The sequence below is a fragment of the Pseudomonas chaetocerotis genome, from assembly GCF_015712105.2.
Classification (GTDB): domain Bacteria; phylum Pseudomonadota; class Gammaproteobacteria; order Pseudomonadales; family Pseudomonadaceae; genus Aquipseudomonas; species Aquipseudomonas chaetocerotis.
In genome coordinates, this window is record NZ_JACFYX020000002.1 from 1 (window position 1) to 56,842 (window position 56,842).

The window sequence follows — 56,842 nt, forward strand, 5'->3', positions numbered from 1 at the left end:
TTCATCGCTGAAGTGGCGCGCATTCTACATCAGCACGGCGAGCTGTAAACCCCTGACATGCAAATAATTGCGTAAATCGGATAAGCAGCCCTATCTCCTATATAAGGAGGTTCAGATAACCCCCGCCTCGCGCAACTCGGCAATCTGCATTTCGTTCATGCCCAGCAACCTCTGCAGCAGGCTATCGGTATGCTGACCCAGCAGTGGCGGAGCAGAACGATAGGCTACCGGCGTAACGGATAGTCGCAACGGACTGGCGACCTGCGGCGTACTGCTGCCCAGGGCATTAGGCAGGTCGAGACGCAAACCTCGCGCCTGTACCTGAGGATCGGCAAACACCTGCTGCAGATCATTGATCGGCCCGCAGGGCACGCCAGCCCTTTCCAGCTGCTCGATCCACTGCGCGGTGGTCTTGAATACCGTGGCCTGGCGCAAAAGCGGGATCAGCTCGGCACGATGGGCAACCCGGGCCTTGTTAGTGACAAAGCGCGGGTCATTGGCAAGGTTCACAATACCCGCCACTTCGCAGAACTTACGAAACTGCCCATCGTTACCCACCGCAAGGATGAAGTTGCCATCGGCACTGGGAAAATCCTGGTAGGGCACGATATTGGGATGGGCGTTGCCCAGGCGCTTGGGTGATACACCTGTCGCCAGGTAGTTCATGGCCTGATTGGCCAGGCAGGCAACCTGCACATCGAGCAAAGCCACATCTATATGCTGACCCACACCGGATTGCTCACGCTGATTCAGAGCGGCCAGCACGCCCACCGTCGCATACAAGCCGGTAAGGATATCGGTCAGCGCCACGCCGACCTTCATCGGACCCGCACCCTCCTCACCTTCCGGACGCCCAGTCAGGCTCATCAAGCCTCCGAGCCCCTGGATCATGAAGTCATAGCCCGCGCGCCTGGCATAGGGGCCGTTCTGGCCGAAGCCGGTGATGGAGCAATAGATCAGACGCGGGTTGATCGCCTTCAGCGATTCATAATCCAGGCCATAGGCCGCCAGGCCACCGACCTTGAAGTTCTCCAGCAACACATCGCACTGCGCGACCAACTCACGCACCAGGCGTTGGCCTTCTGGCTGGGTGAAATCCAGGGTCAGCGACTGCTTGTTGCGATTGGCGCTCTGGAAATAGGCCGCCTCACGCGAATCACTACCCTCGGCATCCTTTATATAAGGAGGTCCCCAATGCCGGGTGTCGTCGCCCGAGCCCGGACGCTCGACCTTGATCACCTCTGCACCGAGGTCACCGAATATCTGCCCGGCCCAGGGACCAGCCAGCACGCGCGACAGATCGAGTACGCGGATATGTGACAGAGCACCGGACATAGGCTTCTCCGTAGGGTGCGCCACGCGCACCATGGGTCAGTGAGAGGCTCGAGCCTTTAGAAGAACGCCTGGATACCGGTCTGCGCACGCCCCAGGATCAGCGCATGCACGTCATGCGTACCCTCGTAGGTATTGACCACCTCAAGATTGACCAGGTGACGGGCAATGCCGAACTCGTCGCTGATGCCGTTGCCGCCCAGCATGTCGCGCGCCAGTCGCGCGATATCCAACGCCTTGCCGCAGCTGTTGCGCTTCATGATCGACGTGATCTCCACCGCAGCGGTGCCTTCGTCCTTCATTCGACCGAGGCGCAGGCAACCCTGTAGAGCCAGGGTGATTTCGGTCTGCATATCGGCCAGCTTCTTCTGGATCAGTTGATTAGCCGCCAGCGGCCGGCCGAACTGGTTGCGATCGAGCACATACTGGCGTGCGGTGTGCCAGCAGAATTCGGCGGCGCCCAGGGCCCCCCAGCTGATGCCGTAACGGGCGGAGTTCAGGCAGGTGAACGGGCCGCGCAGGCCGCGCACATCCGGGAAGGCGTTCTCTTCGGGACAGAACACGTTGTCCATGACGATCTCACCGGTGATCGAGGCGCGCAGACCGACCTTGCCATGAATTGCCGGAGCGGAAAGACCTTCCCAGCCTTTCTCCAGCACGAAGCCACGGATCTCGCCAGCATCGTCCTTGGCCCAGACCACGAACACATCGGCGATCGGACTGTTGGTAATCCACATCTTGCTGCCAGTGAGGCGATAGCCACCCTCGACCTTCTTGGCACGGGTGACCATAGCGCCCGGATCGGAGCCGTGGTTCGGCTCGGTCAGGCCAAAGCAGCCGATGTATTCGCCGCTGGCCAGCTTGGGCAGGTACTTCTGCTTGGTCGCTTCATTGCCGAACTCGTTGATCGGCACCATCACCAGGGAGGATTGCACGCTCATCATCGAGCGATAGCCGGAGTCGATGCGCTCCACTTCCCGGGCGATCAACCCGTAGCAGACATAGTTCAGGCCACTGCCGCCGTAGGCTTCGGGAATGGTCGCCCCCAGCAAGCCGGTTTCGCCCATTTCACGGAAGATCTTCGGATCGGTCTGCTCGTGGCGGAACGCCTCGAGCACGCGAGGCGCCAGCTTGTCGTCAGCGAACTGCTGGGCGCTATCACGCACCATGCGCTCTTCTTCGGTCAGTTGCTGATCGAGCAGCAGCGGGTCGATCCAGTTGAAGCTTGCCTTGGCCATTGCGAAAACCCTCGAAGCGATGAAGTGAGCGGCCGACCCTGCCGACCCCGAATGGCTTTGATCCTAGGCCGGCTTCGAGCAGAGGACAAACGCAGAATTTGCACATATCTGTGCTTTTTTCTCACTCCGAGATAGTTTAATCATTTGAATTTATCGATTATGAGTGAGGATTTTGCATATATGCGCCGCAAGATACCCAGCACCGCTGCCCTGGTCGCCTTCGAGTCCGCCGCTCGCCACCAGAGCTTCACCAAGGCCGCCGACGAGCTGAACCTGACGCAGAGCGCGATCTGCAGGCAGATCGGCGGGCTGGAGAGCTTTCTTAGCGTGGAGCTGTTTCGCCGCTCAAGGCGCGGCGTGGTGCTGACCGAAGCGGGCGTCGCCTACAGTCGCAAGGTGGCAGCGCAACTCGATGCAGTGGAGCGCGACACCCTGGCGCTGATGGGCAACCAGGGCACCACCAGCATCGAGCTGGCGGTGGTACCGACCTTTGGCACGCAGTGGCTGCTGCCACGCTTGCGTAACTTCCAGCAGCTGCACCCTGAGGTAACGGTGCACCTGACCAACCGCACACGCCCCTTCCTGTTCGCCGACACTCACTTCGATGCCGCCATCTATTACGGCGACGCCGAATGGTCAGGTACAGAGGCCCATTTCCTGATGCATGAGCACCTGCTACCGGTGTGCAGCCCGGCGCTACTGGGCGACACCCCGGTGACAGTTGAGCATATCGCCGCTCTGCCCCTGTTGCAGCAGACCACCCGTCCCTACGCCTGGCGCCAGTGGTTCGCCGCCCAGGGCATGAATGTGGCTCGCGACATGACCGGCCCGCGACTGGAACTGTTCTCCATGCTAGCCCAGGCAGCGCAACATGAAATGGGCATCGCTCTGATCCCACCCTTTCTGATCCAGCGCGAACTGAAAGAGGGCAGCCTGGTGATCGCCCTTGATCGAGCTGTGCCAAACAACGACCGCGCCTATTACCTGATAGTGCCGGAACGCAAGGCCGAGTCTGCAGCGCTGAAGGCCTTTCGTGACTGGCTCCTGGCCCAGGCCGACGCCTACCGGGGTGAATAATCATCGCCAGAGAAAGATCGCTTTCAGCTCGCAGAGAACAGATACGCCTAAAAATAGAACTAGTAGCGCAAATACAGTCACACTACATTTGATTCACCTGGGAAAGTGCTCACTAACCACTACTTTCGGGCTATAGCACTATTCTGAACGGATTGTTCGTTACTCTCCACACTCCTCCCGATTCGACCAGCGGTCATCCAGCGCGTGACAGCCTATACTGCCCCACAAGCTGCGCAGAGTCTGCTGTCGACCCGAATCTGCGCGGGCTGCACTCAGTATAAAAATCTCTCATAGACCCATTACTTGTAGTAATGCATTTTTTTTACTCCATAACTTCTTGTAAGGGTTTGCGTTCGATTGCACAATCGCCGCGCTCGCCACCTTCGGCGGGTTATGTGCTGATCCCCAATCGCCGGCGCGCCAGCGCAGTGCCCCGGTTCACAAAAAAGATCACGCAGGAGATTAGACGTGCACATCGGTGTTCCTCTCGAAACCCATGCCGGGGAGACGCGGGTTGCCGCGACCCCAGAGACCATCAAGAAGCTGGTCGGCCAAGGTCATCAGGTGACCGTCCAGGCCGGCGCCGGCATCAGCGCCAGCATTCCAGACAGCGCTTACGAGGCTGCTGGCGCGACCATTGGCAACGACTCTGCCGCGTTTGGCGCAGACCTCGTACTCAAGGTGGTCGCACCGACCGAAGCCGAGCTCGCTCACATCAGAGCCGGGGCCGTGTTGGTTGGCATGCTCAACCCGTTCTGCAACGAGACCATCGCGCGCATGAATGCTCGCGGCGTTACTGCCTTCGCCCTGGAGGCAGCACCGCGCACCTCCCGCGCGCAAAGCCTGGACGTACTGAGCTCGCAGGCCAATATCGCCGGCTACAAGGCCGTGCTGCTGGCAGCCCACCACTATCCACGCTTCATGCCGATGCTGATGACCGCTGCGGGTACCGTTAAGGCCGCGCGTATTTTGATTCTCGGTGCCGGCGTTGCCGGTCTGCAGGCCATCGCCACGGCCAAGCGCCTGGGTGCGGTGATCGAGGCCTCCGATGTGCGTCCGGCAGTCAAGGAGCAGATCGAGTCGCTGGGCGCCAAGTTCGTCGATGTGCCTTTCGAGACCGATGAAGAGCGTGAGTGCGCCCAGGGTGTGGGCGGCTATGCCCGGCCGATGCCGCCGTCATGGATGGAGCGCCAGGCCAAGGCCGTGCATGAGCGCGCCAAGCAGGCCGATATCGTCATCACCACCGCACTGATCCCCGGCCGCAAGGCACCGACGCTTCTGCATGAGAGCACGGTGGCCGAAATGAAGCCCGGCTCCGTGGTCATCGACCTGGCGGCAGCCCAGGGCGGCAACTGCCCGCTGACCGAGGCCGATAAGGTAGTGGTCAAGCATGGCGTGACCCTGGTCGGCCACACCAACCTGGCTGCACTGGTGCCGGCAGATGCCTCCGCCCTGTACGCACGCAACCTGCTGGACTTCCTCAAGCTCGTGATCGACAAGGAAGGCCAGTTCCAGCTCAACCTCGAAGACGACATTGTCGCGGCCTGCCTGATGTGCAATGCCGGCGAAGTCGTGCGCAAGAACGGCTAAGGAGTAGTGACATGGATCTGATTTCCGACGGCATCTACAACCTGATCATCTTCGTGCTGGCCATCTATATCGGCTACCACGTGGTGTGGAACGTCACCCCGGCCCTGCATACCCCGCTGATGGCCGTAACCAACGCCATCTCCGCCATCGTGATCGTCGGCGCCATGCTGGCTGCCGCGCTTACCGTCACCCCGCTGGGTAAGACCATGGGCACCCTGGCAGTGGCCCTGGCCGCGGTCAACGTGTTCGGCGGCTTCCTGGTAACCCGGCGCATGCTGGAAATGTTCAAGAAGAAGGCGCCGAAGGCCCAGGTGGAGAAGTAATCGATGAGCATGAACCTGATCACTGTTCTCTACCTCGTCGCCTCGGTGTGCTTCATCCAGGCGCTCAAGGGCCTGTCGCACCCGACTTCGTCGCGACGCGGCAACCTGTTCGGCATGATCGGCATGGCTATCGCCGTGCTGACGACCATCGGCCTGATCTACAAGCTCGGCAGCGAGTTGGCCGTTCAAGGCCTGGGCTTCGTCATCGTCGGCCTGCTGGTCGGTGGCAGCATCGGCACCATCATGGCCAAGCGCGTCGAGATGACCAAGATGCCGGAACTGGTCGCCTTCATGCACAGCATGATTGGCCTCGCTGCCGTGTTCATCGCCATCGCCGCCGTCGTCGAGCCGCAGTCGCTGGGCATCGTCGCCGGCATGGCCGACCCGATTCCGGCCGGTAACCGCCTGGAACTGTTCCTCGGTGCAGCCATCGGCGCCATCACCTTCTCCGGGTCGGTGATCGCCTTCGGCAAACTGTCGGGCAAGTACAAGTTTCGCCTGTTCCAGGGCGCGCCGGTGGTTTTCAAAGGCCAGCACCTGCTCAACCTGGGCGTCGGGCTGGCCATTCTCGGCCTCGGCCTGGTCTACACCTTCACCGGCGACATCACCTCGTTCGCCATGTTGGTGGCGCTGGCGTTCGTCATCGGCGTACTGATCATCATCCCTATCGGCGGCGCCGACATGCCGGTGGTGGTTTCGATGCTCAACAGCTACTCGGGCTGGGCGGCGGCCGGTATCGGCTTCTCGCTGAACAACTCGATGCTGATCGTCGCCGGTTCCCTGGTTGGCTCTTCGGGCGCCATCCTCTCGTACATCATGTGCAAGGCGATGAACCGCTCGTTCTTCAACGTCATCCTTGGCGGTTTCGGCGCCGATGCAGATACCGGTGCAGCCAGCGGCAGCCAGGAGCAGCGCAGCGTGAAGTCGGGCTCTTCCGACGACGCCGCGTTCCTGCTGACCAACGCCGACACCGTGGTCATCGTGCCCGGCTATGGCCTGGCTGTGGCGCGTGCCCAGCATGCGCTGATGGAACTGGCCGAGAAGCTGACCCACCGCGGCGTAACCGTGAAGTATGCGATCCACCCGGTCGCCGGGCGTATGCCTGGCCACATGAACGTGTTGCTGGCCGAGGCCGAGGTGCCTTACGAGCAGGTGTTCGAGATGGAGGACATCAACTCCGAGTTTGGCCAGACCGATGTGGTGCTGGTGCTCGGCGCCAACGACGTGGTCAACCCGGCAGCGAAGAACGATCCGAAGTCGCCGATCGCCGGCATGCCGATCCTCGAGGCCTACAAAGCCAAGACCGTGATCGTCAACAAGCGCTCGATGGCCAGCGGCTACGCCGGCCTGGACAACGAACTGTTCTACATGGACAAGACCATGATGGTCTTCGGCGATGCCAAGAAGGTGATAGAAGACATGGTCAAGGCCGTGGAATAAGCCCTGACCAGTCAGACAGGAAACCCGGCCTTGTGCCGGGTTTCCCGTTTATGAAGCCAGCAAAAAAACTGATTTCCAGGTCAATCATCACAACAGATCAATTTCAAACTGTACTGCTTGAAAGACCAATATAATTGGGTTGCACCCAGTTAAAAATCTCGCCAAAACAGGTTGCACCCAGTCTTTTCACTTATGGCCAGTACAGTAACATCGATTCCTGACCGAACAGTTACAAAGCAACCTATCTAATAGCACAACAATTTCATCCAGCTGTGACTACTGAGCCACTCCTGCGCTCGGGATAATTTGCCCATCGAAAGCAAACACCAGCGCCGCCACAAGCGGAAGGATGACCACCATGGAACGTACCCTCAGTTCCGCCCTGCTTCAAACTCACAGCGTTGCCAGCGACAAATCGGCCTGGCTGCCCCGCGTTATCGCCACCCTCAGCCTGTGGCAGCGCCGCATCGTCAGCCGTCGTCAACTGGCTCGACTGGATGCCCGCCTGCTCGCTGACGCCGGCATCAGCGAAAATCAGCGTTACGTCGAACTGCAGAAGCCGTTCTGGCGTTAACACCCCGCTTTGCTCCATCCCAATCTGGGATCTTCTGAGAGCTCCACCGTCTCTGCTGCGGTGGGGCTTTCGTTTTATCTGCAACAGTCATCGCCTCAGCGAGCAGTACAGTTGCCATAAAGCCGTCACTGCCCCCGCACAATTCCCTTCAGTTGTATCTGCTCGCTTACGAGCACTTGCGAGAACATGAGCTGCCACCCTTGTCTCTCGACAGGAGAACGCCATGGACCGCACTCACGAACCGCTCTCGCAACCTGCACACGGCACGTTCCTGCACTGGCTCGGCCTCTTTTCGACGCTGCGTCACTGGCAACGCAACCGCCGCACCCGTCGCCAGCTCGCCCTGCTCAATCAGCAACAGCTGGCTGACGCCGGTATCAGCACAGCGGAGCGTGAACAGGAACTGGCCAAGCCCTTCTGGCGCTGAACCAGCCATGGAGCGGGAAACCGTGTTGGGCTAAGCTGCGGATGCGGGCAGAACAGCGCCCCGCCCTACCGGAGTGACCCCGTATGCACCTGAAGAAATCCCTGATTGCAGCGCTCCTTTCATTAGGACTGGCAGGCACCGCCTGCGCCAGCAGCCTGGTCGCGACGACCGATACCCTGGGGGGAGCCTTGGCCGGCACCGCCGAGGGCACCTCTGACGCGACCAGCTCGTTGCGCGACATGAAACAGCTGCGCGCGGCCCGCGATGATGCCGCCAGTTTCGTCGCCAGCGCTGGCGCGATCCGCAGCGCACGGCTCGAGTCGGCCCTGGCGCACATTCGCCGTCATGATGCCGAGTTGGCGACGGCAGATGACCTGGCCCTCGCTCAGGCCATCCTCAGCCTGTGAAAACGTTGCACACGTCTATCACTCGGCTCGCTGCTGACCGGGGCTGCCTGGCCCCGTAAACTTCGCCTACCTGCCAGGTCGCGGGGAACCACGCCGGCCTGTCCACGTCAAATCGTCCGTTCTGCAGTTCTCGGAGCTCCTTATCATGCGTCGCTCATTCGTCATCGCCGTCGCCGCCTGCGCCCTGTTCAGTGGTATCGCTCAGGCGCAAACCGTGGTCGCCACCAGCAACATCGTGGTGCGCGCCCTGGATCGCAGCATCAACTTCACGTCCGACACCACCACCTCGCTGCGCGACATGAAGGCCGTGGTGCAAGCCCGTGACGACGCTGCCAGCTTCGTCGCCAGCGCCGGTGAGATTCGCGGTGCGCAGTTGGAAGCCGCGCTGCAGGCCATCCGTCAGCAGTTGCCGCAAGCGCAGGCTGCCAGCGATCTGCAACTGGCCGAAGCCATTCTCGCTCTGTGACCCACCTCGCCGCCTGGTGCTGCGGCGCGCTGCTGGCGATGACCACAGGCTTCGCCCAGGCGCAGCTGCGTCTGACGCTGGACGACAGCGCTCTAGCCGCAGCGCAGCGCCAGGCGAGCCAGGCCCTGCTGGATGAAGCGATGGCCGCATTGCCCCCGCGCGTCGTCCAGCAACTGGACCGAGAAGTGAGGGTCAGCTGGCGCGCCGGGCTGCCCTCGGAGATCTACGGTCAGGTCGGTCGCTTCAGCGGCATCGAGCTCAACGCCGAGCTGCTGCCGAAGCTGGTCGATGGCTCGGCTGCAGATAATCGCACCGATCGCCCGCACGGAACCCAGCGCCAGGAGTTGCTGGCCACGCTGCTGCATGAGCTGACCCACCTCTACGACCGCGCTCGCCTCTGGCCTGCCGCCGAGCGCCGCCACATCAGCCAATGCCGACAGCGCGCCAACTCGATGGGCACAGTTGGGCTGCCGGATGATTGTCGTGGCCAGACCGAGCGGCGTTTTACCCTCAGCGACGATCCCCGTCTGCTCGATCTGGCCGGCTGGCCGCAGCGGGTCGGCCAGCATGGCGCGCGCGATCTGAACAATGGCCAGGTCGCACGCAGCCCGGATAGCTACGAGCTGACCAATGCGCTGGAGTTCGTCGCGGTCAACCTCGAATACTTCCTGCTCGACCCCAGCTACGCCTGCCGCCGCCCCTCGCTGGCGCGCTATTTCCGTGAGCACTTCGACTGGACGCCGCCCAGCGAGAACTGCACCAGCGACTATCCCTACCTCAATGCCGGGCGCGACTTCGCCTTGCAGCCACTGGGGCGCCTTGACCCTGAGCGCGTGTATGAAGTCGACTACCTGCTCGCTGAAGCCAACGATGCCTGGATGAGCCGCTGGGGCCACAGCATGCTGCGCCTGGTGGTCTGCGCACCGGGCCGGCCACGTGGCCCGGACTGCCGCCTGGATCTCGACCACCACCTGGTGCTGTCCTACCGTGCCTTCGTCGGCGACCTGCAACTGTCGAGCTGGGATGGTCTGACCGGCGTCTACCCCTCACGCCTGTTCGTCCTGCCGCTGGAGCAGGTGATCGATGAATACACCAAGGTCGAGCTGCGCAGCCTGGCCTCGGTACCACTGCGCCTGTCGCGCAACGAGGTCGAACAACTGGTGGTACGCGCCGCCGAACAGCACTGGAGCTATGACGGCGACTACTACTTCGTATCCAACAACTGCGCGGTGGAAACCCTCAAGTTGCTGCGCAGCGGCACCGCTAATCCGCGTCTGCACGCACTCGACAGCATCCTGCCCAATGGCCTGCTGGAACTGATGGATGCTCGCGGGCTGGCCGACACCACAGTGCTCGACGACCCGCGCGAGGCGCTGCGTCTGGGCTATCGCTTCGACTCCTTCCGCGAGCGCTATCAGGCCATGTTCGCCGTGCTGCACCAGCGCCTTCCCATCCAGCAGGACAGCGTCGAGTCCTGGCTGGAACAGTCCGCACAGGCTCGCCGCCAGTGGTTCGACGAAGCCGACCTGCGCGCCAGTGCCGCCCTGCTGCTGCTGGAGCAGGCCGCGCTGCGCCGCCAACTGCTGCTGGCCCAGGACGAACTGAAGCGCCGCTACCTGACCGGCCGCGCGGCTGGCGATCCGAGCCTGAACAAGGCCGGTGCCGCGCTGGAACAAATTCTCGCAAACAGCGGTTTCCTCAGCCGCCCGGCCGAACTGCTCGAAGGCGGTTACGGCTTGCCGCAACAGAAGGAATGGCAGCGCCTCGAAATCAGCAGCCGTGAGCGCCAGCAGCAACTGCGCCAGCTCAGCGATGAACTCGATGACGAAGTCCGCAACCTGCTGCAACCCGAGCGCCTGGCCGAACTGGAGGCCAACGAGGCCAACCTGGTGGCATTGGGCGAACACCTGCGTGCGTTGCACAAGGCCAGTGGTGGGTTGCAGCTGCCCTGAGTCAGCTACCTAGCAGCTTGCCCATCGAAGGCAGGCCCAACTGCTGCAGCGGATTGGCAGGCGCCTGTTGCTGAGGTTTAAAGCGACCAATCGCCGATTCGCACTGAGCCAACAAGCCTTTGCTCGTTGCGCTTTGGCATGATTGATAGGCCTGTTGCGCCTGGACGACCCGCTCGCTCTGCAGGTGCACGGAAATCTCCAGTGGCGTCATCAGTTGATTGCCCCAATGTGCCTGACCGCGCTGCAGATAGCGCTCGGCCTGAGCCTGCCGATCGAGACTGAGCGACAACGTGATGATCTGGTCATAGCTGGAGAGGGACGCATACTGCCATTCGCTTTCTGGAACCTGCTCCAGATTGGCGAGTGCATCCTTGTAACGTCTTTGCTGAACCGCCAGGACGAACTGCAAGGTTTGCGCACGCATGCTCCTGGCAGCCGGTCCGCTCGCCACTTCCTTGGCCAACTGGCGCGCCTCGCTCAGATCGCCCTTGTCGAGGGCCTTGGTCGCACGGTTGATCAGCACCTGTCCGGCGAGAATCTTGCCGCTCTGACCACCAAGGAGCTGCCGCTGATAACTGGCAAGCTGTGGGCTTCTACGTCGCTCGCTGCGATACTCGCTGGCGATATAACGCATCAGCGCCTCCTCCCGCTGGGCAGGCAACTGGTGGGTCTTGCCAAAGTCCGTCCATACATCCACGGCTGCCAGCTGCGCAGCGGTCACCCCGCTCTGGATACCCTGCTCGAGCAGACCGCCGATGCCCTTCTTCTGCATCGCCTGGCTGAACAGCTGTTTCTGCATGGCCTGATAGCGCTGCAACTGGCTGACATTACTACCCTCGAAGCTTTGTAGCCGCTGGATGCCATGTACCGCACCACGCGGAGAGTAACCCGCACGACTGAGCAGATCGACGGACAGCAAATCAGCCTCATCCTCCTGAGCACGCGTCCAGCTGCTGTTCCAGAAATTGTCGGATACTGCCTTGAGCAGAGTACCTGACAGGCTGCTTTGTACGATTGTCTTGCCCACTGCGTCGGGATCACCCACAACCAGTTTGCGTGACGTACCGCTCTTCTGACTTTCCAGCCCGGCCACCGTAACGCCCAGGCTGACCGCCGTTACCGATGCATCCAGCAACTTCTTCTGCTGATTGAAGAAATGCTCGCGATCGAGGTGTCCCAGCAGCAAGTGAGCCGCTTCGTGGCCAAGCATCGCCGCTAGTTCGTCCTCGCTCTCGATGGCCTGTAGAGTGCCTAAGTTGAGGTAGATGACATTTTCTGCGGTAGCGCGCGCGCCAAAACTCTCCGAAGCGCTGAAACGCACTTTGATGTCTGGTTTGGCGTGCGGCCAGTGGACCAGCAAACGGCTCAGCACCTGATCGCAGTAAACCTGCAGCTCCGGGACCTGAAAGCTTTCGACCTGGGCCATCTGCTCGGTCAGGTCTACCTTGCCGAACCCGCGAATCTCATCCGGATCGCTGGCACCGGCCAATCGATCAACCAGAGCATTATTCAACCAGGGGCTGTTGGTCACCGGCTGCAGTGCCAGCGGGCGAGCACGCGGACTGTCAATGAACTTGCCTTCAAGTGGCACATTGCCGGTCGACGGCATCTGCTGGCATCCGATCAACAGCGAACAGGCAATTGCCAATGTCATTTCCTTACGCATGAATACTCCCTGATTCACTTGCCGCAGGCCTTCGAATAGCCCATCACCGCATTGGTCTTGCTGTCTGCCAGAAGGCTGGTCTCGGCGACCTTGCGGCAATCGAAGGCAACTGTCTTGCCGTGATTGAGCTTCACATCCAGCGGATCAAGCCAGACCTGACGCTCGCCAACGGCGATCAGCAGCAGATTCTTGGCTTCGCTGAAGCTGATCACCTGCACGTCTGGAACAGGGAGCTGGTCACGGCTCATATCGCCGAGAAACTCGCCCTGTTCGTCATACAACGCGACCTTTTCCAACGGGTAACCAATAATTTTCAGCGGCTCCTGCGCCCATGCCGACACGCTACACAGCAACAGCCCGATTACTGTGGCTCTGAACATTGCTATATCTCCCTTTCAGTTGACGTGCGCCCCCTGCGCTGGTGCCACCACTCGGCAACCCTGGCCTCCCCCAGGTAGGCGTAGAACAGGCCGATCATCAGCAGCAGTCCCAGCCAGTCGAATGGCGCGATATGCAGCCAGCGCGCGAGATAGAAACTGATCAGCAATGCGAGACTGCTGAGCAGAACGAACCAGAACAGGTAATGGCTCGCACAGCGATAGAGGCGCCCACCCTTGGCTGGTGGTTGTGACGGAATCCAGAGCGCCACCAAGCCCGCCAGCAGCAGCAAGGCGATCTCCAGCCAGTCGCTCAAACTGATACCAAGCCAACCATCTGGCGCCGCTCGCCAGTAGCTGTGTCCCTGCGTCAGCAGGTTGTCCAGAGCCATCGCATGCACGTATACGCCCGGCAACAGCCCCTGCACCGGGCTGCTGACAAAATCCGGGATGCCGCGGATATGCGCCCCCAACAGCACATGCTTGCCACGCAAGACTTCGGCGACACTCGGGTCACGCAACTGATTGGCATACAGGGTGCGGGTGTAGGGACAAGGCTGTGGTCGCTCAACCTCACTGGCGATGCGCTGCGAACGGAATGCATCGGCGGCCAGCATACTGAACACCTGCCCCCAATCCCCCCGCTGCCCACGCACATCACAACCGGTCAGGTCGACGAAGTCCTGCATACCCGCGTCGCTCCAGTAACCCCAGCGCACCAACAGCGGTGCATCGAAGCCTTCCTGCGGGCAGTCCCGCTCCAGGCAAGCCGCCTGGTACAACTGCAACGCAGGCGTGCGCAATGTCCCCTGCGGGCTTGGCAAAAGTAGCGGATAGCGCTCGCCATAGCCGCTCCAATGGGTCGGAGCGGTGTTCGCCGTGGCGGCGAATTCGGGCAATACCAAAGAGCGGCCCTGGGCATCGTGGTAATCGGCAAGAATCAGTGGCACGCCCTGCTCGCGAAAGCTGCTCAAGACCCGTTGCAGGCTCTCGGTGGGACCGCCGTCATAGCGTCGCTGGGTGTATAGCAGATCAACGAATAGTGACCTGGGCTGATAGCTGAGCAACTGCCGCAACAGGCGCGCCTGCTCGCCATAACGCAACGGCCAGCTGGCACCCAAGTCTATCAACGCCTGATCATCGATCAGCACCACTACCACGTCTTCCTGCCCAGGCTCAGGGTAGAAAGGCGCCAGCATGCGCAGCAGCAAGGTTTCGCTATGACGGTCGGAGGCATCGCGCAGACCGAACGGATTGAAGAACGCGACGAAGAGCATCAACAGCAAACCCAGAACAGCGCCAGGCTTGTTGAGCAATGGAGCAAGAAAAATTTGCCTGAGGCGCATCCCTGAAAGCACAAGAACATCCTTGATATAGCTTGGCGCAGAAATGTGACACAGCTCACAAGCAAAGCAAACAAGAATTTGACATCAAAATAGTGGCACTCAACCCGAAAGCTACCTGCTCACGGAATGTCCTCTTCGTCTTCTCGTGGCAATTGCTCGTCCAACCGCAGCCAAGGCAGCCGACTGCCTACCCAGATATGTCGATCCGCCGGGGCCTGCTCCGGCTCGTCCAGCGTGGCGACGGTCACATCCAGCGTGTTCGGGCTGAGCGAAGTGAACAACGTCAAATGCGCGCCGCAGTCACCGCAGAAGTAGCGCATGCAGCTGGCCGATGAGGCGAAAGCCTTCGGCGTGCCGCGCAGCCAGTGAAATGCCTGGCGCGGCACCGTGACCCAGGTGGTGAGAATGCCGCCGCTGCTGCGCCTGCAGATCGAGCAATGACAATGAGCGATGTCCGTCAGCGGCGCATCGACCCGATAGCGCAGTGCGCCGCACTGGCAGCCGCCCTGATGTTCGACCTTCATCCTGCCTCCGCCTTGCATTGCCCCGCGCCGCTGACCAAGATAGGCGCTCACCACCATCGGGGATTGCCGTGATAGACCTGTTGCTGACCTTGTGGCCGCTGTTCGCCATGATAGTCGCCGGCTACTGGCTACGCCTGCGCGAGTTCCCCAGCGAAGCTTTCTGGCCAGGCGCCGAGCGCCTCAATTACTTCATTCTGTTCCCTGCCCTGCTGTTCTCCAGCCTGGCCCGTGCGCCGCTGAACAACCCGGCCTTGCCGCGCCTGGCGCTGGCAGTGCTGCTCGGCCTGGGCATTGCCTGGCTGACGCTGCTGCTGGTACGTCGCCTGCGTGGCTGGCCCGCCGGGCGTTTTGGCGCCTTCACCCAGGGCATCCTGCGGTTCAACACCTACCTGGGCCTGGCTGCGGTCGGCAGCCTGTTCGGCCAGGAAGGCCTGACCCTCGCCGCGCTGATGCTGGCCTTGATGGTGCCGACGGTGAACGTGCTGTCGGTGTGGTCGCTGACGGCTGAGCGCGGCGTCAGCGCGCGCAGCCTGCTGCTGCCGATCATCAAGAATCCACTGATCCTCGCCTGCGTTGGCGGTGCGCTGTTCAACCTCACGGGCATCGGCCTGCCAGGCGGCACCGATCGTCTGCTCAGCCTGCTCGCTGCAGCCAGCCTGCCGCTGGGCCTGCTCTGCGTCGGCGCGGCACTCAAGCCCGAACAGCTGGGCGGAGAGATTCCTGCATTGGGCTGGAACAGCGCGCTGCGTCTGCTGGCGATGCCGCTGCTGGCCTGGGGCGTAGCCTGGACGCTGGCGCTGCCGGCAATGGAAAGCGCAGTGTTGGTGCTGTTCTTCGCCCTGCCGACCGCACCGACCGCCTACGTACTGACCCGCCAGCTCGGCGGCGACAGCCAGTTGATGGCCGGCATCATCACCCTGCAGACGTTGCTGGCAGCGGGCAGCCTGGTGACGATCATGATGTTGCTGGCCTGATCGGCCCGCTATTGCGCGTAACGCTCGATCAGCCGCTGATATTCGCCGCGCGCCTTGAGCGCCTCGAGCCCACGATTGAAGCGCTCGATCAATTCGGTAGCACGCGGATGCTGTCGCGAGACGATGAAGTGCAGCGTACTGTTCTGGAGCGGCGCTCGCGACCGATGAAACTGCGCCAGATCGGCGCCAGCACTCTGTAAAGCGCTACCGCCCAGGTTACGGTCAGCAATGAACAGGTCGTCACGTTCGAGCAGCAACAGCCGCGCACATTCCTGCAGACCCAGCGGGGAGTGACGGCGCAGCACACCCTGCTCGAGAAGTTGCTGGATAGCCGCCGGCGGCTGCCAGCCCAGCGGATAGCAGAGTCGCCGACCGATCAAGGCGGGCAGATCATCGAGTTCGATGTGATCTCCGGCCCGGCTGAAGATGTACTGCTCGGCCACATAGATGGGCGCCGAGTAGAGAAACTCCGCCTCGCGCTCGGCAGAACGGACGTAGGGAAAGGTGGCGTCGTACTCAACGCGCCTGGCCTTCAGGTAACCGCGGTTCCAGGGCAGCCAGTCGAGTGTGATTGCCGAACCCTGCTCGGCCAGTGCCGCACGCACCACCTGGGTGAGCATGCCCTGCCCAGGCAATGCTTTGCCGGTGAACGGCGCATAGTCATCGCCCGTAGCCAGGTGCAACACCTCGGCTCGCGCCGATGCACACAACAGCAGACTCAGCAGAGCCGCCCCCCATAATCCCACCATCGATCTCCAGTCACTGGCGTGCAATTGCCTTGCTGCCCCCTGATCATTGACTCTTGCTCTCACAAGCACGCCTGTCCAGTGCAACCAGGCTATAGGGCGACAATTCGTCCTGTTCTCTTGATACGAAGCAACAGACAGGGCAAGACGCCGTCTATTCTTGCCGCAAAGCGAACGAGGTGCGGCACATCGATGAATGACACCAACGCCAACGATCAGCCTGACGTTTTCCCCTACCTGCAACTGATCCACCAGCACGGCGGCTCGGACCTGTTCTTCAGCGTCGGCGCACCGCCGCACATGAAAGTGGAAGGACACAGCCAGCCGGTGGGTCAGCGCATCATGAAGGCCGGCGAGGTGCAACAGCTGGCCTATCAGTTGATGACCCAGAAGCAGGTCACCGAGTTCGAGCGCGATCTGGAGATGAATCTGGCGGTCAGTCTGCAGGGCGCTGGACGTTATCGGGTCAACCTCTACTACCAGCGCGGCGAAGTAGCCATGGTGGTGCGCCTGATCAAGAGCCAGATTCCCAGCTTCGAGGCGCTCGGCCTGCCCAGGATGCTGGAGAAGCTTGCCATGCAGGATCGCGGGCTGATCCTGGTCACCGGCGCGGCCGGCTCAGGCAAGTCCACCACCCTGGCGGCGATGCTGGATTTCCGTAATCGCCACAAGAGCGGGCATATCGTCTGCATCGAAGACCCCATCGAGTTCCTCCACAGCCACCAGCGCTCGATCATCGACCAGCGTGAAGTCGGCCTCGATACCCACAGCTTCGACGATGCCCTGCGCAACGTGCTGCGCGAGGCGCCGGACGTGATCATGCTCGGCGAGATCCGCGACGCCGACACCATGCAGCACGCGCTGCATTACGCCGAAACCGGCCACCTGTGCGTGGCCACGTTGCATGCCACCAGCAGCAGCCACGCCATCGAGCGCATCGCCCGTTTCTTCCCTGACGAGGCGCGTAAGCAGGTGCTGGCCGACGTGGCGCACAACCTGCTTGCGGTGATCGGCCAGCGCCTGGTCCCCGGCATCGCCCAGAAGCGCGTGGTAGCGGTGGAGCTCATGCTCGGCACGCCCTACATCCGCGACCTGATCCAGCGTGATGAGCTGGACGCGTTGCGTGAAGCCATTGCACGCGCGGCAGAACAGGGCCTGCAAACCTTCGACCAGCACCTGTTCGCCCTGCTCGAAGCCGGCCGTATCAGCCTGGCAGAAGCGCTCAAGTTCGCCGACTCGCGGACCGACCTCAGCCTCAAGTTCAAGCTCGAGCGCGGTTTCTCGGCAGACGACGCCGAACTCAAGGTGCTGCGCGACGGCTGACTGGCTTTATATACGATTTCGGCCGATGCTCATCTATACAGGCCGAAACCATAATTCCTCATCGGCCGTCTTTCAGGGGGGCCGATTCATGCTGACCCTGCTGCATTTGCTGTCAGCCATTGCCCTGTTGGTCTGGGGCACACACATCGTACGTACCGGCATCCTGCGCGTGTTTGGCTCGCAGTTGCGCAAGGTACTCAGCCACAACATCGGCCGCCGGCCGCTGGCGTTCGTCGCCGGCATCGGCGTCACGGCGCTGGTGCAGAGCAGCAACGCCACAGCCTTGCTGGTCACCTCGTTCGTCGCCCAAGGCCTGATGGCGCTGGCACCGGGCCTGGCGATCATGCTCGGCGCTGACGTCGGCACGGCGCTCATGGCCCGCGTACTGACGCTCGACCTCAGTTGGCTCAGCCCGCTACTGATCTTTCTCGGGGTACTCTTCTTCCTCTCGCGTCGACAGACCCGCGCGGGCCAACTCGGCCGCGTCGCCATCGGCCTGGGCCTGATGCTGCTGGCACTGGAGCTGATCGTCGCCGCCGCCACGCCCATCACCGAAGCACGCGGGATTCGCGTGCTGTTCGCGTCACTGACCGGCGACCTGCTGCTCGACGCACTGGTCGGTGCGCTGTTCGCCCTGCTCACCTACTCGAGCCTGGCCGCCGTGCTGCTCACCGCGACCCTGGCCGGCGCCGGGCTGATCAGCCTGCCGGTAGCGATCGGCCTGGTGATCGGCGCCAACATCGGCAGCGGCCTGCTGGCCTTTCTTACCAGCAGCCTGCAGAACCCGGCCGGGCGTCGTGTGGCGCTGGGCAGCCTGATCTACAAACTGATCGGGCTGGTGCTGGTGCTGCCGGTGCTGCAGCCGTTGGCCGACTGGCTGGACAGCCTGAATTGGCGCGCGGCGGAACTGGTGATCTTTTTCCACCTGCTCTACAACAGCCTGCGCGCCGTACTGATGCTGCCCAGCGTCGGGCTGATGGCGCGCTTCTGCAACTGGCTGCTGCCGGACCGTGCTGACGACAGCGGCATCGCTCGACCACGCCACCTCGATCCGACGGCCCTGACCACGCCCAGCCTGGCGCTGGCCAATGCCGTGCGTGAAACCCTGCGCGTGGGCGACAAGATCGAAGCCATGCTCGGCCATCTGCAGCCCGTGCTGGAACAGAACCAACCCGCATTGAACAAGGAGTTGCGCAGCCTCAATGACGATGTCGCCAGCCTGTGCCGGGCAGTCAAGCTGTACCTCGCGCAGATCCCACGCGAAGCGATGAGTGAGCATGAAAGGCGGCGCTGGGCGGAAACGCTCGAACTGGCGGTGAACCTTGAGCAGGCCGGCGACCTGATCGAGCGCATGCTCGGCAAGATCCAGAGCGAGAAAACCGCACAGCGCCGGGCGTTTTCCGAAAAGGGCCTGGAGGAGCTGACTCACCTGCACACCCAGCTGATGGCCAACCTGCGCCTGGGCCTGAACGTCTTTCTCAGTGCCGACCATGCCAGCGCCAGCCAGCTGCTACGCGAGAAACGCCGCTTCCGCGCGCAAGAACGCCGCCTGGCGCATGCTCATATAGGCCGGCTGCAGCGCCAGGTGGTGCAGAGCATCGAGACCAGCTCCCTGCATCTGGAGCTGATCGCCGATATGAAGCGCCTCAACTCGCTGTTCTGCGCCAGCGCCTATGTGGTGCTGGAGGGCCAGGAAACGGGTGCTCTCAGGCTCGAAGATGGCGAGTGACTCAGTCGGCGCTGGTCACTCGCTCGGGCGCAGCCGGCTCCACGCCGCGCCAGGCATACCAGGCGAAGAACAGCGCCATCAGCAGATAGCCGTGGACGAAGTCCGGCGCGGCGTACCAGGCCAGCTTCGGTGCATGCATCAGGCCGACGAAGGCCATGCCGGCCGCCACCAGAGCGAAGACAGTGGCCTGGCGGAACTGGCGGTCGATCACCGCCACGCACATGGCGCCGAGCAGAATGGCACTGAACATCGCACCCTGCCCCAACGCACCAATGGCACTGGAAATACCCTCGACCACCTCGGGTGCGCCCCGATTGAAGCGCGTCATCAGGTAGTTGGCGAAATACGGCAGCATCGCCAGCGCGACCGCCGGGTAATGACGGGCGTGGTTGCTGTTGAACGCCGTGGCGATCATCGACATGCCGACGAACACCAGAATCGGCGCCACCACCGCCACCGGAATCAGTGCCGCGATGAAGGCGATCAGACCGAACATGGTCGCCAGGCCGTAGACCGCGCCGTTGAGCAGGCTGTAACCACGCCCGGCGCCCATCCACTTCGAGCCGACGGTGGCGATGTACACGGTGGTCGGGAACACCCCGCCGAACAGCGCTCCGAGCGAGGTGCCCAGACCGTCCACCGCCTGGCACTCGCGCACGCTGTAGCGGTCACCGGCGGCGCTCATGGCCTCGACGTTGTTCATGGTCTCGATGGCGTTGTACAGGGTGATCGGCAGGATCACCGTCATCAGCGCCAGCATCGTGGTGAACAGCAGGCCCAGGCCTTCGTACCAGGCCAGGTTGGGCAACAGCGGATAGAAACCCAGGTGAGTGAAGGCCTCGCTGAACTTGCCACTATCGGCCGCGCCGATCAGGTAGGCCAGCGCCGTACCGATGACGATGGCGAACAGTGAGGCCGGCAGGCGAAACGGCATGCTCACCCGCGCCACCAGGCCGACGATGGTGATGGCCAGTACCAGCAGACCGATCACCGGGATTTCCAGGGTCTTGAACAGCATCTCGCCGGCGATGAAGGTCAGCGCCACACCGGCCACCGCGCCGAGCATGGCCGCACGTGGCAGGTGACGCTGCACCCAGCCACCGATCAGGCTGATGGCAGCCTCGATCAGACCACTGATGAAGCAAGCGGCCACCGCCACCTTCCAGGCCAGCTCGGCGTCGCCGGTGAGGTTCTTCGCCGGCAGCAGCACGCCGAACAGGAAGACGAACATCACCGGCGTACTGATGCCATAGGACAGCGCGGTAACGTCGGCGCGGTTCTCCTCGCGCGCCAGACGCGCGGCGCTCCAGGCGTAGTAGAAGTTACCGGCCATCACCGCTACCGCAGCCCCCGGCAACACCTGACCAAACACGATCTCGGCGGGAAAGCCCATGCCCAGCATGCTGATGGCGATGATCACGAAGTTGGCGATGTTGTTCTGGAACAGGGCAAAAAAGGCGTCGGTGTCTTCCTTCTTGTACCAGGGGTAATGCACGCGCGGCGTCGACATGACGGGCTGAGTCCTTGTTGTCTGTATGGTCAGGCCGGCGATTCTAGCAACCCGCCGCCGGGGCATGAACGAACAAGGCAGCCGAAGCTGCCTTGTTGTAGGTAAGGTCGCGCTCTACGCCGCCTGAGACACCTTGCGGCGACGCTGCAGCAGCACGACGAGCGCGAACAGCAGGAAGCCGGGAATCCACATCAGCTCCTTCATCCAGCGGTCGGTCGGTGCCCGCACGTTGAGGATCTGCTGGTCGAATTCGAGGCCGGCATCGGCTGCCATGCTGCCGAAGGTGACGCTGTCCACCAGTACCTTGTCGCCCTCCTCATAGAGGTTCAGGCCGAGCTTCTCCAGACGCTCCTGACCCGAGGCGCCATCGGGCACCGGCAGCAGCACGGTGAACTCACGTGGATCACCCACGGCATCTTCCCCGAGAATACGCAGGCGCAGCGAGCTGCCGTCCTCTACCCCATCGAGTGCCTGAGCCAGTTCTGCCGGCGGCACGTCCTGATAAGGATCGTGCAGCATGTCCATCCAGAAACCCGGGCGGAACAGGGTGAAGGCCACCAGCAACAACAATGCGCTTTCATACAAGCGGCTGCGCACCAGGAAGAACCCCTGAGTACCGGCGGCAAATATCAGCATTGCCACCGTTGCCACGATGAAGATGATCACGCCATGCCAGAAATCGACGTCGATCAGCAGCAGGTCGGTGTTGAAAATGAACAGGAACGGCAACGCGGCGGTACGCAGGCTGTAGAAGAACGCCACCAGGCCGGTCTTGATCGGGTCCCCCTTGGACACCGCTGCCGCCGCGAACGAGGCCAGGCCCACTGGCGGCGTCACGTCGGCCATGATGCCGAAGTAGAAGACGAACAGGTGCACCGCGATCAGCGGCACGATCAGACCATTCTGCTGCCCCAGCGCCACGACCACCGGCGCCAGCAGACTGGACACCACGATGTAGTTGGCGGTGGTCGGCAGGCCCATGCCAAGAATCAGGCTGAATACCGCCACCAGTAGCAACATCAGCAGCAGGTTGCCCATTGACAGCAATTCGACCAGGTCGGCCAGCACCAGGCCCACGCCGGTCTGCGACACCGCACCAACGATGATACCGGCCGCCGCCGTGGCGATACCGATACCGATCATGTTGCGCGCGCCGGCGATCAGGCCTTCGCGCAAATCGACCACGCCATCGATGAAGGTGCCATGGTCATGACTGCCGTCGCGGCGCATCCAGCTCAGCAGCGGGCGCTGGGTTAGCAGGATGATGATCAGCATCACGCTGCCCCAGAAGGCCGACAGGCCGGGAGACAGGCGCTCGATCATCAGGCACCAGACCAGCACCACCACCGGCAGCAGGAAGTGCAGACCGGACAGCAGCACGGCGCGGGTCTGCGGCAGCTCTTCCAGCGGCGCATTGGGGTCTTCGGCAGGCAGCACCGGCACGCTGGCCGCGACCTTCAACAGCACCAGATAGACCACCGCGAGCAGGACACCGATCACCGGCAGGGCATACTCGCCGAGCGCCGGCTTGAGCCAACCGAGGCCATAGTAGACCGCCAGCGACAGGCCGCTGATCAGCGCTGCACCGAAGGCAAAACCGGTCAGGCGACGCAGCCAGGGCTTGGGCTGATGCCCGCCGATGGGCTGCAGACCGAGCTTGAGCGCCTCCAGGTGAACGATGTAGAGCAGCGCGATGTAGGAAATCGCGGCAGGCAGGAAGGCATGCTTGATGATCTCGACATAGGGCATGCCGATGTACTCGACCATCAGGAAGGCTGCTGCGCCCATCACCGGCGGCATGATCTGGCCGTTGACCGACGAAGCCACCTCGACCGCACCGGCCTTCTCCGACGAGAACCCGGTGCGCTTCATCATCGGAATGGTGAAGGTGCCGGTGGTCACCACGTTGGCGATCGACGAGCCGGAGATCATCCCGGTCAGACCGGACGCCAGCACCGCCGCCTTGGCCGGGCCACCACGGAAGTGGCCGAGCAGGCTGAATGCCAGCTGGATGAAGTAATGACCGGCACCGGCTCGCTCTAGCAGCGCGCCGAACAACACGAAGAGGAACACGAAGCTGGTGGATACACCGAGAGCGATACCGAACACGCCTTCGGTGGTAATCCACTGGTGGTTGGCCAACGCAGTGAAGCTGACCCCACGGTGCGCGAGCAGGCCCGGCATCCAGGGGCCGGCTACGCTGTAGACGAGGAACACCAGGGCAATGATCGCCAGGGGTGGGCCAAGCGCACGGCGCGTCGCTTCCAGCAGCAGAGGAATACCGATACAGGCGGTAACCAGGTCGCCCGTGGTCAAGCTGCCAGGGCGCAGGGCCAACTGCTGGTAGAAGATGAACAGATAGGCGGCACTGGCAGCGGCGACCAGGCCCAGGGCGATATCCATCAACGGCACACGATCACGCGGCGAGCGCTTGAACGCCGGATAGGCGAGAAACGCCAGCAGCAGGGCAAAAGCAAGGTGAATGGCGCGGGTCTGGGTATCGTTGAGTACGCCAACACCGAAGATGAACGGCAGTGGTGAGGCAATCCACAACTGGAACAGCGACCAGAGCAGCGCCAGGCCCGTGATCACCCGGGCCATCGGGCCGACGGGCAAACGCGCGCCGACGTCCTGGGCGATCAGTTCCTCGGTGGAGAGTTGTTTTTCGGCCATAGGGAGGTGCACCTACGTTGTCATTCTGATAAAACGGCGAGCCCCTCGTTGGCGGAGGGGCTCGGTTTTTCGACCCTGTGAACGGGTCTCTAGGCACGCAGTTTACCTATACAAACTCAACTGCGCCCGTTATCGAAGAGTTTAGAGCGCTGCCAGATTCTCTCCACCCGGCCTACAGCCAGCCTTTCTCCTTGTAGAAACGCAGTGCACCCTCATGCATCGGTGCCGTCAGCCCCGCACTGATCATGTCTTCGGCTCGCAGATCGGCGAAGGCCGGATGCAGGCGCTTGAAGCGCTCGAGGTTATCGAATACCGACTTGACCAGCTGATAGACGACCTCGGGATCGGTCTTCGCCGATGTCGCGAGCACGGCCTTGCCGCCGATGGACGCAGTGGCCTCGTTGACGCCAGGGTAGAGGCCGGCAGGAATATCCGCCCGCGTAAAGTAGCTGGCCTCGGCCAGGAGCTTGTCGACTCCCGGGCCGGTAACCGGGATCAGCCGTGCATCGACCGTGGCCATCGCCTCCTGAATGGCGCCACTCGGATGGCCGACCACGTAGGTGATGGCATCCAGGTTGTTGTCCCCCAGGGCAGCCGCCATCTCTGCCGGTTTCAGCTCGGCCGCGAGCGCGAAATCGGACTTGCCCCAGCCATTGGCCTGCATCACCTCATCGAAGGTGTCGCGACTGCCCGAGCCGGGCACACCGATGTTCACCCGCTTGCCCTTGAGGTCCGCGAAGCGCTGAATGCCACTGTCGGCTCGAGCGACCACGGTGAGAATTTCGCTCTGCAGCGAGAAGACCACGCGCAGGTCATCGACAGCACCGTCCCTGTCGAACGGCGGCTGCCCCGTCAGCGCCTTGTTCTGGTGATCGGACTGAATGAAGCCGAAGTCATAGTCACCACCCTTGATCGAAGCAATGTTGCTGACGCTGCCCGCCGAGGAAGGTGCGTTGCATTTGATGCCATGCTCGGCACCACTGCGGTTGAGGAACCGACAGATCGACTGACCTGCGGTGTAATAGACCCCGGTCTGCCCGCCTGTGCCGATGGTCACGTAGCGCTCTTCGGCGACAAGAGGGCTGGCCAACAGGCTGCTACCCAGCACGCACGCCAACAGACCCATGATTCGATGTTGCTGCATATCAACGTCCTCGTATTTTTGTTTTTTTAACGGTAGATGGGCCGTCAACGCCGGCACCATCGATGGAGCCAATGCGGCAGTTACGCGGGCTTGCGCACCGCTGTCACCATGATCTCGACCCGTACATCTGCGCTGGCCAGACGCGCCTCGACCGTAGCACGTGCCGGCGCACAACCGGCCGGCAGCCAGCGGCTCCAGGCATCGTTCATGGCGGCAAAATCCTTTTCGATGTCTTTCAGCCAGATCTGCGCACTGAGCAGATGAGCACGATCCGACCCGGCCTCGGCCAGCAGAGCGTCGATCTTCTCCAGCACCTGGGCCGTCTGGCCCGCGACATCCTGGGTGCGGTCGGTCGGTACCTGCCCGGATAGAAAGATCAGGTCGGAAAAAATCGTCGCGCCGGACAGGCGGTCGTTGGTCTGAATACGTTGCACGGACATGGCAAACTCCTGCTGTTGTGAGTGTTCGGGTGTTCTCAGGACGCCAGCTGCATACCATCGAGAGCGATCGCTGGTTGTTGCTGGCCTATCAGTTGAGTCAGTACCTCAGCGCTGCCACAGGCCAGGGTGAAGCCCAGGCTGCCATGGCCCACGTTCAGCCAGAGATTGCCGATACCACTGGCCCCCAACAGCGGCGTGCCCTCCGGCGTCGCGGGGCGCATTCCTGCCCAGGTTTCGGCAGCAGCGTAATCGCCCGCCCGAGGAAAGCTGGCCTGGGCAAGCTGCCGCAGTTCTGCAAGCCGATCCGGGTCCGGCGTGACATCCCAACTGCCGATATCGACCATGGCGGCAACCCGCAAGCGCTCGCCAAGGCGGGCGTAGACCACCTTATTGTCATAATCGGTGACGTTGGTCTCGGGCCCAGCAGCGCGGTCGGCCAACGGCAAGGTGAGGCTGTAGCCCTTGAGTGGGTAAATCGGCAGTCGCAACCCCAGCGGGCGGAGCAATGCCACACTGCCGACGCCTGCAGCGACCACCACATGGTCGACCTCCAGCTCCTCGTGTTGCAGAGACACAGCCCTCACCCTGCCACGCTCCAGGGGTATGCCAGTGACCCGCTGTCCGGCATGCAGGCGGAACGAAGGATTGCCGCGCAGCTTGCGCAGCAGTTGCCGGCAAAACTGATGACAATCGCCGACCTCATCGCCGGCAGCGAAGACGCCGCCCTGAAACTGGCCGGCCAACCCCTCGAGGGCTGGCTCCAGCTCAAGGCATTGATCCGCATCGAGCAGGCGTTGATGCGGCGATTCCCCGACTGCACTGCGCGCCTTGTTCCAGCTCGCCGCGTTGCGGTAGATCACCAGCTTGCCATTGGCGCGCCAGGCGAAATCGTCCAGCGACTGATGCTCACGCCAGTCCTGCAATACAGACTGGCTGTACAACGCCAGGCGCAGGAGGTGTTCGCCATTGCGCTGGTTCACCGAGCGGCGGCAGGCCAACAGGAAGCGCAGGCACCACTGCCACTGGTGCGGGCTCAGACTGGGACGGAACCGCAGCGGGGCGTTGCCCTGCAGCATCCACGACAGTGCCTGCAGCGGCACACCGGCATCGGCCAACGGCGAAACATAGCGATAACTGAGCTGGCCACCATTGGCGAAGCTGGTCTCCAGCGCCACTTCATCACGCTGCTCGATCAGATCGACCCGATAACCCTGGCGAACCAGGGCATAGGAGGTGGTCAGGCCTATCACGCCCCCACCGATAACCGCGACCCGCATCATCCATCTCCCACCTCTGAATGGGATTCAGGGTATGGATGCGTGGAGCGACCGACCAATGAAAAGATAGTGGCAGCCCATAACCCCAGGTTATGCTCCAGCAGGTCTCGCGGGAACACGAACGGATCATGCGCCTACGTCATATCGAGCTGTTTCAGGCGGTCTTGCAAACCGGCAGCCTCACGGCTGCAGCTGAGTTGCTGCATATATCGCAGCCGGCCGCCAGCAAGATTCTCCAGCATGCGGAACAGCAACTGGGGTTCGCACTGTTCAGCCGCGTGCGCGGCAAGCTGCTCCCCACCGCAGAAGCGCGGATCCTGCAGCAGCAGACCGAGCGACTGTCCGCCGAACTCCAGGATCTGCGTAGGCTATCGGCCAGTTTGCGCCGTGGAGAAGAACGGGCATTGCGCCTCGTCTGTACCCCCACTCTGGCGCAGACCCTGCTTCCCGACGTGGTTTGCGGCTGGCGCGCCGAGTTTCCACAGACCCGCTGCGCCCTCTCGACCCAGCACACCAGTGAAATCGTTCAGGCACTGTTGCTACGCGAAGCCGATCTCGGCCTGACGCTGCAGCGCGTCGAGCACCCGGATCTGCATACGGAGGTCCTGACGCAGGGCCGGATGATGGCCATCGCGCCGCCGGGCTGGTGGAGCGACGCGGCCTGCTCGACATCGATACGCCTGCAGGACATGGCCGGCCTGAGCCTGATCGGCCTGGACACGCGAGACGCGCTGGGCGGCCTGTTGCGCGGACACATCGAGGAGCTGCAGCCGCCCGCGCGCATCGATATCTCGGTGCAGACCTACCAGCTGGCCCGCATGCTGGTGGCGGCGGGACAGGGGCTGGCACTGGTCGACCCCTTCACCGCACTGTCCGGCAACCTGGGCGATGTCCAGGCCCGCCCGCTGGAACCCAACATCCCGGTGACGCTGTACCTGCTGCGGCGTGTCGATGAAACACCCTCGGCCGCGCAGCAGGCCCTGCTGAAGCGTCTGCAGAGCCTGGCGATCGATCTGCTTGAAGAACAGGGCTGAGCCATGCCCCTGAAAACAGAAAACCGCGGCCGAGGCCGCGGTTTTCTGTGAGCCGAAAGCTGGCTTACAGCCAGCCGCGCTCCTTGTAGTAACGCGCGGCGCCCTCATGCAGCGGGGCAGTCAGGCCGACCTTGATCATGTCGGCTTCCTTCAGGTCGGCAAATGCCGGGTGCAGGCGCTTGAAGCGATCGATGTTGTCGAACACCGACTTGACCAGCTGGTAGACCACTTCCGGGTCGGCCTTGGCGCTGGTGGACAGCACGGCCTTGCCGCCGATGGATTGAGTCGCCTGATCGTTGCCCTTGTACAGGCCACCCGGAATCTCGGCCTTGGTGTAGTAGGTCTTCTCGGCCAGCAGCTTGTCGATCTCGGCGCCGGTCACCGGAACCAGAACGGCGTCGGTGGTGGTGGTGGCTTCCTGGATCGCGCCGTTGGGATGACCGACGAAGTAGGTCATGGCGTCGATGTTGTTGTCACCCAGGGCGCTGGCCTGCTCGGCCGGCTTCAGCTCGGCAGCCAGGGCGAAGGCGGAGCGGTCCCAGCCTTTGACGGCGAGGATCTCTTCCAGGGTGTCGCGCTGACCGGAACCCGGGTTGCCGACGTTGACGCGCTTGCCCTTGAGGTCATCGAAGCCTTTGATGTTGGCATCACGACGGGCAAGGATGGTGAACACTTCGCTCTGCAGCGAGAACACGGCACGAATATCGCTCATCGCACCTTCAGCCTGGAACGGTGCAGCACCGTTGAGGGCCTTGAACTGGTGGTCGGACTGCATGATGCCGAAGTTGAATTCGCCGCTGCGAATGCCATTCACGTTGGCCACGCCGCCGCCGCTGGCCGGAGCGTTGCACTTGATGCCGTGCTCAGCCGAGCCACGGTTGAGGAAGCGGCAGATGGACTGACCGGCCACGTAGTAGACGCCGGTCTGGCCGCCGGTGCCGATGGTGACGAATTTCTCTTCGGCCTGTGCCATGCCACTCAGGGCAGTACCCGCGAGCGCGGCGGACAGGACCCATGCCAAGGATTTGCCTTTCATGGGATATCTCCTTTTTCTGTTGTTTTGAGCGAGCGTGCCTTGTGAGCGACGTCCGGGTGGGAAGTCTAACCGCTTGCGGCGATTATGCACGCCTTGTCGAACAACCGGTCGTAACTCCTTGTGTGAGGCGCGGGCTATCGCCCACCCCCGGCATTGGGCAGAATCGGCCAATGTCGAACGTCATTCACGAATCATCGCAGGCCTCGGTCAGCGCCAGTCTGACCCAGGCCGTGCTGCATGCAGCCAGCCGTCTCGGTCTCGACCGTCAGGTCCTGCTCAGTGCCTGTAACCTGGCTGACGAGCAACTGGCCGATCCCGACGCGCGTATACCGTTCATCACCCAGCAAAGCCTCTGGCACGAGTTGGATGTACGCCTGCAGCACCCGGAGCCCGGCTTGCTGCTCGGGCGCAACCTCACCCCCGGGCCATTCAGCGTGCTCAGCTATCTGCTGCAGAGCAGCGCCACCCTGGGCGATGCGCTGAACGCCGCACTGCGCTACCAACGCCTCGGCGGCGAGGGCGGCGAACTGCATATCGAGACGCACGATGACCGCCTGTTGCTGCTGTACCGCCCATTGCATCCGCAGCATCCGGCAACCCGCATTCGCGTACTGGCGATGATGGCCTGCTGGGTGCAGATGACCCGGCCGCTGCTCGACGACTTCTACCTGCTCGGCGCGCAATTTCGTCACGCTGCACCAGTCGACCCTGCGCCCTATCAGGATGTGTTCGCCTGCCCGCTGCAGTTCGCCAGCGGCGACTACGCCATCGCCCTGCCCCGCGCTTTGTGTCAGGTGCCCCTGATCCAGGCCAACCAACCGCTGCAGCAACTGCTGCGCCAGCATGCCGAAACCCTGCTCGCCCGCCTGCCCAGTGCCAGCCTCAGTGCGCGGGTCATCGGCCTGCTCGGCGAGCAACTGGCGCACGGCGAGCCTGACCGCGCCGAACTGGCCCGCGCATTGAATGTCAGCGAACGCACCCTGCAACGCAGGCTGGCCGAAGAAGGCTGCAGCTATCAGCAGCTGCTGGCTGACACGCGCCGCCAGTTGGCCGAACAGCACCTGCGCGACGGACGCCTGCCTGCGGCGGAAATCGCCTTGCTGCTGGGCTACTCCGAGCCCAGCGTATTCTTCCGCGCATTCCGCCAATGGACCGGCCTGACCCCTGGCGAATACCGCGCCCAGCACGGCGCTGGCTGAGTCGCAGACTCACACTGCGCAGCGCTCGCAACCATCATGACCCGGCGCTCCGATCCGCAGATCAGCCGGCCCATCAGCCATATTGATGATGACTATGCCCGGGCCTGGCGTGCGCGACATGCAGCCGAGACGTTAGAGTGGCCGGCCATGTAATGAGGAGACTCCCCATGAGCCGACTGGCCTCCATCAAGCTCTCCACCCTCGACCTGGCGCCGATTCGCGACGATGGTGATGCCGCTCAGGCCCTGCACAATTCGCTGGCGCTGGCCCGCCACGTCGAGAGCCTCGGTTTCGAGCGTTTCTGGGTGGCCGAACACCACAACATGGACGGCATCGCCAGCTCCGCCACCTCAGTGCTGATCGGCTACCTGGCCGCCGGCACCTCGAAAATCCGCCTGGGTGCTGGCGGCGTGATGCTGCCCAACCATGCGCCGCTGGTGATCGCGGAACAGTTCGGCACCCTCGCCACGCTCTATCCCGGCCGTATCGAACTTGGCCTGGGCCGCGCGCCCGGCGCCGATCAGTACACTGCCCATGCCCTGCGCCGTAGTCGCGATGGCAGCGCCGACGACTTCCCCAATGACGTCGAAGAACTGCAGACCTACCTCGGGCCGCGCCAGGAAGGGCAGCGGGTGATCGCCATGCCCGGCGCGGGCACCAATGTGCCGCTCTGGCTGCTCGGCTCCAGCCTGTTCAGCGCCCAACTGGCCGGCATGAAAGGTTTGCCTTATGCGTTCGCCTCGCACTTCGCACCGCGCTACATGCACGAGGCGATCCGCATCTACCGCAACCACTTCCGCCCCTCGGCGGTGCTGGACAAGCCCTACGTGATGCTTGGCGTACCGCTGCTGGCGGCCGACAGCGACGAGCAGGCGCAATACCTGGCCACCTCTGCTTTCCAGCGCATCCTTGCACTGATCCGTGGCCAGAGCCTGGTGCAGCGCAAGCCGGTGCCCAGCATGGACGGTCTGTGGCTGCCGCACGAGCGCCAGGCCGTGGGCGAGTTCTTTGGCCTGGCCACCATCGGCGGGCCGCAGACCGTGCTCCAGCGCCTGGAACAGCTGCTGGAGCAGACCCAAGCGGACGAACTGATCTTCACCTGCGACATGTACGACTTCACCGACCGCCTGCACGCTTTCGACATTGTTGCCGAGCTGCAACGCGGCTGAACGCGAACTTGTAGGCGTGACAGCCCTCTGAATCAGAACAGGCCACCAGATCGGTGGCCCCGTTCATTCGATGGGAGACGCACATGAAGAAGACAGCTTCGGCCCACTGGCAAGGTGGCATCAAGGACGGCAAGGGCACCATTTCTACCGAAAGCGGCGTCCTCAAGGACTCGCCCTATGGTTTCAACACTCGCTTCGAGGGCAAGCCCGGCACCAACCCCGAAGAGCTGATCGGCGCGGCTCATGCGGGCTGCTTTTCCATGGCGCTGTCCAAGGAGCTGGGCGACGCCGGCATGACCGCCGAGAGCATCGACACCCAGGCCCAAGTGACGCTGGAGAAGGTCGAGGGCGGCTTCGAAATCAGTGCCGTGCATCTGACACTGCGCGCGAAAATCCCCGGCGCAGAGCGCGCCGCCTTCGAGAAAGCCGTGGAAGCTGCCAAAACCGGCTGCCCGGTATCCAAGGTACTGAACGCCACGATCACCCTGGAAGGCATACTCGAAGCCTGACCGGGTACCGGCGGCGCACCCGATTAGCAGCGGAGTGCGCCGTGCGGATCAGACGCGGCCTAGATGGCTGTCCCGCAACGCTGCACCTCGCCACGCGCCAACACATTACGCTGCTCGTCATACAGCCAGGCCTGCGCTTTCATCAGCTGTTGGCGCGCCTCGATTCGATAGCGCTGACCTGCAACGAAGTCGTCATAGCGCAAGCGAATCTCGCAGGTCATGCGCAATGGCTCACTCTGCATGCCAATCGACCCGCCGCTACGCACCTCGAACTGGAAGCGTGTTTCCAGCTCATGCTGGCCGGGTGTCACCTGAAAGTAGCGACCATCCGGCCAGCGCTTGTCATCCAGGCGGTCGGCCATAAGCAGGGTATCGGCGGTGGAATACAGCTCGATCCAGGCCTGCTGCGGGTCGGGCTTGGGCAAGGGTGAAGCACAGGCCCCGAGCATCAGCAGGGCGGGAGCGAGAAACAGGGCGCGCATGGCGACCTCCACAATAGGGTTCGGACACCAGCCTACATCGGGAGGCGGGCAAAACCGAGGCGAAACGGCGTATTCACACGCATGGGGCTGGAGACCAGCAACGCGATCAGCTAGCGTGACGACATGCCCAACGCCTCTGCTAAAGACCTGCTGCGCCGCTGCGCGGTTCCCCTGCTCGCCCTGCTGCTGGGCGGCTGCTCGACTCTCGGCTACTACGCCCATCTTGGCCAGGGCCAATGGCAGCTGCTGCAGGCACGCCAGCCAATCGAACGCCTGCTGCACGACCCTGCTACCGACCCCGATCTGGCCAGGCGCCTGACGCTAAGTCAGCAGGCGCGGAGCTTTGCCAGCGCCAGTCTGCAGTTGCCGGAGAACCGCAGCTATCGCCTGTACGCCGACCTGAAGCGCCCCTTCGTGGTGTGGAATGTCTTCGCCACACCGGAGTTCTCCCTCGACCCCGAGCTGCATTGCTTCCCCATCGCCGGTTGCGTCGCCTACCGTGGCTACTATCAGCAGGGTCGTGCACGCGGTGCTGCAGCATTGCTGCGCCAGCAAGGCCTGGACACCTACATCGGCGGCGTCGAGGCCTACTCCACTCTGGGCTGGTTCGATGACCCGCTGCTGAACACCATGCTGCGCTGGAGCGACGAGCGCTTCATCGCGGTGATCTTCCATGAACTGGCGCACCAGCAGTACTACCTGCCGGGCGACACGGCCTTCAACGAGTCGTTCGCCACCTTCGTCGAGCGCGAGGGCCTGCGTCAGTGGTACGCGGCCCATGGAGAAACACCGCCAGCCAGCGATGACCACCAGCGCCAGCAATTCATCGAGCTGGTGCTGGCCAGCCGCGAGCGCCTGCGCCGGCTGTACGCCAGCGATCTCCCGGAGCCCGAGATGCGCATCGCCAAACAGGCCGAATTCGGGCGTCTGCGCCGCGACTACCGTGCGCTTCGCCAACGCGAATGGGGTGGCCAGGGGCGTTATGACGCCTGGATCGAAAGCCCTCTGAACAACGCCAAGCTGCTGCCCTTCGGACTCTACGATCAATGGGTACCGGCGTTCGCGACACTGTTCACGCGCGAGGGGCGGGACTGGCGCGCGTTCTACGCCGCCGTGACCGCGCTCGGTCGGCTGCCGGAAGCGGATCGTCGGGCCGCGCTGGAAGGCCTCATGCAAACCAACTAGAACTGCGGGGCACATTGCCAGTCCAACCTATTCAGGTTTCGCCCAACACCGGAGGTACAAGCGATGCAACGACTGATTCCCGCCCTGGCCCTGATGCTTCTTGCTGGCGGCGCGCTGGCCGCGCCCAAGCCCTGCGAAGAACTCAAGCAGGAAATCGAAGTGAAGATTCAGGCCAACAACGTGCCCAGCTACACCCTGGAAATCGTACCCAACGACGAAGTTCAGGATCAGAGCATGGTCGTCGGCAGCTGCGACGGCGGCACCAGGAAGATCATCTATCAGCGCAACGGCTGATACGCCTCTCGCTGTATGAGCGAGCTTGCTCGCGAAGCTTTCGCTTTCATTCGCGGGCAGAGCTCGCTCCTACAGTTCTCAGTAGATGAATGCCCGGCGCATTTCCTCCAGCGTCTCGAAATGAAAGTCCGGCGCCTCGCCGAGCAACTCCTCACGACTACCGAAGCCGTAACCGACCGCCACCGCCTGCAAACCATTGCTGCGTGCTCCGATCAGGTCATGCTTACGGTCGCCGATCATCAGTGCCGAGCCGGGCGCCAATCGTTCCGAGTCCAGCAGATGCGCCAACAGCTCCACCTTGTTGGTGCGGGTACCATCCAGCTCACTGCCGTAGATGCGCTTGAAGTAGCGGTCGAAGCCGAAGTGCCGGGCGATTTCCTCGGCGAACACCGTCGGTTTGCTGGTCGCGATATAGAGCGTGCGGCCCTGCGCCACCAGCGCCTCGAGCAGAGCTTCCACGCCGTCGAACACACGATTTTCGTACAGCCCGGTAACCCGGAAGCGCTCGCGGTAGTGATTGACCGCCTGCCAGCCGGTGGCCTCGTCCAGCGCATAAGTGGCCATGAAGCACTGCAACAGGGGCGGGCCGATGAAATGCTCCAGCGCGGCCAGGTCCGGCTCATCGATGCCCAGCTTGGCCAGCGCGTACTGCACCGAACGGGTGATGCCCTCACGCGGGTCGGTCAGGGTGCCGTCGAGGTCGAAGAAAATGGTGGAGTGATGCATGGCGAGGGTCTGCTGGCGATCGGAACGGCGGTCAAGGATACAAGATTCTCGCTGCCGGACAGGCGAATCCACCCTCACTCGAGTACACGACGAAACATCACATGGCAGTCCGCCAGGCTGTGCCCGGCGGCGTTGGACTCGATGTAGTAGGTGCCCCTGCTCGGCAACGAAGGTGGCGCGCGGCCTTTCTACCCAGAGTTTCCTGGCGGCATCGCGATCCATGTGGGGGTCGAAGACGTCGATTTCCTGCACTTGCACCACGCTTGCGATGATCGGCCAGACCGATCGAAAGCAGCCATCTCGATGGGCTGGATGATCAGGTCATCGCTCAGTGGTCGTAGCCTTCGGCCAGGTGCAGATCCTTGAGCTTCACGTAGTTACCCGCCGTGTAGCTGAAGAAGTTACGCTCCTTATCGGTCAACGGGCGCGCCTGTTTCACCGGGCTGCCGACGTACAGGTAGCCGCTTTCCAGGCGCTTGCCAGGCGGCACCAGGGCGCCTGCGCCGATGATCACCTCGTCCTCGACCACTGCGCCGTCCATGACGATGCTGCCCATGCCGACCAGAATCCGGTTGCCCAGGGTGCAGCCATGCAGGGTGACTTTGTGCCCGACGGTCACCTCGTCACCGATGATCAGCGGGTAGCCATCCGGGTTGAACGGCCCGGCGTGGGTGATGTGCAGCACGCTGCCGTCCTGCACGCTGGTGCGCGCGCCGATGCGGATGCGGTGCATGTCGCCGCGGATCACGGTCATCGGCCAGACCGAGCTGTCCTCGCCCAGTTCGACGTCGCCGATGACCACGGCCGAAGCGTCGACGAATACGCGTGCGCCCAGTTGTGGGGTGTGCTGCTGGTATTTGCGAATCGCCACGATAGAAGCTCCTGAGCTGCGGGAAAGCTTGATTCTAATTAAGATGGCCCCCATGTCGGCTGCTATCGCGCCAGAATTATTGCCGCTCTGCGCCGCAACCCCACATTCATCCGCCACAGGTGCCTCGTCGTGACCGCGAACAATCCCCTGCTGCAAGACTTCGACCTGCCGCCCTATTCGCAGATCAAACCGGAACACGTCGAACCCGCCGTCGACCAGATCCTGGCGGACAGCCGCGCCGCCATCGCCAAACTGCTCGAGCAGCAGCAGACCAGCCCGAGTTGGGACGGCCTGGTGCTGGCACTGGACGAACTGGGCGCGCGCCTGGGCCGCGCCTGGAGCCCGGTGAGCCACCTCAACGCGGTATGCAACAGCGCCGAGCTGCGCGCGGCCTACGAGGCCTGCCTGCCCAAGCTGTCGGAATACTGGACCGAAATGGGCCAGAACAAGCCGCTGTTCGAGGCTTATGATGCGCTGGCCAAGAGCCCGGCCGCCGCCAGCTTCGATGTGGCGCAGAAGACCATTCTCGAGCACGCCCTGCGTGATTTCCGCCTGTCCGGCATCGACCTGCCGGTCGAGCAGCAGAAGCGCTACGGCGAGATCCAGATGCGCCTGTCCGAACTGACCAGCAAGTTCTCCAACCAGTTGCTCGACGCCACCCAGGCCTGGACCAAGCAGGTTACCGACGAAGCCCTGCTCGCCGGCCTGACCGGTTCGGCCAAGGCGCAGATGAAGCAGGCCGCCGAGGCCAAAGGCCTGGACGGCTGGCTGATCACCCTGGAGTTCCCCAGCTACTACGCCGTGATGACCTACGCCGACGACCGTGCCCTGCGCGAAGAAGTGTACGCCGCCTACTGCACCCGCGCCTCCGACCAGGGGCCGAATGCCGGGCAGAATGACAACGGCCCGCTGATGAGTGAGATTCTCGACCTGCGCCAGGAGCTGGCGCGCCTGCTCGGCTTCGCCCACTACAGCGAACTGAGCCTGGCCAGCAAGATGGCCGACAGCACCGACCAGGTGCTGAGCTTCCTGCGCGACCTGGCGGTACGCAGCAAGCCGTTTGCCGAGCAGGACCTGACCGAGCTGAAAGCCTTCGCTGCCGAACAGGGTCTGGACGACCTGCAAAGCTGGGACGTTGGCTACTACAGCGAGAAACTGCGCCAGCAACGCTACAGCATCTCCCAGGAAGAAGTGCGCGCCTGGTTCCCAGTGGACAAGGTGCTCACCGGTCTGTTCGCCATCGTGCAGAAGCTCTACGGCATCGAGATTCGCGAGCTGAAAGACTTCGACACCTGGCACCCGGACGTGCGCCTGTTCGAGATTCAGGAGAACGGCCAGCACGTCGGGCGTTTCTTCTTCGACCTCTACGCCCGCGCCAACAAGCGTGGCGGTGCCTGGATGGACGGCGCTCGCGACAAGCGTCGCGACGCCCACGGCCAGCTGATCGCTCCGGTGGCCAACCTGGTGTGCAACTTCACTCCGCCTGTCGGCGGCAAGCCGGCGCTGCTGACACACGACGAGGTCACCACGCTGTTCCACGAATTCGGCCATGGCCTGCACCACCTGCTGACCCGCGTCGAGCACGCCGGCGCCTCGGGCATCAACGGCGTGGCCTGGGATGCGGTCGAGTTGCCGAGCCAGTTCATGGAAAACTGGTGCTGGGAGCCGGAAGGCCTGGCGCTGATCTCCGGCCACTTTGAAACCGGCGAGGCGCTGCCACAGGCCATGCTGGACAAGATGCTGGCGGCGAAGAACTTCCAGTCCGGGCTGATGATGGTGCGCCAGCTGGAGTTCTCCTTGTTCGACTTCGAGCTGCACGCCACTCACGGCGACGGCCGCAGCGCGCTGGACGTGATCGAGGCGATCCGCAGTGAAGTCTCGGTGCTGCGCCCGCCGGCCTACAACCGCTTCGCCAACGGCTTCGCGCACATCTTCGCCGGCGGCTATGCAGCCGGTTACTACAGCTACAAGTGGGCCGAAGTGCTCAGCGCCGACGCCTTCTCCAAGTTCGAGGAAGAAGGCGTGTTCAACGCCGATACCGGCCGCGCCTTCCGCGAGGCGATCCTGGCCCGTGGCGGCTCGCAGGCGCCGATGGTGCTGTTCGTCGACTTCCGCGGCCGTGAACCAAGCATCGACGCCCTGCTGCGTCACCTCGGTCTGAGCCAGGAGGCAGCATGAGCGACACACCGGTAAATGCCACCCCGAAACGCTTCATCGCCGGCGCCGTGTGCCCGGCGTGCAGCGAAACCGACAGCATCAAGATGTGGAACGTCGACGGCGTGCCGCACCGCGAATGCGTCAAGTGCGGCTACGCCGACACCCTCGACGCACGCGGCAACTCGGTACCCAAGGAGATCCCCACGCGGGTCAACGTCAGCGGCCTGAAGCCCAAGGCGGCCGACCCCAATGTGCAGGCCGTGCAGTTCTTCCCCAACCCCAAGCTGAAAAAGCCGAAGGAATAGCGCGTCGCCCGGATGCAATCCGGGCGCTCGGCAGCTCCGTGGGGTGGGTTAGCGGCGCCGAGCGTCGATCTAGCAAGCACAAATAGAGGTCACGCGCTCGGATGGCCGCCCCACGTAACTCACCAAGCGATGGATCGTGTTGCGTCGATGGTGCAGGCGAGCTGCACCGATCTCGACCTTACTCGCGGAAGAACTCCCCCGGTGTTGCGCCGAACTGGCGGCGAAAGGCGGCGATAAAGGCCGATAGCGAGTCGTAGCCGCAGGCCAGCGCCACATCGGTGACGCGCTCACCCTGCTCCAGCGGGGTCAGCGCATCGAGCAGCCGCTGGCGCTGACGCCACACCCGGAAACTCAGACCCGTCTCGCGCAAGAACAGCCGGCTCAGGGTCTTTTCCGAAACACCCAGGCGCTCGCCCCATTCGCCCAGGCCAAGCTGGCGCAGGTTCGCATCCTCAAGCCCCTGACACACCTCGCGCAGCCGCGCATCCTGCGGCAGCGGCAGCATCAACTCTACGTCTGGTGCAGCCCGCAGCTCGTCCAGCAACACCGCCGCCAATCTACCCGGCGCGCCCTGCTCGTCGTATTCGGCCGGCAGCGCGCTGAAGCCGCGAATCAGCTCGCGCAGCAGCGGACTGACCGCCAGCACCCGGCACTTGGCCGGTCCCCAGGGCACCGCACTGCCTTCGATGTACAGGCTGCGCATCTCGGTACGTGGCGAGCTGAATACCTGATGCTCGACACCCGCCGGTACCCACACCGCCCGCTGCGGCGGAGCGACGAAGCGGGCGCCAGCGGTCTGCACCTCAAGCACCCCGGCGATGGCGTAAGACAGCTGCACCCATGGGTGTGTATGGCGAAAGGTCAGGGCCCGGTTGGTCAGCGATTCGGTGCGGCCATACAGCGGCCGAGGCAGGGTGGGCAGCTCGGGCAGGCTGCGATGCAGGGTGGCGAGATGTCTGTTTGGCGACACTTGCTGGCTCTTTAGCGTTAGCCGGAAATTTTCGACGACGATAGTCTGGCGCCCTCCTGTATCGCAAGCCCGAGATTCGCCATGTTCCTGCGCCGCCTGCTGCCCGACAATTTCACCCTGACCCTGCTCGCCGTGGTGCTCGCCGCCACGTTGCTGCCTGCCAGCGGTCAGATCGCCACGCTTTTCGAGTGGATCACCAACTTGGCCATCGCCCTGCTGTTCTTCATGCACGGCGCCAAACTGTCGCGCCAGGCGATTCTCGCTGGCGCCGGGCACTGGCGCCTGCACTTGTTGGTGTTCGCCTGCACCTTCATCCTCTTCCCGCTGCTCGGCCTGGCGCTCAAGCCGGCGCTGCAGCCTTTGCTGGGCACGGAGCTGTATCTGGGCATGCTCTATCTCTGCGCCCTGCCGGCCACCGTGCAATCGGCCATCGCCTTCACCTCGCTGGCGCGCGGCAACATCCCGGCGGCGATCTGCAGCGCGGCAGCCTCCAGCCTGCTGGGTATCTTCGTCACACCGCTGCTGGTGGCCATGCTGATGGGCGTGCACGGTGACAACGGCTCGACCCTCGATGCCATCGGCAAGATCAGCCTGCAGTTGCTGCTGCCATTCGTTCTCGGCCAGATCGCTCAACGCTGGATAGGCGGCTGGGTCAACAGCAACAAGAGCTGGCTGAAATACGTCGACCAGAGCTCGATCCTCCTGGTGGTCTACACCGCCTTCAGCGCTGCAGTGATTGGCGGCCTGTGGCAGCAGGTGCCGCTAATCACCCTGCTGGCAGTGACCTTCGCCTGCTGCGTGCTGCTGGCCCTGGCGCTGGTGCTGACCCACCTGCTGGGCAAGTGGCTGGGCTTCAGTCTGGAAGACCGCATCACCATTCTCTTCTGCGGCTCGAAGAAGAGCCTGGCCACCGGTGTACCCATGGCCCAGGTACTGTTCGCCGGCAGCACCATCGGCGTACTGATCCTGCCGCTGATGCTCTTCCACCAGATCCAGCTGATGGTCTGCGCGGTGCTCGCGCAGCGTTATGCCAAGCGCGAGGAAGCGCCGCAAATAGCGACAGCCTGATCGACGCCGCGATGGAAGGGACTTGCTCGGGCCTCAAATAACTGTATTTTTATACAGTATAATTTGGAGCCCGATCATGCCAATCAGCCTGCCGCCACGTGGCCGTGGTACCGCCAGCAACCCGCACAACCGCTATGCGCCGACCCGTTCGGAGCAGGAGGACGACGGTTGGTATCAGGATGAGACCCCACCAAGTCGCGCCACCGAAGTGCGCCAGGAGAAGGCGAAGACGGCGATCACCCGCAATAACTCGCCGGACGTCGGCTTCGACCGCTCGGTGAACCCCTACCGGGGCTGTGAGCACGGCTGGATATGCTCTGTAAAAGGTTCCGCCGTCATAATCTTATGGCTTTAATGCATAACGCCGCTATAGTATCAAGTCACTACATCGAATAAATAAGGAGTAGTGATGTTGTGGTTTTATGGAAGAAAAAGAAATTACATTGAACTAATAGGCTTGAAGTTAAGCAAAGAGTTCAAAATTGAGCCTGATGAAAGCCAAGGCTTCCCGAGTGCAGTAAAGTATTCCAAATTAATCGAAGCCTCTTGGGCTTCAAAAATGAACGCAGACGAAGCGGCAATGCAAATTGCGGTTTCTTATTTCTTGTATCTCTGTAAGGGCGGGTCTTTTGTTGATGCGTCTGAAGTTCTCTTGCGAATAGAAAATATAATAGGCTATGAAGTCCCAAGAAATTTGATTAGGGAAGAATATTGGTTAGAGTTTTCTAATGCCATAATCGAAGGGCGGCAGATACTCGGAATAAAATAAAAGGTCGTTTTGAACGGTTGAACTTGTTCAAGTGTGAAAAATGACCATAAAGAGAAAAGAGTACCGAGCAATTGCTCGGTTGTTCTGATGGTAAAAGAGCGGAAAAGAAAATTAAGGTCGGACGCTATTTAGTGTTTTTCATCGAACGATAAAAATATTTTCACTTACCTATTGACAACGATTTTTGCTGTTTTTAAGCCAAAATTCGAAGGTCGGGAAAACGGAAATATCAAAAAATTTAGATAAAAACATATAAAAAATGATATGCACTTTTTTAGTGCATTCACGGAAATGGGTCAAAATTGAGCGATTTATTTTTCTTCGTATATTAGTAAGCAGAAATAAAAACCACGCTAAAAACGCCATTTTTTAAAGGTGTGAAAAATCAAGTTTTACGATTTTTTGGGCAAGAAATCAACATCATTATATCAATCAAAAATAAGCCATTTTAAGGCGTATTCTTGTTTTTGATACCCAAAGCACTAAGCCAATGCTAAACGCTCGATTATGGGCAGTTTTTGGAGGTTTTAGAGGGTATTGCTTGGTGTATGTGTGTTGGTATGGGTTTGCGGGGGATGTGATGCGTGTATGTATGTATGTGTGTGTCGTGTGTGTATACGTGTCTTGAAAACCCTAGGGGGTTTTCGCTCTTTTAAATTCCAGCATTGCCTTTCGCTTTTCAAGCTTCAGGCAAAGCTGGTCTTCCTTGTTTTATGACTTAAAAAACAAGTTTAGCTTGCCTGATTTTCAGGGTTTAAATCTGTGATATTCAGTTTAAACTTTAAACACTTATAGGCTATATCAGCACCTAACTGGAACCCTGTTTAACATATTTTCATATGGCTGGCGGGTTGAGAAATTTCCAGTATCCCCGTTTTATTTCTCTTCGCTTGAACACGAAACAATCACTACATTCCTACATGTTCAAGGCGTGAATACTGAATTTATAATTATGATGAAGTTTTAGCGGCAGGTCTTGAAATGGTAATATTATATGTTATAACTATATATACCAGTTGAAACTGCTGCTATCAGTATCAACGCCGAACCCTGAATACTAACCATATTCGGGGTTCACTTATATATAGATTATCACTTTAATATTTAAAGTCAAATAAGCACAACAAAAGCCCTAATGGGCTTTTTAATTAAAATTTATATTTATTCCTTTTCTTTCTTTCGGCCTTCGGTTTTCCGTCAATTGGTGAGCCTGAACCACTATCATCAAGCAATTTATTGATATGCTCTAAAAAGACTTTTCTAGTCTCATCGTCTAAGTCTTTTACTTTCTCCATTACCTTTTCGTAAATTTCAGTATCATAAATAATATTGTCTTCTAAAACATCACGAATGTTTTCAAGAATTTCTTTTTCATCATAGTCGCTATATTCTTCAAGTAATTCATTTATGAAAATCTTGAAGTCATCAAGCCTATCCTGTCCAACCTGCTTTTTAGGTTCGTCAGAACCTGATGCCGTAGGCTGCTCTATATCGTTTATAAGCGGGTTAGGCTTTTCCTGGGTAGGTATAGGGAAAACTGGTTTAGGGGCTTCTATGGCCATTTCTGGTTGTTTAGGCTCAACCTTTTTATCCATTGAAGCGTATCGCTCTTGGAGTTTCTTCAATTCTTCTAAATCGGCTGGCGTAGGTTTGTAGCCTTCAAGTTTGATACCTTTTTCTTCCAAGCCCATTAGTTGAGATTCAAGCCAAATATTTTTCTTGAAGTAGTCAGTGCCAGTCACATAAAAAGTATCTGGTGGCGTTGTGTCTGCCATTAGTCTTTGTAGTCCAGCCTTTGCAGACTGTCTTGATAAATCACTAAAAGAAACTTTTGCTGGGTCTTTATGATATTCAAAGGCTTTCTTTTCTTTGGCTGAATTATAGAAATATTCAACCTTGTCATCATAATTTTCACATGTGAATTTTTTAGCAAGGACAGAATTAGGGTTTATTCTGTTCATGTAATCTGGTTTGTCGTTTTTGATTGTTAGAGTGCAATCACTAAAATCAACGATTTTATGCTTTGCTGTAAGTATTTGCTCAAACTCTTCATCTTCTCCAAGTTTTGTTTTTAAGGTCTTATAAGAAAGGTTTAATTCGGATGCCTTAAATATTTGGTCTTGGTATTGAATAGAGAAGGAAGATTTACCATTATGTATGATGGTAAAACCATTATCGGTAATTTGATTTATGAAATCGGAAGGGCTTGATGCTCTATCAAGATAAGGTTTTAAAGCGTCTTTCATCTGTTTTTTATTGGAGGTAATACCTCTAACATCAAGCATTCTTTCATTGGCTGATGGAAGTTTTTCAATATCATTTTTATTTTTAGATGTTGCTTTTCTGTTTTTTGGCTTAATCAATTTGTGTTTATCTTCTAACTTATCGCATTCAATTTCAATGATGCGATAATCATCTTTTTGCTTGTAAGTTTTCCCGTTGTTATCTCTAACTGACCAAATGATATGGACGTGCATTTCATCAGTATCATTATGAACAGCCATCAAGTATTTGCGATTGCCGAGATTATGAGTTTTTTCATAAAGTTCTTTTGCAATCTGCAATGCCTTTTGTGGGCTCATATCATCATTAGTGTGAAAACTTACTATATCGTGATATGTTCTTACTTGCTGGGTAGAGCCTATTTTTCTATTACTGTTGTAAAAATTAACATCATCATCAATTTCACTTGATAATCTATTTACTAAATCGTCTTTGATGATGCTTGGTCTATGAATAAAACTGGCTTCATAAAGGCAGCAGCCTTTATCTTTAAGAATGTAATTTGCTGTCTTCTTAATTCCTCTTTTTGTTTTTTGGCTGCTGGCTTTCTTTCTTATCATATTACTCCTTTGAGTTAGTTCTTTTTTCTATACTTATGGCGTTCTTTTGATTGCGTAAATACCCAAGCAATTGGCCGAATAATTTTTCAATGGTTTCTAATGTATTCCATTGCTCATTAGTGATTACTCCACCACTATTACAATGCTTTGCGATTTGATTTAGATTGTTATACGGCTCGGAAATTTTCTTCTCAAAGTTTGCATATGTTTCTTTCAATGCGTTGCTATTAACTTTTACAATATTGCCAAAGCCATCTGTAATTATTTTTTCAATCAACTGCTCATATGTTAAGCCGGTTTTAATTTTTAATTCTTGGAATGCAAGTGCAGTCTTTTCTGTTGTTCTAATTGTGATGGTAAACCCTTTACTTCTGTTTGGTTTTCTCTTCTCTTTATCTGGAAATATATCTCTCATGTAATCACCTTAAATTGTTATCTTAATTATGGCAGTCTTTCCGCTTTACCATTTTCTAAACGAAGTGAAGAAAATCGAGCAACAATGGAAGTCCACGAAGTGGCACTCCGTTGTTATTGCTCGCATATGATTAGAATGCCTTATAAATGTTGTACCATATATTTTAATGTTTTCAAGTGGCTTAGACTGCCATTCAAATTGATAACAAAATAATGGAAACAAAAGGCGTATAGCAGGAAACAAAAAAGGCCACTATTTAGTGGCCTTAGATAACTGGAATTAAAAACTGGTTAATTGGTTTTTTTGGCCATAGATTTGACTACGCTAGCCCAAGCATTTTCTACTTCATCTTTATTGTATTCATTTGCCAATTCATCATTAAGAATGTGGCGATTAACACCATTGGAAAACTCTACATGTAAAATGTCATTCAAGTAATCAATCTGGATTTTCTTGATGATGTTTTTTAGTTCATTGTTATATTGAACTCGTTTTTCAATTGCTTCTTGTGATTTGTCATAGATGATTGTTTCAATGTCAATTTCTTTTAAGTCATAGAATGACTTGAATGAAGAAATAATCGAATTGAGTTCTTTATTTTTGATTTCAATTTCATCATCAAGTTTTATGATGCTATTTTCTAAATCAACAATAATCTCATTGTATGTTTCTGGAATGGTTTCACCTTCCAAAATCATCTTTTTGATTTGAGATTTAAAACCATCAAGACGATTAGAGATTTTGGTTTTTTGGTTCTCTAATTTCATCAATTCATTTTTTATTTCATCGGCGTTTGTATTTTCTTCTAATAGTGTTCCGATATTGATGCCATTAGTGAATTTAAAAAAGCGGCTGAATACTTTTTTACCTCTAATTGACTGCTGGCCTTTTAAACCACATTTGCCTGTCATCGAGTTTGTGCAAATGAAATAATCTCTTTCACCTTTGTTCATGTAGCGAATAGTTCCGCCACAAAAACGGCAAAAAATCAAATCACGAAAAACATTATATCGCTGTGCTGAATATCTTCCCGAAAAAGGTTTTCGGGAGGTAATGACTGATTGAACCTTCAAGAATAAATCTTCATCTATTACCTGCGGGTAATAGTTTGGAATCGGATTTCCTTCATCTTTTCTAATAAGCCGACCATTTTCGTTGTAATGAATTTTTTGCGGCTGATGCTCACCAATTAACTTTCTATTACTCAATAGATATTGAGCCTGATGAATAGCAAGTTTTTCACCATAAAGTGAATTATATTCTTTGGTTGCTTCCTGTAATCCTTTGGAAAGGGAAAGCCTGAAAAGTGTTCTTATTCTGTCTATTTTCACTTCATCAATGATGAATGTGTTGTTTTCTACTTTTAACCAAGTAGGAACTTTTTTAGTGACGATTTCACCATTGTGCATCTTATCTCTGTTGAGTTTCCAAGCCTTGCTTGAAAAATCGCTTTTACGCTGACTTTCTGCATTAGCCCTTTCAAATTCAACAAGAGCAGTAATCCAATCACCAAAATCTAAATTATCGGCGTCATAAACCTTGTTTTTATCAAGAATGACTATTTTGATGCCTGAAAATAGAAGATCCGTAAAAATCTTATTACTGCGAACGATTTTGTCTCTTGAAAGGCGATCAAAGTTTTCGATCAATAAATAAGAACCTTTCTCAATTTCTCCTTTCCTTACCTCTTTGAGAAACTGACCTAAAACACCTTCTGATCCTGCGTGTTTACTGTGGAAAGCACTCGTTCCGGCGTCTTCAAGGTGTCGATCCACTTCCAAGCCGTGCTTGGCTACAAAAGCCTCTATAAGCCCATTTTGGCGGGTTCTCGTTGATCCATCTTCCTGGCGGGTAGATGAGAAACGAACATAAGGAAAGCACTTTTTGGTCATCTTTTAACCAATCTTGGAGAGTGGAACCAATAACATAGCACGTCTGCATCTATTGTTTCGCCAGGCCGACTCACGCCTACTGGGACATGTCGCCAGGCATCGACTTCGAAACCCGCCTGATCGCCAAGACCAACCTGGCTGAGCGCCTCGAAGAGCAGTTGCAGAAGCCCGGCTACGTGCCGCAGCCCATCGCCCTGGGCATCAACACCGACGCCTACCAGCCCATCGAACGCGAGCAGCGCCTGACCCGCCAGGCCCTGGAAATTCTGCTGCGCTACAAGCACCCGCTGCACATCATCACCAAGGGTTCGCTGATCCTGCGCGATCTCGATCTGCTCAGCGAGCTGGCCAGCCACAACCTGGTCAGCGTGGCCTTCAGCCTGACCACCCTGGATGACGAACTGAAACGCATCATGGAGCCGCGCACCGCCGCGCCTGCGGCGCGCCTGCGTGCCATGCGCACGCTGCACGAAGCGGGTGTGCCAGTCAGCGCCATCTGCGCGCCGATGATTCCGCAGATCAACGACATGGAGCTGGAGGCGCTACTGGAAGCCGCCCGTGATTCCGGCGCCCGCTCGGCCAGTTATGTGTTGCTGCGCCTGCCGCTGGAGATCGCCGGATTGTTCGAGGAATGGCTGCAGGTGCACTTTCCGGATCGCGCCGCCCACGTCATGAGCCTGATTCGCCAGAGTCGTGGCGGCAAGCACTACGACAGCCGCTTCGGTATCCGCATGCGCGGCGAGGGCCAGTTCGCCGACCTGCTGGAGCAACGCTTTCGCCTGGCGCGGCGCAGGCTCGGCCTGGATCGACGAGGCAGCGTGGTGCTGGACTGTTCGCAGTTCTGTCCGCCAGGTGCGCAATTGAGCCTGCTCTGACTTTGCAGCGCGTCTCGATATGTTAAAACGTGGCAGGGTCCTTACGAAAAGTCTCTGGGCGAAGCGCTTTTGAACGAAGTATCACCGAGCGCAGGTATTTTTCGTACAGACCCTTCTTGAGGCATTGACCGACGACGACCATGACCCGCACATCCCGCGTAGCCGACCCCTCCTACGAACTGATGGACGACCATGAAGGCCATTCGCTGATCTACCGTCAGCACGGCTTTCCCTCGCCGCTGGTGCGCTGGCACTTCCACAAGGAGTACGAGCTGCACCTGATCGTCGCCAGCTCCGGCAAGGTGTTCATCGGCGACTACATCGGCAATTTCTCACCCCACACCCTGTTCCTCACCGGCCCTGGCCTGCCGCACAACTGGATCAGCCAGGTCGAGGAAGGCGAGGTAGTGAAAACCCGCGACATGCTGGTCAACTTCACCGATGAAGTGCTGGAGAGCGGTTCTTCGGTGTTTGCAGAGCTGAAGACCTTGCAGCCCTTGCTGGCCCGCGCCCAGTTCGGTATCGAGTTCCGCGACCCGCTGCTGATACGCGAAGCTGGCGTGCTGATGGGCAAGATCGCCAGCAGCCGCGGCATCACCCGCCTCGGGCACTTCTTCATCCTCATGGAGCTACTCGCCGGCAGCGAGGACTACCAGTTGCTATCGGCCGTGACATCCTCGGAGCTGGGCGACGAGCAGCACGTCGAGCGCATCAACCGGGCGGTGGACTACATCTTCCAGCACTACGCACAGGGCATCAGCCAGGAGGAAGTCGCCGAGCACCTGAGCATGACCACCACCTACTTTTCGCGCTTCTTCAAGCAGGCCACCGGGCGCGGCTTCGTCGAATTCGTCAATCGCCTGCGGGTGAGCAAATCCTGCGAACTGCTGAGCAAAAGCGACAAGCCAGTGACCGACGTGTGCTTCGAGTCCGGTTTCAGCAACATTTCCAACTTCAACCGCCGCTTCCAGCAGCTCAAGGGCATGACACCCTCGGGCTATCGCAAGCTCGCAGTGCAGCGCCTGACCGAGCAAAACCTGTACTGAATCGGCAGCCGTTCTCTACCCCGGCGTCACCTACACCCCTCATGCCAGAGAGTTCCACTCCCTACTCAGCCGCTTTTGTTCTGCCCGTATGGTGCAAAAAAGTATCGGCCGCTGTGCGCTCAAGGATTTGTTCGTGCAGGCCTGCGGGGGTGTAATCCGGCCCGAGCTAAACAAAAACAATAACGTTCTTCCGTAGCCGTACAGGCGCGGGAGAGGAGTTCACAAGCATGAACAACTCGATCAAAGCCCTCGTTGCAGCTTCTTGCCTGTCCCTCAGCGTGATCGCCCAGGGCGCTGAAACCCTGACCATCGCCACGGTCAATAACAGCGACATGATCCGCATGCAGCGGCTCGCCAAAACCTTCGAAGAACAGAACCCCGACATACGTCTGAAGTGGGTGGTGCTCGAGGAGAACGTGCTGCGCCAGCGCCTGACCACCGATATCGCCACCCAGGGTGGCCAGTTCGACGTGCTCACCATCGGCATGTACGAAGCGGCGCTGTGGGGCGAGAAAGGCTGGCTGGAGCCGATGACCGAGCTGCCGGCCAACTACGACCTCGACGACGTCTTCCCCTCTGTACGCGAAGGCCTTTCCGCCAAGGGCACGCTGTACGCCCTGCCGTTCTATGCCGAAGCCTCTATCACCTATTACCGCAAGGACCTGTTCGAGCAGGCCGGTCTGGAAATGCCCGAACAACCGACCTGGGAGCAGATGGCCGAATTCGCCGCCAAGTTGCACCAGCCAGACAAGGGCCAGTACGGCCTGTGCCTGCGCGGCAAGGCCGGCTGGGGCGAGAACATGGCGCTGATCACCACCCTGGCCAACGCCCATGGTGCGCGCTGGTTCAACGAGCAGTGGCAGCCTGAATTCACCGGCAGCGAATGGAAGAACGCCCTCAACTTCTACGTCGACAACATGAAGAAGTACGGCCCGCCCGGCGCCTCCAGCAATGGCTTCAACGAGAACCTGGCGCTGTTCAATAGCGGCAAGTGCGCATTGTGGGTCGATGCCAGCGTCGCCGGCTCCTTCGTCACCGACACCTCGCAGAGCAAGGTCGCCGACGCCGTCGGCTTCACCTTCGCGCCGACTCAGGTCACCGACAAGGGCGCCTCCTGGCTGTATTCCTGGGCACTGGCGATTCCCACCAGTTCCAAGTCCAAGGACGCCGCCAAGACCTTCAGCGCCTGGGCCACCTCCAAGGCCTATGCCGAGTTGGTCGCCGAGAAGGATGGCGTGGCCAACGTGCCGCCAGGTACCCGCGCCTCGACCTACAGCGATGCCTACATGCAGGCCGCGCCGTTCGCCAAGGTCACCCTGGACTCGCTGAAGAAAGCCGACCCGGCACACCCCAGCGCCAAGCCGGTGCCTTACGTGGGCATCCAGTTGGTGACCATCCCCGAGTTCCAGGCCATCGGCACCAGCGTCGGCAAGCTGTTCACCGCCGCGCTCACCGGGCAGATGCAACCGGAGCAGGCCCTGCAGGCCGCACAGCAGAGCACCGAACGGGAAATGAAGCGCGCCGGGTATCCGAAGTAACACCACCAGGATCGCTCCCACGCTCTACGCGGGAGCGCATGTGAGGACGCTCCGCGTCCGCTGACTCGGTGCCACAGGACGCAGAGCACCACAGGATGCATTCCAACGCGGAGCGTAGGAACGAGTAGAACGGTGGGCTGAAGCCCACCCTACCGGCCGCCACTCGCGTTACGCCACCACCCATCCCGCCCTCGGAGGCATGATGAATTCTCCGGTCATCGATACCCCCGCCGCGCAGGCCAGCACGCCGGTGGCGCGCAAGCCCCGACGCCTGGCGCCCAGCTGGTTTCTGGTCAGCCCTTCGGTCGCCCTGCTGCTGATCTGGATGATCGTACCGCTGGGCATGACTGTCTATTTCTCGCTGATCCGCTACAACCTGTTGTACCCCGGCGAGAACGATTTCGTCGGCCTGGAGAACTTCGAATACTTCGTCACCGACGCGGCCTTTCTTTCCGGCGCCGGCAATACCGTGCTGCTGGTAGGCAGCGTGCTGCTGATCAGCGTGGTGTTCGGCGTGCTGATCTCCGCCCTGCTGGAAGCCAGCGAGTTTTTCGGCCGGGGCATCGTGCGGGTGCTGCTGATCTCGCCGTTCTTCATCATGCCCACGGTCAGTGCACTGCTGTGGAAGAACCTGATTTTCCATCCGGTATCGGGGATTCTCGCCGCCATCTGGCAGTACTTCGGCGCCCAGCCGGTGGACTGGCTGGCGCACCACCCGCTGTTCTCGATCATCATGATCGTGTCCTGGCAGTGGCTGCCGTTCGCCATCCTGATCCTGATGACCGCCATGCAGTCACTCGATCAGGAGCAGAAGGAAGCCGCGCGCCTGGACGGCGCCGGCCCCATTGCCATCTTCTGGCACCTGACCCTGCCGCACCTGGCGCGGCCAATTGCCGTGGTGGTGATGATCGAGACCATCTTCCTGCTCTCGGTATTCGCCGAGATCTACACCACCACCAGCGGCGGTCCCGGCTACGAGTCGACCAACCTCGCCTACCTGATCTACACCCAGGCGCTGCTGCAGTTCGACGTCGGCATGGCCTCGGCGGGCGGGCTGATCGCGGTGGTCATCGCCAACATCGCTGCCATCGTGCTGATCCGCATGATCGGCAAGAACCTGACCGACAAGCCGTGAGGGCGGAAGGGTCTGCCCCCGTTTCGTCGCAGCCGCGACGGAGCCAGTTTTTGCGCGGAGTTAGGCGCGAGGAGAGAGATTTGGTTATTCCAAATGAACGACGAGTAACGACACGCCGCGCAAAAACCGGCCCGTCCCGAAGGGTTGCGCGTCAAATTGCGCCAGGCGTTGTTGCAGAACTTGGCAAGGGAGGCGCCATTACCGGCGTTCTGCGCCTAGCCTGGCGCAATTTGACGCAGCAACGCGGCTCACGACGAAACGGGGGCAGACCCTCATGCTGACGCTGAAACAATCCCGTCGCCTGCAGAGCCTGATCATCGGCGTCCTGGCCTGGGCGATCGCCGCGCTGATCTTCTTCCCGATCTTCTGGATGGTGCTGACCAGCCTGAAGACCGAGATCGACGCCTTCGCCACGCCGCCGCAGTTCATCTTCACCCCGACGCTGGAGAACTACCTGCACATCAACGAGCGCAGCGACTACGTCGCCTTCGCCTGGAACTCGGTGCTGATCTCAGTATCCGCGACGCTGCTGTGCATGCTCCTTGCCGTACCGGCCGCCTACTCCATGGCCTTCTTCGAAACGCGCCACACCAAGCGCACGCTGCTGTGGATGCTGTCGACCAAGATGCTGCCGCCGGTCGGCGTGCTGGTGCCGATCTACCTGCTGGCCAAGCAGTTCGGCCTGCTCGACTCACGCCTGGCGCTGATCATCATCTACACCCTGATCAACCTGCCGATCATCGTGTGGATGGTGTACACCTACTTCAAGGACATCCCCGTGGACATCCTCGAAGCGGCGCGCCTCGACGGCGCCACCACCTGGCAGGAAATCGTCCGCGTGCTGCTGCCGATCGCTCGTGGCGGCCTGGCTTCGACCATGTTGCTGTCGCTGATCCTGTGCTGGAACGAGGCGTTCTGGTCGCTCAACCTGACCAGCTCCGCCGCCGCTCCGCTGACCGCCCTGGTGGCCTCCTATTCCAGCCCCGAAGGTCTGTTCTGGGCCAAGCTCTCCGCCGTATCGACCCTGGCCTGCGCGCCCATCCTGATCGTCGGCTGGATCAGCCAAAAACAACTGGTACGCGGCCTGTCCTTCGGCGCGGTGAAATAACGGGAGACGTTCGACATGGCTGATCTGAAGATCCGCAATCTGCAAAAAGGCTTCGATGGCACGGCAATTATCCAGGGCGTCGACCTGGACATCCGCGACCGCGAGTTCGTGGTCTTCGTCGGCCCCTCGGGCTGCGGCAAATCCACCCTGCTGCGCCTGATCGCCGGGCTTGAGGAGGTCAGCAGCGGCCATATCGAACTCGACGGCCAGGACATCACAGACATGGCGCCGGCCAGGCGCGACCTGGCCATGGTGTTCCAGACCTACGCGCTGTACCCGCATATGACCGTGCGCAAGAACCTGTCCTTCGCCCTCGACCTGGCCCGGGTGGGCAAGCAGGAGATCGAGGCCAAGGTCGCCAACGCCGCGCGCATCCTGCAGTTGGAGGCGCTGCTCGAACGCAAGCCCAAGCAGCTCTCCGGTGGCCAGCGTCAGCGCGTGGCCATCGGCCGCGCCATCGTGCGCAACCCGAAGATCTTCCTGTTCGACGAGCCGCTGTCCAACCTCGACGCCGCCCTGCGCGTGCAAACCCGCCTGGAGCTGGCGCGGCTGCACAAGGATCTGCAGGCGACCATGATCTACGTGACCCACGATCAGGTCGAAGCCATGACCCTGGCCGACAAGGTGGTGGTGCTCAATGGCGGGCGCGTCGAGCAGGTCGGCTCACCACTGGAGCTGTATCACCACCCGGCCAATCTGTTCGTCGCCGGCTTTCTCGGCACGCCGAAGATGGGCTTTCTGCGCGGCACCCTGCACAGGGTCGAGGCCGACAGCTGCGATGTGCAACTGGAGTGCGGCACGCACCTGACGCTGCCGCAGTCTGCCGCCGGCCTCAGCGTCGGCAGCACGGTGACCCTGGGCGTACGCCCGGAACACCTCAACGTGGTCAGCACCGGCGCGGGCCGCATGCAAGTGAGCGCCGACGTCAGCGAGCGCCTGGGCAGCGACACCTTCTGCCATGTGCGCTGCACCTCGGGCGAGATGCTCACGGTGCGCGTACGCGGCGACTTCGCGCCGCGTTATGGCGAAGCCCTGACCCTGGATTTCGACACGGCGCACTGCCACCTCTTCGACGCCGATGGCCAAGCCGTCGCCAAACCACTGCAGCAGGCCGCCTGACGCCGCTCCACCATGGGATGTTCCAGATGAAACTCAATCGCCAGCAGCTTTCCCGGCTTGGCGGCGCCGTCGCGCTACCCAGCTACACCGCGGAGATGATCCGCACCGGCATCGCCCATTTCGGCGTCGGCGGCTTTCACCGCGCCCACCAGGCGGTCTACACCGACGCCCTGATGAACCAGGGCCTGGCGCTGGACTGGGGTATCTGCGGGGTCGGCGTGCGCAGTGAGGACCGCGCCATGCGCGATGCCCTGGCCAGCCAGGATTACCTCTACACCCTGGTCGAGCTGGGCGACGAGCCGAACCTGCCGGTGCGGGTGATCGGTGCGGTCAACGACATGCTGCTGGCCGAAGAGTCGCCGCAGGCACTGATCGACAAGTTGGCCGACCCGGCGATTCGCATCGTCTCGCTGACCATAACCGAGGGTGGTTACTGCATCGACGACAGCAGCGGCGAATTTCTCGCCGAACTGCCAGCCATTCAGCACGACCTGCGCCACCCGGAAGCGCCGCAAAGCGTGTTCGGTTTTCTCTGCGCCGCCCTGGCCAAACGTCGCGCCGCCGGCATTCCGGCTTTCACCCTGATGTCCTGCGATAACCTGCCACACAACGGCGATGTCACGCGCAAGGCGTTGCTGGCCTTCGCCCACCTGGCCAATCATGAGCTGGCCACCTGGATCGACCAGCACGTGAGCTTTCCCAACGCCATGGTCGACCGCATCACGCCGATGACCAGCGCTGTCCATCGTCAGCAACTGGCCGAGCAGCATGGCGTCGACGACGCCTGGCCGGTGGTCTGCGAGCCCTTCGTGCAATGGGTGCTGGAAGACAAGTTCGTCAGCGGCCGCCCGGCCTGGGAAGAGGTCGGCGTGCAGTTCACCGATGACGTCACGCCCTACGAGGAGATGAAGATCAAGCTGCTCAATGGCAGCCACCTGGCGCTGACCTACCTGGGCTTTCTCAAGGGCTATCGCTTCGTCCACGAGGCCATGAACGACCCACTGATGCGCCAGTACGTGCGCACCTTCATGGACCTCGAGGTGACGCCGCAGCTGGCGCCAGTGCCGGGCATCGACCTGAGCACCTACAAGGACACGCTGATCGAACGCTTCTCCAATCAGGCCATCGCCGACCAGTTGGAGCGGGTCTGCTCGGATGGCTCGTCGAAGTTTCCCAAGTTCATCGTGCCCACCCTCAACCGCCTGATCGAGGACGGTCGACCGCTGGAACGCGTGGCGCTGGTGGTCGCAGCCTGGGCGCTGTACCTCAAGGGCGTCGACGAGAACGGCACGCGCTATCGCATCCCCGATCCGCGCGCCGAGTTCTGCCAGGCACTGGTGGCCGACGACGACAAGGTGTGTGAGCGGGTACTGGGCGTCGAGGCGATCTTTGGCACGGCCATCCCGCAGTCGGCGGCATTCGTCGCCGCCTTCGAGCTGTGTTACGACAGCCTGCGCAAGCTCGGCGTGACGCGCACCCTGCAGACCCTGCTGGGCGATTGAGCCATGTACCTCGGTATCGATTGCGGTACCCAGGGCACCAAGGCCCTGGTGCTGGACACCGGCAGCGGCCAGGTGCTCGGCGCCGGCAGCGCCAGCCATACCCTGCAGAGCGGCGCCAATGGACGCCGCGAGCAACAGCCGCAGCAATGGCTGGACGCCTTCGAGCAGGCGACCCGCCAGGCGCTGGCGGCTGCGGGCATCAGCGGCGAGCGGATTCTCGGCATCGGCGTCTCCGGCCAGCAGCACGGCCTGGTGCTGCTCGATGAACAGGGCGCGGTGCTGCGCCCGGCCAAACTCTGGTGCGACACCGAGTCGACCCCGGAGAACCAGCGCCTGCTCGATCATCTCCGCGGCGAGGCCGGTTCGCTGCAACGCCTGGGTGTGGCCATCGCGCCCGGTTACACGGTGTCCAAGCTACTCTGGACCCAGGAGCAGCACCCCGACGTATTCGCCAGAATCGCACATATCCTGCTGCCGCACGACTACCTCAACCACTGGCTCACCGGCCACGCCTGCAGCGAGTACGGCGACGCCTCTGGCACCGGTTATTTCAACGTGCGCACACGCAGCTGGGACCGCGAACTGCTGAACTTCATCGACCCCAGCGGACGCCTGCAACGCGCGTTGCCGCATTTGTTGGAAGCGGATCAGCCGGTGGGCCAAATCCGTCCGCAGATTGCCCGCCAGCTTGGACTCAACCCGAATGCCATGGTGGCCAGCGGCGGCGGCGACAACATGATGGGCGCCATCGGCACCGGCAATATCCGCCCGGGCGCGATCACCATGAGCCTGGGTACCTCCGGCACGCTCTACGCCTACAGCGATCAGCCGATGATCAGCCCGCATCCGCAGGTGGCGACCTTCTGCTCGTCATCCGGCGGCTGGCTGCCACTGATCTGCACCATGAACCTGACCAGCGCCACCGGGCTGATCCAACAACTGCTGGAGCTGGACGTCCAGGCCTTCGGCGAGCTGGTCGAACAGTCGCCCATCGGCTCCGAGGGCCTGCTCATGCTGCCGTTCTTCAACGGCGAACGGGTGCCGGCCCTGCCTCGCTCGCGCGCCAGCCTGCTGGGCATGGACAGCGATAACCTGACCCGCGCCAACCTGTGCCGGGCGGTGGTCGAGGGCACCAGTTTCGGCCTGCGCTACGGCCTCGACCTGCTGCGCACCAGCGGCCTGCAGAGCCAGACCATCCGCCTGGTCGGCGGCGCGGCGAAGAGCCCGGTGTGGCGCCAGGTGATTGCCGACATCATGGGCACGCCACTGGTCTGCCCGCAGCACACCGAAGCCGCCGCGCTGGGCGCCGCGATCCAGGCCGCCTGGTGCCTGACGCCAGGAGCGGATCGCCAGGCGCAGCTGGCCGAACTGTGCGAGCGTTGCGTGCACCTCGATGCCAGCACGCAAACCCAGCCGGACCCGGCGCGCACGGCGCAGTACGAAATGGTCTATCAACGCTACCGCGAGCAGGTCAGCCTGCTGACCGAGCGCAAACCGGCGTGAGAACGTCACCACTCTAAATGGAGAAGAACATGTACCTGGTCTGTGGCGAAGCATTGTTCGACGTGTTCATCCGGAGTGACGGCGCGCGTGGCAACGAGCTGGCCTTCAAGGCCATCGCCGGTGGCTCGCCGTTCAACGTGGCGCTGGGCCTTCGCCGCATGGGCGCCGACTCGGCGCTGTTCACCGGGATTTCCTCGGACAGTCTCGGCCAGCACCTGCGCCAGGTGCTGCGTGACGAGGGTGTGAGTGATGCCTACCTGATCGCCAGCGATGCGCCGACCACCCTGGCGATGGTAGGCCTGGACGCTGCCGGCTCGCCGCAGTATTCCTTCCGTGGCGAAGGCTGCGCCGACCGCCAATTGCTCGCCGAGCACCTGCCGACACTGGATGCAGGGGTGCGCGGCCTGCACGTCGGCTCCTTCTCTCTGGTGGTGGAGCCGGTGGCCAGCACGCTACTGCAACTGGTGCAGCGTGAACACCGGCAGCGCCTGATCAGCCTCGACCCCAACGTGCGTCTCGGCCCTGCGCCGGATATCGCCCACTGGCGCGAGCGCGTCGAGACCTTCGCCAGCTACGCGCATCTGATCAAGGTCAGCGAAGAGGATCTGCAGCTGTTGTACCCCGGGCGCGACCCACAGCAGGTTGCGGCATGCTGGCTCAACCAGCGCTGCCAACTGGTGTTTCTCACCCATGGCAGCAAGGGCGCCAGCGTCCACAGCCGCCACGGGCACTGGTCGGCGCCAGCTGTGGAGGTACACACCCACGACACCGTCGGTGCTGGCGATACCTTTCAGGCCGCGCTGCTCAGTTACCTGGCACGGCACAATCTGGACAGCCCCGAGGCGCTGGCGAGCCTGAACCGCGAGCAGATCGACGCCATGCTGCACCTGGCCATCGAGGCTGCCGCACTGACCTGCTCGCGGGTCGGCCCCGACCTGCCCTACCTGCATGAGCTGGAGCGGCAGAGCGCGCGCTGACCCAGCCACCCCTCGCTGCATCACCTGGCAGCGGCACAGCCTCCCTGTGCGCCGAGGCGAATGGCCCGAAACCGCCGGTTGTCGCTCAGCTCGCTGGAGGCGACACTTGGTGTGTGACTCGCACAGCGCAGCGACTGTCGTTCTAGCAGCGTATTTTCAGATAACCCAGAGGTTCAGGGCATGCCTTACAAACATCAGGTGATTCCGCTTCAGGTCCACGAGGGCAACGAAACCGCCGAGCAGGCGCTGCACAGCATCGTCGATGGCTTCAAGCGCTTTCGCAACGAGGTCTTCCCGCAGCAGGAAGAACTGTTCAAGAAGCTCGCCACCGCCCAGAACCCACGCGCCATGTTCATCACCTGCGCCGACTCGCGCGTGGTGCCGGAGCTGATCACCCAGAGCTCGCCTGGCGACCTGTTCGTCAACCGCAACGTCGGTAACGTGGTGCCGGCCTACGGGCAGATGATGGGCGGCGTCTCCACCGCCATCGAGTACGCGGTGATGGCCCTGGGCGTGCAACACATCGTCATCTGCGGCCACTCCGACTGCGGCGCGATGAA

Annotated in this window: 51 protein-coding genes and 2 pseudogenes (1 of these 53 cut by a window edge); 33 read left to right on the top strand and 20 right to left on the bottom strand. The window is 60.5% G+C overall.

Annotated elements, in window-relative coordinates:
- Positions 1–111: 111 nt before the first annotated feature.
- Both H3221_RS04005 and H3221_RS04010 read right to left on the bottom strand, forming a co-directional pair.
- Entirely contained in the window at positions 112–1,335 is a 1,224-nt protein-coding gene (locus H3221_RS04005; protein ID WP_196475668.1) for a CaiB/BaiF CoA transferase family protein, read from the bottom strand.
- A gap of 56 nt (positions 1,336–1,391) precedes the next feature.
- The gene (locus H3221_RS04010) at positions 1,392–2,570 is read right to left on the bottom strand and encodes an acyl-CoA dehydrogenase (protein ID WP_106738165.1); all 1,179 of its coding nucleotides are present in this window, start codon (positions 2,568–2,570) and stop codon (positions 1,392–1,394) included.
- A gap of 180 nt (positions 2,571–2,750) precedes the next feature.
- On the opposite strand from H3221_RS04010, the gene H3221_RS04015 reads away from it, so the two are divergent.
- The 9 genes from H3221_RS04015 to H3221_RS04055 all read left to right on the top strand — a co-directional run bounded on the left by H3221_RS04015 (position 2,751) and on the right by H3221_RS04055 (position 10,826).
- Positions 2,751–3,647 carry a LysR family transcriptional regulator gene (locus tag H3221_RS04015; RefSeq protein WP_196475667.1) on the top strand — a complete coding sequence of 299 codons (897 nt, stop codon included), beginning with the start codon at positions 2,751–2,753 and terminating at the stop codon, positions 3,645–3,647.
- A gap of 468 nt (positions 3,648–4,115) precedes the next feature.
- Positions 4,116–5,237, top strand: coding sequence for a Re/Si-specific NAD(P)(+) transhydrogenase subunit alpha (locus tag H3221_RS04020; protein ID WP_160016576.1), 1,122 nt, complete (start codon positions 4,116–4,118; stop codon positions 5,235–5,237).
- An 11-nt stretch (positions 5,238–5,248) separates the two neighbouring features.
- The gene (locus H3221_RS04025) at positions 5,249–5,560 is read left to right on the top strand and encodes an NAD(P) transhydrogenase subunit alpha (RefSeq protein ID WP_017676105.1); all 312 of its coding nucleotides are present in this window, start codon (positions 5,249–5,251) and stop codon (positions 5,558–5,560) included.
- A gap of 3 nt (positions 5,561–5,563) precedes the next feature.
- Positions 5,564–7,000: an NAD(P)(+) transhydrogenase (Re/Si-specific) subunit beta gene (locus H3221_RS04030; RefSeq protein WP_196475666.1), complete on the top strand. Its 1,437-nt coding sequence runs from the start codon at positions 5,564–5,566 to the stop codon at positions 6,998–7,000.
- Between the two features lie 358 nt (positions 7,001–7,358).
- Positions 7,359–7,574, top strand: a complete 216-nt coding sequence (locus H3221_RS04035) for a DUF1127 domain-containing protein (protein ID WP_196475665.1) — start codon at positions 7,359–7,361, stop codon at positions 7,572–7,574.
- 223 nt (positions 7,575–7,797) lie between these two features.
- Positions 7,798–8,001, top strand: coding sequence for a DUF1127 domain-containing protein (locus H3221_RS04040; RefSeq protein ID WP_196475664.1), 204 nt, complete (start codon positions 7,798–7,800; stop codon positions 7,999–8,001).
- A gap of 83 nt (positions 8,002–8,084) precedes the next feature.
- Positions 8,085–8,408: a DUF2388 domain-containing protein gene (locus tag H3221_RS04045; RefSeq protein ID WP_196475663.1), complete on the top strand. Its 324-nt coding sequence runs from the start codon at positions 8,085–8,087 to the stop codon at positions 8,406–8,408.
- A gap of 145 nt (positions 8,409–8,553) precedes the next feature.
- Positions 8,554–8,874, top strand: coding sequence for a DUF2388 domain-containing protein (locus H3221_RS04050; protein WP_074919188.1), 321 nt, complete (start codon positions 8,554–8,556; stop codon positions 8,872–8,874).
- Positions 8,871–10,826, top strand: coding sequence for a DUF7844 domain-containing protein (locus H3221_RS04055; protein ID WP_196475662.1), 1,956 nt, complete (start codon positions 8,871–8,873; stop codon positions 10,824–10,826). The genes H3221_RS04050 and H3221_RS04055 overlap by 4 nt, the downstream gene beginning before the upstream one ends.
- Position 10,827: 1 nt before the next feature.
- On the opposite strand, the gene H3221_RS04060 is transcribed toward H3221_RS04055, so the two are convergent.
- The 4 genes from H3221_RS04060 to H3221_RS04075 form a co-directional block, all read right to left on the bottom strand.
- Positions 10,828–12,492, bottom strand: coding sequence for a M48 family metallopeptidase (locus tag H3221_RS04060; RefSeq protein ID WP_196475661.1), 1,665 nt, complete (start codon positions 12,490–12,492; stop codon positions 10,828–10,830).
- Between the two features lie 14 nt (positions 12,493–12,506).
- Positions 12,507–12,872 carry a hypothetical protein gene (locus tag H3221_RS04065; protein WP_196475660.1) on the bottom strand — a complete coding sequence of 122 codons (366 nt, stop codon included), beginning with the start codon at positions 12,870–12,872 and terminating at the stop codon, positions 12,507–12,509.
- A gap of 2 nt (positions 12,873–12,874) precedes the next feature.
- Positions 12,875–14,215, bottom strand: coding sequence for a CHASE2 domain-containing protein (locus H3221_RS04070; RefSeq protein WP_196475659.1), 1,341 nt, complete (start codon positions 14,213–14,215; stop codon positions 12,875–12,877).
- A 119-nt stretch (positions 14,216–14,334) separates the two neighbouring features.
- Positions 14,335–14,739, bottom strand: a complete 405-nt coding sequence (locus tag H3221_RS04075) for a GFA family protein (RefSeq protein ID WP_196475658.1) — start codon at positions 14,737–14,739, stop codon at positions 14,335–14,337.
- A gap of 107 nt (positions 14,740–14,846) precedes the next feature.
- Here H3221_RS04075 and H3221_RS04080 point away from each other — a divergent pair, with 107 nt between their 5' ends.
- Positions 14,847–15,713: an AEC family transporter gene (locus H3221_RS04080; RefSeq protein WP_224490510.1), complete on the top strand. Its 867-nt coding sequence runs from the start codon at positions 14,847–14,849 to the stop codon at positions 15,711–15,713.
- An 8-nt stretch (positions 15,714–15,721) separates the two neighbouring features.
- On the opposite strand, the gene H3221_RS04085 is transcribed toward H3221_RS04080, so the two are convergent.
- Positions 15,722–16,462: a substrate-binding periplasmic protein gene (locus tag H3221_RS04085; protein WP_196475656.1), complete on the bottom strand. Its 741-nt coding sequence runs from the start codon at positions 16,460–16,462 to the stop codon at positions 15,722–15,724.
- 189 nt (positions 16,463–16,651) lie between these two features.
- Here H3221_RS04085 and H3221_RS04090 point away from each other — a divergent pair, with 189 nt between their 5' ends.
- Complete coding sequence (locus tag H3221_RS04090) at positions 16,652–17,782, top strand: PilT/PilU family type 4a pilus ATPase (protein WP_196475655.1); 1,131 nt, start codon at positions 16,652–16,654, stop codon at positions 17,780–17,782.
- A gap of 88 nt (positions 17,783–17,870) precedes the next feature.
- Positions 17,871–19,511: a Na/Pi cotransporter family protein gene (locus tag H3221_RS04095; RefSeq protein WP_196475654.1), complete on the top strand. Its 1,641-nt coding sequence runs from the start codon at positions 17,871–17,873 to the stop codon at positions 19,509–19,511.
- A gap of 1 nt (position 19,512) precedes the next feature.
- On the opposite strand, the gene H3221_RS04100 is transcribed toward H3221_RS04095, so the two are convergent.
- The 5 genes from H3221_RS04100 to H3221_RS04120 all read right to left on the bottom strand — a co-directional run bounded on the left by H3221_RS04100 (position 19,513) and on the right by H3221_RS04120 (position 26,555).
- Positions 19,513–21,021 carry an NCS2 family permease gene (locus H3221_RS04100; RefSeq protein ID WP_196475653.1) on the bottom strand — a complete coding sequence of 503 codons (1,509 nt, stop codon included), beginning with the start codon at positions 21,019–21,021 and terminating at the stop codon, positions 19,513–19,515.
- 114 nt (positions 21,022–21,135) lie between these two features.
- Positions 21,136–23,694: a TRAP transporter permease gene (locus tag H3221_RS04105; protein WP_196475652.1), complete on the bottom strand. Its 2,559-nt coding sequence runs from the start codon at positions 23,692–23,694 to the stop codon at positions 21,136–21,138.
- A 172-nt stretch (positions 23,695–23,866) separates the two neighbouring features.
- Positions 23,867–24,838 (bottom strand): TAXI family TRAP transporter solute-binding subunit, encoded by a 972-nt coding sequence (locus tag H3221_RS04110; protein WP_196475651.1) that lies wholly within the window; start codon positions 24,836–24,838, stop codon positions 23,867–23,869.
- 80 nt (positions 24,839–24,918) lie between these two features.
- Positions 24,919–25,278, bottom strand: coding sequence for a RidA family protein (locus H3221_RS04115; RefSeq protein WP_196475650.1), 360 nt, complete (start codon positions 25,276–25,278; stop codon positions 24,919–24,921).
- Positions 25,279–25,313: 35 nt separating this feature from the next.
- The gene (locus H3221_RS04120) at positions 25,314–26,555 is read right to left on the bottom strand and encodes a D-amino acid dehydrogenase (protein ID WP_196475649.1); all 1,242 of its coding nucleotides are present in this window, start codon (positions 26,553–26,555) and stop codon (positions 25,314–25,316) included.
- A 128-nt stretch (positions 26,556–26,683) separates the two neighbouring features.
- On the opposite strand from H3221_RS04120, the gene H3221_RS04125 reads away from it, so the two are divergent.
- The gene (locus tag H3221_RS04125) at positions 26,684–27,589 is read left to right on the top strand and encodes a LysR family transcriptional regulator (protein ID WP_196475648.1); all 906 of its coding nucleotides are present in this window, start codon (positions 26,684–26,686) and stop codon (positions 27,587–27,589) included.
- Between the two features lie 64 nt (positions 27,590–27,653).
- Here the strand turns inward: H3221_RS04125 and H3221_RS04130 are convergent, their stop codons facing one another.
- Entirely contained in the window at positions 27,654–28,625 is a 972-nt protein-coding gene (locus H3221_RS04130; protein WP_196475647.1) for a TAXI family TRAP transporter solute-binding subunit, read from the bottom strand.
- Positions 28,626–28,795: 170 nt separating this feature from the next.
- On the opposite strand from H3221_RS04130, the gene H3221_RS04135 reads away from it, so the two are divergent.
- The 3 genes from H3221_RS04135 (at position 28,796) to H3221_RS04145 (ending at position 31,502) form a co-directional block, all read left to right on the top strand.
- Complete coding sequence (locus H3221_RS04135; RefSeq protein ID WP_196475646.1) at positions 28,796–29,824, top strand: AraC family transcriptional regulator; 1,029 nt, start codon at positions 28,796–28,798, stop codon at positions 29,822–29,824.
- Between the two features lie 167 nt (positions 29,825–29,991).
- On the top strand, positions 29,992–30,993 hold the full coding sequence (locus H3221_RS04140) for an LLM class flavin-dependent oxidoreductase (protein ID WP_196475645.1): 1,002 nt from the start codon (positions 29,992–29,994) through the stop codon (positions 30,991–30,993).
- An 83-nt stretch (positions 30,994–31,076) separates the two neighbouring features.
- A complete protein-coding gene (locus H3221_RS04145) occupies positions 31,077–31,502 on the top strand; it encodes an OsmC family protein (protein WP_196475644.1) in 426 nt (141 codons plus the stop codon).
- 59 nt (positions 31,503–31,561) lie between these two features.
- Here the strand turns inward: H3221_RS04145 and H3221_RS04150 are convergent, their stop codons facing one another.
- Positions 31,562–31,984, bottom strand: a complete 423-nt coding sequence (locus H3221_RS04150; RefSeq protein ID WP_196475643.1) for a PA0061/PA0062 family lipoprotein — start codon at positions 31,982–31,984, stop codon at positions 31,562–31,564.
- A 123-nt stretch (positions 31,985–32,107) separates the two neighbouring features.
- Between H3221_RS04150 and H3221_RS04155 the strand changes: the two genes are divergently transcribed.
- Together H3221_RS04155 and H3221_RS04160 are read left to right on the top strand one after the other, a co-directional pair.
- Complete coding sequence (locus tag H3221_RS04155) at positions 32,108–33,169, top strand: aminopeptidase (RefSeq protein ID WP_196475642.1); 1,062 nt, start codon at positions 32,108–32,110, stop codon at positions 33,167–33,169.
- 63 nt (positions 33,170–33,232) lie between these two features.
- Positions 33,233–33,463 carry a DUF1161 domain-containing protein gene (locus tag H3221_RS04160; protein WP_160016551.1) on the top strand — a complete coding sequence of 77 codons (231 nt, stop codon included), beginning with the start codon at positions 33,233–33,235 and terminating at the stop codon, positions 33,461–33,463.
- A 78-nt stretch (positions 33,464–33,541) separates the two neighbouring features.
- Here the strand turns inward: H3221_RS04160 and H3221_RS04165 are convergent, their stop codons facing one another.
- Positions 33,542–34,189, bottom strand: a complete 648-nt coding sequence (locus tag H3221_RS04165; protein ID WP_196475641.1) for an HAD family hydrolase — start codon at positions 34,187–34,189, stop codon at positions 33,542–33,544.
- A 328-nt stretch (positions 34,190–34,517) separates the two neighbouring features.
- On the bottom strand, positions 34,518–35,060 hold the full coding sequence (locus tag H3221_RS04170) for a gamma carbonic anhydrase family protein (RefSeq protein ID WP_196475640.1): 543 nt from the start codon (positions 35,058–35,060) through the stop codon (positions 34,518–34,520).
- A 129-nt stretch (positions 35,061–35,189) separates the two neighbouring features.
- On the opposite strand from H3221_RS04170, the gene prlC reads away from it, so the two are divergent.
- Positions 35,190–37,238 carry an oligopeptidase A gene (prlC, locus tag H3221_RS04175; protein ID WP_196475639.1) on the top strand — a complete coding sequence of 683 codons (2,049 nt, stop codon included), beginning with the start codon at positions 35,190–35,192 and terminating at the stop codon, positions 37,236–37,238.
- Complete coding sequence (locus H3221_RS04180) at positions 37,235–37,522, top strand: YheV family putative zinc ribbon protein (protein WP_196475638.1); 288 nt, start codon at positions 37,235–37,237, stop codon at positions 37,520–37,522. The genes prlC and H3221_RS04180 overlap by 4 nt, the downstream gene beginning before the upstream one ends.
- 178 nt (positions 37,523–37,700) lie before the next feature.
- Here the strand turns inward: H3221_RS04180 and H3221_RS04185 are convergent, their stop codons facing one another.
- Complete coding sequence (locus H3221_RS04185) at positions 37,701–38,492, bottom strand: AraC family transcriptional regulator (RefSeq protein WP_196475637.1); 792 nt, start codon at positions 38,490–38,492, stop codon at positions 37,701–37,703.
- Between the two features lie 81 nt (positions 38,493–38,573).
- On the opposite strand from H3221_RS04185, the gene H3221_RS04190 reads away from it, so the two are divergent.
- The 3 genes and pseudogenes from H3221_RS04190 to H3221_RS04200 all read left to right on the top strand — a co-directional run bounded on the left by H3221_RS04190 (position 38,574) and on the right by H3221_RS04200 (position 40,329).
- Positions 38,574–39,560 (top strand): bile acid:sodium symporter family protein, encoded by a 987-nt coding sequence (locus tag H3221_RS04190; protein ID WP_196475636.1) that lies wholly within the window; start codon positions 38,574–38,576, stop codon positions 39,558–39,560.
- A gap of 76 nt (positions 39,561–39,636) precedes the next feature.
- Positions 39,637–39,873 (top strand): annotated as a pseudogene (locus tag H3221_RS04195) (PA0069 family radical SAM protein); the annotation flags it as partial.
- Between the two features lie 96 nt (positions 39,874–39,969).
- Positions 39,970–40,329 carry a hypothetical protein gene (locus tag H3221_RS04200; RefSeq protein WP_075802025.1) on the top strand — a complete coding sequence of 120 codons (360 nt, stop codon included), beginning with the start codon at positions 39,970–39,972 and terminating at the stop codon, positions 40,327–40,329.
- Between the two features lie 1,148 nt (positions 40,330–41,477).
- Here the strand turns inward: H3221_RS04200 and H3221_RS04205 are convergent.
- The 3 genes from H3221_RS04205 to H3221_RS04215 form a co-directional block, all read right to left on the bottom strand.
- Positions 41,478–43,172 (bottom strand): relaxase/mobilization nuclease domain-containing protein, encoded by a 1,695-nt coding sequence (locus H3221_RS04205; protein ID WP_075802024.1) that lies wholly within the window; start codon positions 43,170–43,172, stop codon positions 41,478–41,480.
- A gap of 1 nt (position 43,173) precedes the next feature.
- Entirely contained in the window at positions 43,174–43,587 is a 414-nt protein-coding gene (locus tag H3221_RS04210; RefSeq protein WP_144443537.1) for a plasmid mobilization relaxosome protein MobC, read from the bottom strand.
- Positions 43,588–43,877: 290 nt separating this feature from the next.
- Positions 43,878–45,479, bottom strand: coding sequence for a recombinase family protein (locus H3221_RS04215; protein WP_196475634.1), 1,602 nt, complete (start codon positions 45,477–45,479; stop codon positions 43,878–43,880).
- 38 nt (positions 45,480–45,517) lie between these two features.
- Here H3221_RS04215 and H3221_RS04220 point away from each other — a divergent pair.
- The 10 genes and pseudogenes from H3221_RS04220 to H3221_RS04265 all read left to right on the top strand — a co-directional run.
- Positions 45,518–46,354 (top strand): annotated as a pseudogene (locus H3221_RS04220) (PA0069 family radical SAM protein); the annotation flags it as partial.
- Positions 46,355–46,494: 140 nt separating this feature from the next.
- A complete protein-coding gene (locus H3221_RS04225; protein ID WP_196475633.1) occupies positions 46,495–47,400 on the top strand; it encodes an AraC family transcriptional regulator in 906 nt (301 codons plus the stop codon).
- A gap of 227 nt (positions 47,401–47,627) precedes the next feature.
- Positions 47,628–48,938 (top strand): ABC transporter substrate-binding protein, encoded by a 1,311-nt coding sequence (locus H3221_RS04230; RefSeq protein WP_196475632.1) that lies wholly within the window; start codon positions 47,628–47,630, stop codon positions 48,936–48,938.
- 202 nt (positions 48,939–49,140) lie between these two features.
- Complete coding sequence (locus tag H3221_RS04235) at positions 49,141–50,073, top strand: carbohydrate ABC transporter permease (protein ID WP_196475631.1); 933 nt, start codon at positions 49,141–49,143, stop codon at positions 50,071–50,073.
- A 274-nt stretch (positions 50,074–50,347) separates the two neighbouring features.
- A complete protein-coding gene (locus H3221_RS04240) occupies positions 50,348–51,181 on the top strand; it encodes a carbohydrate ABC transporter permease (protein WP_196475630.1) in 834 nt (277 codons plus the stop codon).
- Between the two features lie 15 nt (positions 51,182–51,196).
- Entirely contained in the window at positions 51,197–52,300 is a 1,104-nt protein-coding gene (locus H3221_RS04245; protein ID WP_196475629.1) for an ABC transporter ATP-binding protein, read from the top strand.
- Between the two features lie 26 nt (positions 52,301–52,326).
- Positions 52,327–53,802, top strand: coding sequence for a mannitol dehydrogenase family protein (locus tag H3221_RS04250; RefSeq protein WP_196475628.1), 1,476 nt, complete (start codon positions 52,327–52,329; stop codon positions 53,800–53,802).
- 3 nt (positions 53,803–53,805) lie between these two features.
- On the top strand, positions 53,806–55,305 hold the full coding sequence (gene xylB / locus H3221_RS04255; RefSeq protein ID WP_196475627.1) for a xylulokinase: 1,500 nt from the start codon (positions 53,806–53,808) through the stop codon (positions 55,303–55,305).
- Positions 55,306–55,334: 29 nt separating this feature from the next.
- Positions 55,335–56,282, top strand: a complete 948-nt coding sequence (locus H3221_RS04260; protein WP_196475626.1) for a carbohydrate kinase family protein — start codon at positions 55,335–55,337, stop codon at positions 56,280–56,282.
- Positions 56,283–56,462: 180 nt separating this feature from the next.
- A protein-coding gene (locus H3221_RS04265; protein ID WP_160016531.1) for a carbonic anhydrase crosses the window boundary here: on the top strand, positions 56,463–56,842 show its 5' portion. It continues 349 nt past the right edge of the window; 380 of the gene's 729 nt are visible here — the first part of the coding sequence; it begins with the start codon at positions 56,463–56,465; its stop codon lies beyond the right edge, outside the window.

What these genes read in the sequence shown, in the direction of transcription:
- H3221_RS04065 (WP_196475660.1), bottom strand. Translation starts at nt 12,872, where the DNA reads ATGTTCAGAGCCACAGTAATCGGGCTGTTGCTGTGTAGCGTGTCGGCA.
- H3221_RS04115 (WP_196475650.1), bottom strand. Translation starts at nt 25,278, where the DNA reads ATGTCCGTGCAACGTATTCAGACCAACGACCGCCTGTCCGGCGCGACG.
- H3221_RS04155 (WP_196475642.1), top strand. Translation starts at nt 32,108, where the DNA reads ATGCCCAACGCCTCTGCTAAAGACCTGCTGCGCCGCTGCGCGGTTCCC.
- H3221_RS04060 (WP_196475661.1), bottom strand. Translation starts at nt 12,492, where the DNA reads ATGCGTAAGGAAATGACATTGGCAATTGCCTGTTCGCTGTTGATCGGA.
- H3221_RS04210 (WP_144443537.1), bottom strand. Translation starts at nt 43,587, where the DNA reads ATGAGAGATATATTTCCAGATAAAGAGAAGAGAAAACCAAACAGAAGT.
- H3221_RS04225 (WP_196475633.1), top strand. Translation starts at nt 46,495, where the DNA reads ATGACCCGCACATCCCGCGTAGCCGACCCCTCCTACGAACTGATGGAC.
- H3221_RS04090 (WP_196475655.1), top strand. Translation starts at nt 16,652, where the DNA reads ATGAATGACACCAACGCCAACGATCAGCCTGACGTTTTCCCCTACCTG.
- H3221_RS04080 (WP_224490510.1), top strand. Translation starts at nt 14,847, where the DNA reads ATGATAGTCGCCGGCTACTGGCTACGCCTGCGCGAGTTCCCCAGCGAA.
- H3221_RS04145 (WP_196475644.1), top strand. Translation starts at nt 31,077, where the DNA reads ATGAAGAAGACAGCTTCGGCCCACTGGCAAGGTGGCATCAAGGACGGC.
- H3221_RS04230 (WP_196475632.1), top strand. Translation starts at nt 47,628, where the DNA reads ATGAACAACTCGATCAAAGCCCTCGTTGCAGCTTCTTGCCTGTCCCTC.
- H3221_RS04010 (WP_106738165.1), bottom strand. Translation starts at nt 2,570, where the DNA reads ATGGCCAAGGCAAGCTTCAACTGGATCGACCCGCTGCTGCTCGATCAG.
- H3221_RS04075 (WP_196475658.1), bottom strand. Translation starts at nt 14,739, where the DNA reads ATGAAGGTCGAACATCAGGGCGGCTGCCAGTGCGGCGCACTGCGCTAT.
- H3221_RS04250 (WP_196475628.1), top strand. Translation starts at nt 52,327, where the DNA reads ATGAAACTCAATCGCCAGCAGCTTTCCCGGCTTGGCGGCGCCGTCGCG.
- H3221_RS04165 (WP_196475641.1), bottom strand. Translation starts at nt 34,189, where the DNA reads ATGCATCACTCCACCATTTTCTTCGACCTCGACGGCACCCTGACCGAC.
- H3221_RS04200 (WP_075802025.1), top strand. Translation starts at nt 39,970, where the DNA reads ATGTTGTGGTTTTATGGAAGAAAAAGAAATTACATTGAACTAATAGGC.
- H3221_RS04040 (WP_196475664.1), top strand. Translation starts at nt 7,798, where the DNA reads ATGGACCGCACTCACGAACCGCTCTCGCAACCTGCACACGGCACGTTC.
- H3221_RS04240 (WP_196475630.1), top strand. Translation starts at nt 50,348, where the DNA reads ATGCTGACGCTGAAACAATCCCGTCGCCTGCAGAGCCTGATCATCGGC.
- xylB (WP_196475627.1), top strand. Translation starts at nt 53,806, where the DNA reads ATGTACCTCGGTATCGATTGCGGTACCCAGGGCACCAAGGCCCTGGTG.
- H3221_RS04235 (WP_196475631.1), top strand. Translation starts at nt 49,141, where the DNA reads ATGAATTCTCCGGTCATCGATACCCCCGCCGCGCAGGCCAGCACGCCG.
- H3221_RS04035 (WP_196475665.1), top strand. Translation starts at nt 7,359, where the DNA reads ATGGAACGTACCCTCAGTTCCGCCCTGCTTCAAACTCACAGCGTTGCC.
- H3221_RS04050 (WP_074919188.1), top strand. Translation starts at nt 8,554, where the DNA reads ATGCGTCGCTCATTCGTCATCGCCGTCGCCGCCTGCGCCCTGTTCAGT.
- H3221_RS04095 (WP_196475654.1), top strand. Translation starts at nt 17,871, where the DNA reads ATGCTGACCCTGCTGCATTTGCTGTCAGCCATTGCCCTGTTGGTCTGG.
- H3221_RS04180 (WP_196475638.1), top strand. Translation starts at nt 37,235, where the DNA reads ATGAGCGACACACCGGTAAATGCCACCCCGAAACGCTTCATCGCCGGC.
- H3221_RS04120 (WP_196475649.1), bottom strand. Translation starts at nt 26,555, where the DNA reads ATGCGGGTCGCGGTTATCGGTGGGGGCGTGATAGGCCTGACCACCTCC.
- H3221_RS04005 (WP_196475668.1), bottom strand. Translation starts at nt 1,335, where the DNA reads ATGTCCGGTGCTCTGTCACATATCCGCGTACTCGATCTGTCGCGCGTG.
- H3221_RS04025 (WP_017676105.1), top strand. Translation starts at nt 5,249, where the DNA reads ATGGATCTGATTTCCGACGGCATCTACAACCTGATCATCTTCGTGCTG.
- H3221_RS04150 (WP_196475643.1), bottom strand. Translation starts at nt 31,984, where the DNA reads ATGCGCGCCCTGTTTCTCGCTCCCGCCCTGCTGATGCTCGGGGCCTGT.
- H3221_RS04125 (WP_196475648.1), top strand. Translation starts at nt 26,684, where the DNA reads ATGCGCCTACGTCATATCGAGCTGTTTCAGGCGGTCTTGCAAACCGGC.
- H3221_RS04130 (WP_196475647.1), bottom strand. Translation starts at nt 28,625, where the DNA reads ATGAAAGGCAAATCCTTGGCATGGGTCCTGTCCGCCGCGCTCGCGGGT.
- H3221_RS04045 (WP_196475663.1), top strand. Translation starts at nt 8,085, where the DNA reads ATGCACCTGAAGAAATCCCTGATTGCAGCGCTCCTTTCATTAGGACTG.
- H3221_RS04015 (WP_196475667.1), top strand. Translation starts at nt 2,751, where the DNA reads ATGCGCCGCAAGATACCCAGCACCGCTGCCCTGGTCGCCTTCGAGTCC.
- H3221_RS04260 (WP_196475626.1), top strand. Translation starts at nt 55,335, where the DNA reads ATGTACCTGGTCTGTGGCGAAGCATTGTTCGACGTGTTCATCCGGAGT.
- H3221_RS04110 (WP_196475651.1), bottom strand. Translation starts at nt 24,838, where the DNA reads ATGCAGCAACATCGAATCATGGGTCTGTTGGCGTGCGTGCTGGGTAGC.
- H3221_RS04135 (WP_196475646.1), top strand. Translation starts at nt 28,796, where the DNA reads ATGTCGAACGTCATTCACGAATCATCGCAGGCCTCGGTCAGCGCCAGT.
- H3221_RS04100 (WP_196475653.1), bottom strand. Translation starts at nt 21,021, where the DNA reads ATGTCGACGCCGCGCGTGCATTACCCCTGGTACAAGAAGGAAGACACC.
- H3221_RS04160 (WP_160016551.1), top strand. Translation starts at nt 33,233, where the DNA reads ATGCAACGACTGATTCCCGCCCTGGCCCTGATGCTTCTTGCTGGCGGC.
- H3221_RS04190 (WP_196475636.1), top strand. Translation starts at nt 38,574, where the DNA reads ATGTTCCTGCGCCGCCTGCTGCCCGACAATTTCACCCTGACCCTGCTC.
- H3221_RS04215 (WP_196475634.1), bottom strand. Translation starts at nt 45,479, where the DNA reads ATGACCAAAAAGTGCTTTCCTTATGTTCGTTTCTCATCTACCCGCCAG.
- H3221_RS04245 (WP_196475629.1), top strand. Translation starts at nt 51,197, where the DNA reads ATGGCTGATCTGAAGATCCGCAATCTGCAAAAAGGCTTCGATGGCACG.
- H3221_RS04205 (WP_075802024.1), bottom strand. Translation starts at nt 43,172, where the DNA reads ATGATAAGAAAGAAAGCCAGCAGCCAAAAAACAAAAAGAGGAATTAAG.
- H3221_RS04085 (WP_196475656.1), bottom strand. Translation starts at nt 16,462, where the DNA reads ATGGTGGGATTATGGGGGGCGGCTCTGCTGAGTCTGCTGTTGTGTGCA.
- H3221_RS04140 (WP_196475645.1), top strand. Translation starts at nt 29,992, where the DNA reads ATGAGCCGACTGGCCTCCATCAAGCTCTCCACCCTCGACCTGGCGCCG.
- H3221_RS04030 (WP_196475666.1), top strand. Translation starts at nt 5,564, where the DNA reads ATGAGCATGAACCTGATCACTGTTCTCTACCTCGTCGCCTCGGTGTGC.
- H3221_RS04105 (WP_196475652.1), bottom strand. Translation starts at nt 23,694, where the DNA reads ATGGCCGAAAAACAACTCTCCACCGAGGAACTGATCGCCCAGGACGTC.
- H3221_RS04070 (WP_196475659.1), bottom strand. Translation starts at nt 14,215, where the DNA reads ATGCGCCTCAGGCAAATTTTTCTTGCTCCATTGCTCAACAAGCCTGGC.